General features: G+C 63.6%; 43 protein-coding genes (2 of these 43 cut by a window edge). 23 read left to right on the forward strand and 20 right to left on the reverse strand.

Features of this window, described 5'->3' with window-relative positions; genetic code table 11:
• On the reverse strand, positions 1-306 hold the start of the coding sequence (rph, locus tag J2D77_RS05225) for a ribonuclease PH (RefSeq protein ID WP_207845247.1). 537 nt of this gene lie to the left of the window's left edge; 306 of the gene's 843 nt are visible here — the first part of the coding sequence; its start codon is at positions 304-306; its stop codon lies off the left edge, out of view.
• Positions 307-449: 143 nt separating this feature from the next.
• On the opposite strand from rph, the gene hrcA reads away from it, so the two are divergent.
• The 8 genes from hrcA (at position 450) to J2D77_RS05265 (ending at position 10,124) form a co-directional block, all read left to right on the forward strand.
• Positions 450-1,532: a heat-inducible transcriptional repressor HrcA gene (gene hrcA / locus J2D77_RS05230; RefSeq protein WP_207845248.1), complete on the forward strand. Its 1,083-nt coding sequence runs from the start codon at positions 450-452 to the stop codon at positions 1,530-1,532.
• 109 nt (positions 1,533-1,641) lie between these two features.
• Positions 1,642-4,551: a penicillin-binding protein 1A gene (locus J2D77_RS05235; RefSeq protein WP_407927082.1), complete on the forward strand. Its 2,910-nt coding sequence runs from the start codon at positions 1,642-1,644 to the stop codon at positions 4,549-4,551.
• A 56-nt stretch (positions 4,552-4,607) separates the two neighbouring features.
• A protein-coding gene (gene prfB, locus J2D77_RS05240) for a peptide chain release factor 2 (protein ID WP_207845249.1) occupies positions 4,608-5,739 on the forward strand; the annotation gives its coding sequence in 2 pieces (ribosomal slippage) (positions 4,608-4,676 and positions 4,678-5,739; 1,131 coding nt in all).
• Between the two features lie 374 nt (positions 5,740-6,113).
• The gene (locus J2D77_RS05245) at positions 6,114-6,797 is read left to right on the forward strand and encodes an energy transducer TonB (protein ID WP_207845250.1); all 684 of its coding nucleotides are present in this window, start codon (positions 6,114-6,116) and stop codon (positions 6,795-6,797) included.
• A gap of 96 nt (positions 6,798-6,893) precedes the next feature.
• Entirely contained in the window at positions 6,894-7,940 is a 1,047-nt protein-coding gene (locus J2D77_RS05250; RefSeq protein ID WP_207845251.1) for a MotA/TolQ/ExbB proton channel family protein, read from the forward strand.
• 2 nt (positions 7,941-7,942) lie between these two features.
• On the forward strand, positions 7,943-8,362 hold the full coding sequence (locus J2D77_RS05255) for an ExbD/TolR family protein (RefSeq protein WP_207845252.1): 420 nt from the start codon (positions 7,943-7,945) through the stop codon (positions 8,360-8,362).
• 64 nt (positions 8,363-8,426) lie between these two features.
• Complete coding sequence (locus J2D77_RS05260) at positions 8,427-8,864, forward strand: ExbD/TolR family protein (protein WP_207845253.1); 438 nt, start codon at positions 8,427-8,429, stop codon at positions 8,862-8,864.
• Between the two features lie 33 nt (positions 8,865-8,897).
• Complete coding sequence (locus tag J2D77_RS05265; protein ID WP_207845254.1) at positions 8,898-10,124, forward strand: tetratricopeptide repeat protein; 1,227 nt, start codon at positions 8,898-8,900, stop codon at positions 10,122-10,124.
• A 607-nt stretch (positions 10,125-10,731) separates the two neighbouring features.
• Here the strand turns inward: J2D77_RS05265 and J2D77_RS05270 are convergent.
• From J2D77_RS05270 to J2D77_RS05315, 10 genes are all read right to left on the reverse strand, one after another.
• Positions 10,732-12,204 carry an efflux transporter outer membrane subunit gene (locus J2D77_RS05270; protein ID WP_407927089.1) on the reverse strand — a complete coding sequence of 491 codons (1,473 nt, stop codon included), beginning with the start codon at positions 12,202-12,204 and terminating at the stop codon, positions 10,732-10,734.
• A gap of 61 nt (positions 12,205-12,265) precedes the next feature.
• Positions 12,266-15,421 (reverse strand): efflux RND transporter permease subunit, encoded by a 3,156-nt coding sequence (locus J2D77_RS05275; RefSeq protein WP_207845256.1) that lies wholly within the window; start codon positions 15,419-15,421, stop codon positions 12,266-12,268.
• 5 nt (positions 15,422-15,426) lie between these two features.
• A complete protein-coding gene (locus J2D77_RS05280; RefSeq protein WP_331000068.1) occupies positions 15,427-16,626 on the reverse strand; it encodes an efflux RND transporter periplasmic adaptor subunit in 1,200 nt (399 codons plus the stop codon).
• A gap of 473 nt (positions 16,627-17,099) precedes the next feature.
• Positions 17,100-18,281, reverse strand: coding sequence for a rod shape-determining protein RodA (gene rodA, locus J2D77_RS05285; RefSeq protein ID WP_230975530.1), 1,182 nt, complete (start codon positions 18,279-18,281; stop codon positions 17,100-17,102).
• The gene (mrdA, locus tag J2D77_RS05290) at positions 18,274-20,190 is read right to left on the reverse strand and encodes a penicillin-binding protein 2 (protein ID WP_207845258.1); all 1,917 of its coding nucleotides are present in this window, start codon (positions 20,188-20,190) and stop codon (positions 18,274-18,276) included. The genes rodA and mrdA overlap by 8 nt, the downstream gene beginning before the upstream one ends.
• A gap of 25 nt (positions 20,191-20,215) precedes the next feature.
• The gene (locus tag J2D77_RS05295) at positions 20,216-20,779 is read right to left on the reverse strand and encodes a rod shape-determining protein MreD (protein WP_207845259.1); all 564 of its coding nucleotides are present in this window, start codon (positions 20,777-20,779) and stop codon (positions 20,216-20,218) included.
• 12 nt (positions 20,780-20,791) lie between these two features.
• Positions 20,792-21,706, reverse strand: a complete 915-nt coding sequence (mreC, locus tag J2D77_RS05300) for a rod shape-determining protein MreC (RefSeq protein ID WP_207845260.1) — start codon at positions 21,704-21,706, stop codon at positions 20,792-20,794.
• Positions 21,707-21,814: 108 nt separating this feature from the next.
• A complete protein-coding gene (locus tag J2D77_RS05305) occupies positions 21,815-22,861 on the reverse strand; it encodes a rod shape-determining protein (RefSeq protein ID WP_207845261.1) in 1,047 nt (348 codons plus the stop codon).
• A gap of 236 nt (positions 22,862-23,097) precedes the next feature.
• On the reverse strand, positions 23,098-24,687 hold the full coding sequence (locus J2D77_RS05310) for a 2-isopropylmalate synthase (RefSeq protein WP_207845262.1): 1,590 nt from the start codon (positions 24,685-24,687) through the stop codon (positions 23,098-23,100).
• 304 nt (positions 24,688-24,991) lie between these two features.
• On the reverse strand, positions 24,992-26,038 hold the full coding sequence (locus J2D77_RS05315) for a COX15/CtaA family protein (protein ID WP_207845263.1): 1,047 nt from the start codon (positions 26,036-26,038) through the stop codon (positions 24,992-24,994).
• A gap of 142 nt (positions 26,039-26,180) precedes the next feature.
• Here J2D77_RS05315 and J2D77_RS05320 point away from each other — a divergent pair, with 142 nt between their 5' ends.
• The 4 genes from J2D77_RS05320 to J2D77_RS05335 all read left to right on the forward strand — a co-directional run bounded on the left by J2D77_RS05320 (position 26,181) and on the right by J2D77_RS05335 (position 32,565).
• Complete coding sequence (locus tag J2D77_RS05320) at positions 26,181-26,906, forward strand: TVP38/TMEM64 family protein (protein ID WP_207845264.1); 726 nt, start codon at positions 26,181-26,183, stop codon at positions 26,904-26,906.
• Between the two features lie 181 nt (positions 26,907-27,087).
• Positions 27,088-29,343, forward strand: a complete 2,256-nt coding sequence (locus tag J2D77_RS05325; RefSeq protein ID WP_207845653.1) for an ATP-binding protein — start codon at positions 27,088-27,090, stop codon at positions 29,341-29,343.
• Positions 29,344-29,616: 273 nt separating this feature from the next.
• A complete protein-coding gene (locus J2D77_RS05330; RefSeq protein WP_207845265.1) occupies positions 29,617-30,153 on the forward strand; it encodes an adenine phosphoribosyltransferase in 537 nt (178 codons plus the stop codon).
• Positions 30,154-30,327: 174 nt separating this feature from the next.
• Entirely contained in the window at positions 30,328-32,565 is a 2,238-nt protein-coding gene (locus J2D77_RS05335; RefSeq protein ID WP_207845266.1) for an FUSC family protein, read from the forward strand.
• A 24-nt stretch (positions 32,566-32,589) separates the two neighbouring features.
• Here the strand turns inward: J2D77_RS05335 and J2D77_RS05340 are convergent, their stop codons facing one another.
• From J2D77_RS05340 to J2D77_RS05355, 4 genes are all read right to left on the reverse strand, one after another.
• A complete protein-coding gene (locus tag J2D77_RS05340; RefSeq protein WP_230975603.1) occupies positions 32,590-33,171 on the reverse strand; it encodes a uracil-DNA glycosylase family protein in 582 nt (193 codons plus the stop codon).
• A 352-nt stretch (positions 33,172-33,523) separates the two neighbouring features.
• The gene (locus J2D77_RS05345) at positions 33,524-34,942 is read right to left on the reverse strand and encodes a cytochrome c (RefSeq protein ID WP_207845268.1); all 1,419 of its coding nucleotides are present in this window, start codon (positions 34,940-34,942) and stop codon (positions 33,524-33,526) included.
• 48 nt (positions 34,943-34,990) lie between these two features.
• Positions 34,991-37,222, reverse strand: a complete 2,232-nt coding sequence (locus J2D77_RS05350; RefSeq protein ID WP_207845269.1) for a PQQ-dependent dehydrogenase, methanol/ethanol family — start codon at positions 37,220-37,222, stop codon at positions 34,991-34,993.
• Positions 37,223-37,402: 180 nt separating this feature from the next.
• A complete protein-coding gene (locus J2D77_RS05355; protein WP_207845270.1) occupies positions 37,403-37,984 on the reverse strand; it encodes a hypothetical protein in 582 nt (193 codons plus the stop codon).
• A gap of 172 nt (positions 37,985-38,156) precedes the next feature.
• On the opposite strand from J2D77_RS05355, the gene J2D77_RS05360 reads away from it, so the two are divergent.
• The 5 genes from J2D77_RS05360 (at position 38,157) to cyoD (ending at position 43,394) form a co-directional block, all read left to right on the forward strand.
• Positions 38,157-38,930 carry a Bax inhibitor-1/YccA family protein gene (locus J2D77_RS05360; protein ID WP_207845271.1) on the forward strand — a complete coding sequence of 258 codons (774 nt, stop codon included), beginning with the start codon at positions 38,157-38,159 and terminating at the stop codon, positions 38,928-38,930.
• Between the two features lie 603 nt (positions 38,931-39,533).
• Positions 39,534-40,460, forward strand: coding sequence for a ubiquinol oxidase subunit II (gene cyoA, locus J2D77_RS05365; protein WP_207845272.1), 927 nt, complete (start codon positions 39,534-39,536; stop codon positions 40,458-40,460).
• A 5-nt stretch (positions 40,461-40,465) separates the two neighbouring features.
• Complete coding sequence (cyoB, locus tag J2D77_RS05370; protein WP_207845273.1) at positions 40,466-42,457, forward strand: cytochrome o ubiquinol oxidase subunit I; 1,992 nt, start codon at positions 40,466-40,468, stop codon at positions 42,455-42,457.
• Complete coding sequence (gene cyoC, locus J2D77_RS05375) at positions 42,457-43,062, forward strand: cytochrome o ubiquinol oxidase subunit III (protein WP_207845274.1); 606 nt, start codon at positions 42,457-42,459, stop codon at positions 43,060-43,062. Before cyoB ends, cyoC begins: the two co-directional genes overlap by 1 nt.
• Entirely contained in the window at positions 43,062-43,394 is a 333-nt protein-coding gene (gene cyoD / locus J2D77_RS05380) for a cytochrome o ubiquinol oxidase subunit IV (protein WP_207845275.1), read from the forward strand. The genes cyoC and cyoD overlap by 1 nt, the downstream gene beginning before the upstream one ends.
• 647 nt (positions 43,395-44,041) lie before the next feature.
• On the opposite strand, the gene fdxA is transcribed toward cyoD, so the two are convergent.
• Together fdxA and J2D77_RS05390 are read right to left on the reverse strand one after the other, a co-directional pair.
• Entirely contained in the window at positions 44,042-44,374 is a 333-nt protein-coding gene (gene fdxA / locus J2D77_RS05385; protein WP_207845654.1) for a ferredoxin FdxA, read from the reverse strand.
• Positions 44,375-44,563: 189 nt separating this feature from the next.
• On the reverse strand, positions 44,564-47,143 hold the full coding sequence (locus tag J2D77_RS05390) for a helicase-related protein (RefSeq protein WP_207845276.1): 2,580 nt from the start codon (positions 47,141-47,143) through the stop codon (positions 44,564-44,566).
• Positions 47,144-47,261: 118 nt separating this feature from the next.
• Between J2D77_RS05390 and J2D77_RS05395 the strand changes: the two genes are divergently transcribed.
• The 3 genes from J2D77_RS05395 to J2D77_RS05405 all read left to right on the forward strand — a co-directional run bounded on the left by J2D77_RS05395 (position 47,262) and on the right by J2D77_RS05405 (position 50,027).
• Positions 47,262-48,800, forward strand: a complete 1,539-nt coding sequence (locus tag J2D77_RS05395) for a leucyl aminopeptidase family protein (protein ID WP_207845277.1) — start codon at positions 47,262-47,264, stop codon at positions 48,798-48,800.
• Positions 48,801-48,965: 165 nt separating this feature from the next.
• Positions 48,966-49,379, forward strand: a complete 414-nt coding sequence (locus J2D77_RS05400) for a MarR family winged helix-turn-helix transcriptional regulator (RefSeq protein WP_207845278.1) — start codon at positions 48,966-48,968, stop codon at positions 49,377-49,379.
• Between the two features lie 204 nt (positions 49,380-49,583).
• Entirely contained in the window at positions 49,584-50,027 is a 444-nt protein-coding gene (locus J2D77_RS05405; RefSeq protein WP_207845279.1) for a hypothetical protein, read from the forward strand.
• A 127-nt stretch (positions 50,028-50,154) separates the two neighbouring features.
• On the opposite strand, the gene J2D77_RS05410 is transcribed toward J2D77_RS05405, so the two are convergent.
• Positions 50,155-51,180: an MraY family glycosyltransferase gene (locus tag J2D77_RS05410; RefSeq protein ID WP_207845280.1), complete on the reverse strand. Its 1,026-nt coding sequence runs from the start codon at positions 51,178-51,180 to the stop codon at positions 50,155-50,157.
• 65 nt (positions 51,181-51,245) lie between these two features.
• Here J2D77_RS05410 and J2D77_RS05415 point away from each other — a divergent pair, with 65 nt between their 5' ends.
• Genes J2D77_RS05415 through J2D77_RS05425 form a run of 3 tightly spaced genes read left to right on the forward strand, consistent with a single transcriptional unit; the run spans position 51,246 to position 54,985 of the window.
• Positions 51,246-53,372 (forward strand): polysaccharide biosynthesis protein, encoded by a 2,127-nt coding sequence (locus J2D77_RS05415; protein WP_230975532.1) that lies wholly within the window; start codon positions 51,246-51,248, stop codon positions 53,370-53,372.
• A complete protein-coding gene (locus tag J2D77_RS05420) occupies positions 53,369-54,514 on the forward strand; it encodes a DegT/DnrJ/EryC1/StrS family aminotransferase (protein WP_207845281.1) in 1,146 nt (381 codons plus the stop codon). Before J2D77_RS05415 ends, J2D77_RS05420 begins: the two co-directional genes overlap by 4 nt.
• 6 nt (positions 54,515-54,520) lie before the next feature.
• On the forward strand, positions 54,521-54,985 hold the full coding sequence (locus J2D77_RS05425; RefSeq protein ID WP_207845282.1) for a hypothetical protein: 465 nt from the start codon (positions 54,521-54,523) through the stop codon (positions 54,983-54,985).
• A gap of 273 nt (positions 54,986-55,258) precedes the next feature.
• Here the strand turns inward: J2D77_RS05425 and J2D77_RS05430 are convergent, their stop codons facing one another.
• The gene (locus tag J2D77_RS05430) at positions 55,259-56,542 is read right to left on the reverse strand and encodes an MFS transporter (protein WP_207845283.1); all 1,284 of its coding nucleotides are present in this window, start codon (positions 56,540-56,542) and stop codon (positions 55,259-55,261) included.
• A 334-nt stretch (positions 56,543-56,876) separates the two neighbouring features.
• On the reverse strand, positions 56,877-57,671 hold the 3' portion of the coding sequence (locus J2D77_RS05435) for a dihydroorotase (protein WP_207845655.1). It continues 567 nt past the right edge of the window; only the last 795 of its 1,362 coding nucleotides appear in the window; the start codon falls outside the window, past its right edge — the gene reads right to left on this strand; it ends in the stop codon at positions 56,877-56,879.

Here is a 57,671-nt window from a genome sequence, read left to right on the forward strand (position 1 = left end):
GCCGTATTCCGCCGTAACCCACCCGCTGCCCTTGCCCCGCAGGAAAGGCGGCACACGGTTTTCCACGCTGGCGGTGCACAGTACTTCCGTGCCGCCCAGGCGAATCAGTGCCGAGCCTTCCGCATGGCGTGAAAAACCTGTCTCGATCACGATGGGGCGCATCTGGTCGGGCTTGCGACCCGAAGGGCGAGCGGAGACCTGATCAGAGGAGGAACCAGCGGGGCGATCGGGCGCGCGGGTGGCGCGGGTGGGGCTGCCCGGCACATGGGCAAGCGGCTGGCCTGATGGGGACCCTGGTGGGGACATGGTGTATTCCTTGAGGTGGCGCGGCACGGGCACGCCGGTATAAAATGCCCCGCACACATAAAATGTTTGAGGCCGGAGCAAAACCGCGCATGAAAACGTAATAAGATGACACGGACCGACTGCACGAAGGGAGCCTTGTTGCCATGAAGCGTGGTTTGCTGCCAGCCAAAGCCGCCCTGCCGCCGGGACTGGATGCGCGTTCGGCAACCATCCTGCGTGAGATTGTGGAGGAATACGTGGCCAGCGGCGAACCCGTGGGCTCGCGCACGCTGGCGCGCAAGCTGGGCCAGCCGCTGTCCTCGGCCACCATCCGCACGGTCATGGCCTCGCTGACCGAGGCGGGGCTGCTGTTTTCGCCCCATACCTCGGCCGGTCGCCTGCCCACGGAAAAAGGCCTGCGCCTGTTCGTGGACGGGCTGTTGCAGTTCGGCTCCCTTTCGGAGGATGAGCAGAAGGTCATCGGTCATTCGCTGGAAGCGCGCGGGCGCTCCTTGCAGGATACGCTGGTCGAGGCATCGTCCCTGCTGGCGGGCATGTCGGATGCGGCGGGGCTGGTGGTCGCCCCCAAGGGCGAAGGCGGCATCAAGCATATCGAATTCGTGGCCCTGGGCAGCAACCGCGCGCTGGTTATCCTCATGGGTTCGGACGGCCATGTCGAAAACCGCGTGATCGAAACGCCCGTGGGCATGCCGCCTTCCGCCCTGGTGGAAGCGGCCAATTACCTGAACGCGCGCGCCATGGGGGCATCCCTGCCCGACCTGCGCACCCGCGTCAGCGCGGAAATGAAGGAAGACCGCACCGCGCTGGACGGCTTGGCGGCCGAGGTGGTGGAAAGCGGGCTGGCCATATGGAATGGCGGGCGCGAGGAAAGCGGGGGCACGCTGATCGTGCGCGGGCAGTCCCGCCTGCTGGCCGATGTCGACGGGCAGGAACGCCTGCTGGCCATCCAGACCCTGTTCGACCGGCTGGAAGCGCAGGAAACCATGCTGCGCCTGCTCGAACTGGTTGACAGTTCGCAGGGCGTGCGGATTTTCATCGGCGCGGAAAGCGGGCTGTTCGGGGCCACGGGCATGTCCGTGGTCATGGCCCCCGCCCGGAACGAGGCCAACCGGATCGTGGGGGCCATTGGCGTGATCGGCCCCACCCGCATCAATTACGGGCGCGTGGTGCCGGTGGTGGATTACACCGCACGCATCCTAGGCGAACTGATGGGCTCGACAGGGTGAACCACGCCCGTGCCCCAGTCGGAATGCCGCGTCGGAATTCCGCCACGATTATGGACACAATGCGCAAGATGAGGAAGACGACACGCCACGCCAATGGTAAAGGACCGGTATGACAAGCACTTCGCCTTCCGGTGATCAGGGTTCTTCCTCCAACCAAGACGATACAGCCTCCCCCCCCACCGGGTCTTCCACCTTGGGATCATCCGCCGGGGGCCGTTCGCCTATGGTGCCGCCAGACGAACCCCCACAGGAGCCCCCCCGGGAACCGCCGGAAGAACCGCCAAAGGAACCGCCCCAGGGCCCTGGCGAAGGGTCTTCGGGCGGGCATGCGGGCCCACCTGCGCTGCGGCGGCCGCGCTTTCGCTACTGGCGCAGTCTGCTGGGGGCGACCGCCGCGGTCATGCTGGTGGGGGCCACGGGTGGTGCTGTCGTGCTGTGGTCCCAGTATGAAGGGATTGTCGCCGACCTGCCCACCGTGGAGGGGCTGCGGTCTTACCAGCCCCCGGTGATGAGCCGCCTTTACGCGGGCGATGACCAGCTTGTGGCCGAACTGGCGAACGAACGCCGTATTTTCGTGCCCTACAGCGCCATTCCCGACAAGGTGAAGAACGCCTTTGTCGCGGCGGAGGACCAGAAGTTCTGGACCCACAAGGGCGTGGACCCCGCCGCCATTATCCGCGCGGGCCTGACCGACCTGACGCGCGGCAAGGGGCGCAGGCCGATCGGGGCCTCCACCATCACGCAGCAGGTCGCACGCATCATGCTGCTGGGCACCAATGCGGTGTCCTTCCGCCGCAAGGCCAAGGAAGCGTTCCTGGCCATGCGGATCGAGCAGGTGCTGCCCAAGGAGAAGATTCTAGAAATCTATCTCAACGAAATTTACCTGGGCAATGGCGCGTACGGTATCGGGGCGGCCGCGCAGACCTATTTCAACAAGCCGCTCGACCAGCTTGACGATGCCGAGGCGGCGTTCCTGGGGGCGCTGCCCAAATCGCCCACCAACTACAATCCCGAGCGCTTTCCCGACGCGGCACGCGGGCGGCGTAACTGGGTGCTCGAACGCATGGCCGATATCGGCTCGCTGTCTCAGGAGGCCGCCCGCACGGCGGAGGCCGAACCGCTGAGCACGCGCAGCTTCACCCGCCCCGGCCCCGCCCCGGGTGCCGAATGGTTTGCCGAGGAAGTGCGCCGCGAACTGCTGGAACGCTACGGCCAGGCCGCGACCATGCAGGGCGGGCTGGACGTGCATACCAGTCTCGACCTGCCGCTCCAGCGTTCGGCGCAGGCCATTCTGCGCCAGGGGCTCATGGCCTATGACCGCGCCAATCGGGGTTGGCAGGGGCCGGTCCACCACCTGCCCGGCATGGGGCCCGATACCGATCCCGCGCAATGGCAGCCTGCTTTGCGCAGTGTGCCAGCCCCCCTGGGCATGCTGGAACAATGGCGCCTGGCCGTGGTGCTGGACGCGGCAAAGGGTCGCGTGGGCTGGGTCGAAAGTAGCGTGGTCTGGCGTGGCGGGCAGAATGGTGATGCGGGTGGCCAGACGGGTGGCCAGATGGGCGGGCCGATGGGTGCGGCCCAGACGGGGCTTGTCCAGGCCCGCGACCTGTCCTGGGCGCAGCGCGCGCATGGCCTGCATAATGGCGATGTGGTGATGATCGAACCCCAGGCCGAAGGCAACCGCGTGGGGCTGATGCAGGTGCCGCTGGTGGAAGGGGCAGTGGTGACGCTGAACGCCCGCACCGGTCGCGTGCTGGCCCTGGTGGGCGGGTGGTCTTTCCAGGCATCCCAGTTCGACCGCGCCACGCAGGCCCTGCGCCAGCCCGGTTCATCCTTCAAGCCTTTCGTCTATCTGGACGCCATGGAACAGGGGGTTTCGCCGTCCCAGAAGTTCGAGGATTCGCCGGTGTCGTACGGCACCTGGCACCCCAACAACTATGAAAAGGATTTCTGGGGCCCCACCACCCTGCATGACGCACTGCGCGAATCGCGCAACCTGGTCACCATCCGCCTTGCGGCCCATCTGGGCATGAAGACCGTGGCCGATATGGCGGTCAAGCTGGGGCTGGTCGATTCCATGCCGCTGGTGCTGCCCGCGGCCCTGGGGGCCGTGGAAACCACGGTGCTGAAAGAAGCCGGGGCCTACGCGGCGCTTGCGGCGGGCGGGCGCAGGATCACGCCCACGCTGGTGGACGATATCCAGGACCGGGATGGCCGCGTGGTCTGGCGTTCTTCCGCCCTGTCCCTGGTGGCGGGGGCACCCGATGCCGGGCCGAACGGTGGGGCGGCGCCCTCAGGCGGTGCGCAACCCGCAGCACTTCAGCCCGGAACAGCACCGGCCGTGCCGCCCGGTGGCGGGGCACCTGCTTCCGTGGCTGCGGTCCCTCTCGGGCCTGACGACCTGCCGCAACTACGTGACGACCGGCCGCGCATTGCGTCCGAGGAAAGCACCTTCCAGATCACGACCATGCTGCAGGACGTTATCAAGCGTGGTACCGGTATCAAGGCGGGGGAAGGGATCGACGTTCCCATTGCGGGCAAGACCGGCACCAGCCAGAATTTCAACGATGCCTGGTTCGCGGGCTACACGCCCGATATCGTCACCGTCGTCTGGTTCGGCTTCGATACGCCCCATACGCTGGGCAAGAACGAGACCGGCGGGGCCATTGCGGGGCCGATCTGGAACAAGGTCATGAAAACCGCGCTGGTCGGCCACCCCCGGCTGGACTTTGTCGCCCCCCAGGGCGTTGTGCTGGTGCAGTACGATACGGGCCGGGGCGTGACGACCGACGCCTTCAAGGATGGCCAGATCGCGGGCGTGAGCGTGGCGCTGGCCAATGTCTCGCAGGAGCTGACGGCGGCCGATACGGGGGCTGAAAACATGCCCGATTCCGAAAGCGACATGGCCGCGGGGGCCGGCTCGCAGGATTCGGGGGGCGGGCATGACATCCCGCCCGGGGCCAACAGCGCATCTCCTGCGCCGTCCGGGGGTGACATCGGCATGGGCGGCCTTTATTGAAGGCCCGATGACGCGGCACCCCCGCCATTTTTCAAGATGTGATGGAGAACCGGCCCATGTCCGCCGAGACAGACGCCCTGAACGAACAGATCAAGCAGTCGGTGGCACTGCTGAGGAGGCATCTTTAACTGGGATGTCGCCCAAGACCGCCTGGCGGAACTGAACAACCGCGCCGAAGACCCCGACCTGTGGAACAATCCCGACGCCGCGCAGAAAATGATGCGCGAACGCACGCTGCTGGCCAACCAGCTCGAAGGTGTGCAGACGCTTGAATCCAATGTGCGCGACACGTGCGAGCTGATCGAACTGGCCGAGGCGGAAGGCGATGCCGATCTGGTCAAGGACGGCATGGTCGCCCTGCGTGACCTGGCGGAGGAAGCCAAGCGGCGCGAGACCGAAAGCCTGCTCTCGGGCGAGGCGGACAGCAACGACTGCTATGTGGAAGTCAACGCCGGCGCAGGCGGCACGGAAGCCCAGGACTGGGCCGAAATGCTGCTGCGCATGTACACCCGCTGGGCGGAAGCGCATAACTATAAGGTGACGCTGATCGAAAGTTCCGAAGGGGAACAGGCGGGGCTGAAATCCGCCACCATCCTGGTGTCCGGCCCCAACGCCTATGGCTGGCTCAAGACCGAGGCCGGTGTCCACCGTCTGGTGCGTATTTCGCCCTTCGATGCGGCGGCGCGGCGGCAGACCTCGTTCGCATCTGTCTGGGTCTATCCGGTCATCGACGATTCGATAGAGATCGAAATCAATGATTCGGACCTGAAAGTGGACACGTTCCGCGCATCGGGGGCCGGTGGGCAGCACGTCAACAAGACCGATTCCGCCATCCGCATCACCCATATTCCCACCGGGATCGTGGTGGCCTGCCAGACGGATCGTTCACAACACCGCAACCGTGCCACGGCCATGCAGATGCTGCGCGCACGCATGTATGAAGCGGAACTGCAAAAGCGTGAGGCCCAGGCCGCCGCGACCGAGGCCGCCAAGACCGATATCGGCTGGGGCCATCAGATCCGTTCTTACGTGCTGGCTCCTTATCAAATGGTCAAGGACCTGCGCACGGGGGTCGAAACCTCCAACCCCGATGGCGTGCTGGACGGGGACCTGGACGCCTTCATGGCCGCGGCTCTGGCCGGGCGCGTGGGGGCCACCCGTTCGGAAGCCAGTGCCAACGCGCAGTAAGGCCGCAGGCGGGCCGTACGGGGCCCCGAGATGTTAAGAATTAAAGGCAGTGATTGACTGCGGGGATCGAAAAAAGGCAGGCTTTACGGAGCCTGCTTTTTTTGCCACGGCAGGCTAGGCCAAGCCCGTGCGCGGGGCAAAAAACTATTTCGTGTCAAAAGTGTGCATAATCTCGAATTCGTTATGGAACCCGCACGATTATTCCGATACATTCTTGACATCTGCCGTTTCAGATTGCCCAATCGTACCCTGGAAAGATGAATTGCCGGTGGTTGCATTGCGGGACAGAGAGGGTTTCCTTTTTGTTGCTGTAGTGGAATAATGATTGCGGGTGTCGTCTGTTCAGGTGACCCTAACTAGGAGGGCTGACAAATATGATTGACCGAGAGCAGCAGCAAGGCTCGGCAAATTATTCTGTCCGAGTGAGCGCTGTTGTTAGCATTGGCGCGCTTCTGATTGTGCTTCTGCTGCACGGTCTGGGGATTCTTGGTCTGATTCGTGGAATGGGCGGCACTGGTGAAGCTCCGCCCGAACCCCCGCGACCACCAATCCAGACGCGTGTTCTGCCGCCGCCACCGCCGCCACCGCCACCCCCACCGCCGCCGCCTCCTCCGCCGGCCATGACGGCACCGCCACCGCCGTTCATCCCGCCGCCGCGGATCGAGATGCCGCCGCCGCCGAACCCGCCGATGAGGCATGTGTCGCATGAGCCCCCCAAGGAGCCCACGCCGCCTGCCACGCGCACCAACCCAGCCCCTCCCGGGCCGGAAGTGCCCGATACGTCAGCAGGGTCCGTGCCGATGAACAACGTGCAGCCGGTCTATCCGCCTGAAATGGAGGACGACAACGTTGAAGGGCGTGTGACACTGGTTTGCGACGTGGAAACAACAGGCAAGACCAGCAACTGTTCGGTGCAGTCGGTCTCGGGCGGTCAGGCCTTCGCCCGTTCGGCGCTCGACTATGTGCACCGGGCCCAGTATCAGCCCGCGGTGCGTAACGGTCAGCCCGTCAAAGAGCTGCACAAGGTTTACGTGATCAGGTTCCGGCTGGACAACTGATCTGGCAAACCGTCAGAACTGAACAAATTATCTATGGTGCCTGGTGCCGGGCAGTTTTCCCCGGACCAGGCTGCAGAAACGAGGATTTTGAGTGCGATGACCAGACTGTCCCGTTCTTCCGTTGCAGGCCTTGCCGTTCCCGCGCTTGTGCTTCTGATGAGCACGGCCGCGCCGGTGGCGGCTCTTGCGCAGGACGCTGCTCCGGCTGCCTCCGCCCCGGCCGCTCCCGCCCCTGACGCCGCGGCCCCTGCTCCCGCTCCGGCAGCCGCACCCGACGCGTCTGCTCCTGCGGCTCCTGCGCCTGACGCATCTGCGCCTGCCGCTCCTGCACCCGATGCAGCGGCTCCCGCTCCGGCAGCCCCGGCGGCCGACGCCAGCGCACCCGCACCCTCCGACGCACCCGCGAAGGAAGAAGGCAATCCCTACGGCCTGGGCGCTCTGTGGTCGAATGGTGATATCATTGCACGTGGCGTGCTCGTGATCATGCTCATCATGTCGCTGGGCACCTGGTTCATCATGATCACGAAGTTCATCGAGCAGGCCCGCCTGTTCGCCGCCGGCAAGGAAGCCGTCAAGAACTTCTGGACCAAGCACAGCATCCAGGAAGGCGCGTCCGCCCTGGCCACGACGTCTCCGTTCCGTTACATCGCCGATACGGGTATTGTCGCGGCTGACCACCACGAAGGCACGATGCAGGAATCCATCGACCTGCATAGCTGGACCTCCATGTCCATCCAGCGCGCTGTCAACAACATCCAGAACAGCCTCCAGAAGGGCCTGGCCTTCCTGGGCACCGTGGGTTCGACCTCTCCGTTCATCGGTCTGTTCGGCACGGTCTGGGGTATCTATCACGCGCTGACCGCCATCGGCATCGCAGGCCAGGCATCGATCGACAAGGTTGCCGGTCCGGTCGGTGAATCGCTGATCATGACCGCCATCGGTCTGGCCACCGCCGTTCCCGCCGTTCTGGGCTACAACCTGCTGGTGCGCCGCAACAAGGGTGCGATGGACCAGGTCCGTGACTTCGCGGACGATCTGCAGAACATCCTGATCGGTGGCGTGCGCCATGGCGCGAACAGCGGCATCGTGGTGCGTCCCGACGCTTCCCCCACCACCATCACCACTTCTGAACGGGTAGGCTGAACATGGGTATGCAAGTTGGCGGCGATAGCGGGGAAGACGACGTCGTCTCCGCCATCAACACGACGCCACTTGTTGACGTCATGCTGGTGCTGCTGATCATCTTCCTGATCACCATTCCGGTGGCAACGCATTCAGTGAAGGTGAGCCTGCCGAAAGACAGGAGCCAGGCCACAAAGACACAGGTCAACAATGTGGTGTTGGCGATCACGCCGGACGGGCGGGTATGGTGGGATCAGACCCCCATGGCCGACCGGGCGGATCTGGCAAGCCATCTGGACAAGATTGCCGTCCAGACACCGCAGCCGCAGATCCAGATCCGTGGCGACGCCAAGGTGCGGTATGAAGCTGTAGGCCGTGTGGTGGCCGCCTGCCAGGAAGCGGGCATCTACCACATCGACTTCATTACCGAGAAACCAAAATAGGCAGAGGACCGGTGCCGCGTATCGCGCGGCACCACCTTCCTGGCTGAAAAGAGAGTGACAGACCATGGGTATGAATGTCGGGTCGGACAGCACGACGGAAGACGAAGGCATTGTCGACATCAACACGACGCCGTTGATCGACGTCATGCTGGTGCTGCTGATCATGCTGATCATCACCATCCCGCTGCAGACGCAATCCGTCGCTATTGACCTGCCGCAGGGCAACCCGCCGCCGCCGACGGTCGAAGTGCCTGTCGTGACGCTGGCGGTTGATTTTGACAACAGCCTGACATGGAACGGCCAGCCCATCGCATCCGAGGACGAGCTGCAAAGCCGCCTGCAGGGGATCGCGCAGGGGCCGGAAGACATGCGGCCTGAATTCCATCTTCAGCCGAACAGGCTTGCCGATTATAAAACCGTGATTCATGTCATGTCCGATGCCCAGAGACTTGGCGTGACAAAAATTGGTATTGTTGGGCAGGAACAGTTTGCTTCACCGTAAGCAACAACTAGGCAACAACAAGGTTTGGTAAAAATGGCTTCTCGTTTTTTGCGCTGTGTCCTGTTTGCCGGAGTGGCGCTGACGTGCATGCAGCCACTCGCGCACGCGGCGGATACGTTGAAACCCGACGTCGCCAAGGCGTTGCAGCAGGCTCAGACCGCCCTGGCGGCGCACAAGTTTGCTCAGGCACAGGATGCGGTTCACGCGGCGGAGGCCGTAAAAGGCAAAACCGACTACGACGACTACGTCATCAACCAGATGGGTGCGGCTGTGGCGACCCAGGCGGGCGACATGCCTGGGGCGGTTGCCGCGTATGAAAAGCTGGTGGCGTCCCCCCGCACGCCGGCTGCCATGAAAACCCAGATGCTGATGTCCGAAGCGACAATGGCTTATACCGCCAAGGATTATCCCAAGGCGATTGCCGCGATCGAACGGTACACGAAAGCGGCCGGTCCCAACCCGCAGATGAATGTCCTGCTGGTGCAGTGTTATTACCTGCAAAAGGACTATGCCGGGACCATTAAGGCGCTCAATCCTCTTATTGCGGCGGATATCGCAGCGGGCCGCAAGCCTGCCGAATCCATGTTGCAGATGCTCGCTGCCAGCGCGACGGCGTTGAAAGATCCTTCAACCTCCTCACACGCTTATGTGCTGCTGGCCAAATATTACCCCAAGAAAGAATACTGGGCCCTGCTCCTGCATGATCTGGTGACCAACACCAAGATCCCGCCTGCCTTGCAGCTTGATGTCTACCGTATCCGCCTGGCGGTCGGGGACACGTTGCAGACCCGCGATTTCATGGAAATGACCGAAATCGCCATGCAGATGCGCATGCCCCAGCTTGCCCTTGACCTGATGAACCAGGGCTATGCGGCAGGCGTGCTGGGCCAGGGTGCCGAAGCACCGCGCCAGGCCAAGCTGAAAGCCATGGTCGCCCAGGCCGCCACCGACCGGAAAGCGGCGCTCGCAGCCGATACCAAGTCGGCCCAGGCGGAAAGCAAGGGCGATGAACTGCTGTTGGTCGGCTACAATGCCGTGACGTTTGGCGACACGGCCAACGGCCTTGACCTCATGCACCAGGCCATCGCCAAAGGTGTGGCCGATCCGGGCGTTGCCACGCTGCATCTCGGCCTGGCTGAAATGCAGGGCGGCAAGACGCAGGATGCGATCAAGACGCTGCAAGCCGTGCCTTCAAGCAGCAGCGCTTACGATATTGCCCAGCTTTGGGTTCTGAAACTGACACAGCCCCCGGCCAAATAAGGCCGATCTGGTTCAGCAAGGTTAAAAAAGGTCGCTTTCGGGCGGCCTTTTTTATTGCCCCATGGTGGCAGGGCCATACAGATATCTCGGCTTATCGGCTTATCGGCTTATCGGCTTATCCCACCACTGCCGGGTGAGGGGCAGCGCGCATTGCCAGATATTTGCAGGGTAGCGAATACATCCGGGCAACCATGGGCCGGAGGGAGGTGCCGTTGCCGGGCAATGGGATGCGTTTGATCGTCGGAGATGGAGGGGGCTTGTTATCGGACCCTCACCGGGCGTGGATTGTATGGACCGCTCGCGCGCTGCATCCTTGGGCACGCTTTCCGGCGGTGCAAGACTGTTTCAAGACAAACGATCTGATAGATAGGAATAAAAGTTTTTGGGTGTCGCCTTTTTTCAAAAAGGTGACGTTCTCTGAAGCTTTTTTTGAAAAAAGCTTCACCAAAAACTTCTCTCTATTTAAGGGATATTTTTGACGCGGCGTCTGGGGGATACTCGCCCCCGGGCATGGGCTGCGGAGGCGGGTGGGCCCGTGGGGCATTTCCGCCTTCGCAGCCTTATGCTGTGTACTGCCTCTTGCGAGGCCGTGTGTTCAGTCTGCCGTTTATGCCGGTTTGCTTGTTGCTGGGGTAGCAGTGGTGACGGCCGGGGCCGTGTGTTCGTTCCAGCCGCCGCCCAATGCGCGGTAGATGGTGATCAGGTTCTGGTATTTCGCCACGGCGATTGTAATCTGGTTCTGCTGCGCTTGCAGGAAGTAGCGTTGTGAATCCAGCGTCGTCAGGTAGGAATCCGTGCCTGCGTCAAAGCGCAGCCGTGCCAGGCGATACGCATCCCCCGCCGAGGTGACCAGGGCGTCGGCCTGCTGTTTTTCGTCCAGATAGGCCTTGCGGCTGGCCAGCGCGTCCGCCACTTCGCGGAAAGCGCCTTGGACGGTTTTCTCATACGCGGCGATCTTGCCGTCGCGCCGGGCCTTCGAGGCATGCAGGTTGCCGCTGTTTTCGCCCCAGTTCCAGATCGGAATCTGAAAGGACGGGTTCAGCCCCCAGGTCGTGGCGGCGGAGGTGAACAGCTTGTGGAATTGCAGGCTCGAAACCCCGTCTGTCGCGGTCAGCGTGATGCGCGGGAAAAAGGCCGCCCGCGCAGCCCCGATATCGGCCTGGGCCGCCAGCAGGTTGTGTTCCGCGGCAATGATATCGGGCCTGTGTTCCAGCACGTCGGACGGCACGCCCGCGGGCAGGTCGGCCAGGATCGTCTGTTCCCCCAGCGAGCGCGGCGGCGGCAGGTCGGCGGGGATGGGCGCGCCGATCAGCAGGGTGATCAGGTTTTCATCCTGCGCGATTTTCTGCTGGGCATTGGTGCGCAGTGTCGCACTCTGTTCAACCTGCGTTTCCGCCTGGCGCACGCTCAGCAGGTTGCCTTCGCCGTGGCGATAGGTTTCCTCGATCAGGCGCAAATTGTCCTGCTGGTTGGCCAGGGTGGTTTCGGCCAGGGCCAGCGTTTCGCGATCACCCAGCCAGGTGACATAGGCCGTGGCCACCTGCGAAACCACGCTGATCATCGTGCTGCGCAGGGTCGCGATCTGTGCAAATGCGCTTTCGGCGGATTCCCGCGTCAGGGAACGGATCCGGCCGAACAGGTCGATCTCGTAGGATGAAAAGCCGATACCGCCCTGATAATAACGGAACGGATCGCGCGCCATGCCGGTACCGGTGCTGCTGGTGTCCAGCCCCGGCGCAAAGCTCAGCCCTGCCGCGTCGGACGGCGCCTGATACATGGGGCCGCCTGTCGCGCCGATCTTGGGGAAAAGTCCCGAATGCTGGATATCGTAGGCACCCTGGGCCTCGGCCACACTGGCAATGGCCGAACGCAGGTCGCGGTTTTCGCGCAGCGCAATGGTAATCAGCGCCTGCAGGCGCGGGTCGGTAAAGAAGTCCCGCCAGCCCAGGTCGTACGCCTTGGTGCTGGCAGTGGCCGACCCGGTCGTCTGGTAAGCGGGCCAGGTCGTCGCCAGCGGCGGGTGCGGGCGGTGATATGTCGGGATCATGGTGCAGGCCGCCAGTACCTGGGTTGCGGCCATGCCCAGAAGCACGCGCCTGAAGCCACGCGCCCGGAGGGGGGAAAACGAAAAAACCATGATCTCAGTCATTTCCGGTTGAAGGCTGTGACGACGTGGAAAGGCCGGTCCGCTCGCTCAGGCGCTTGACACGGAACAGGCGCAGCACCGCAACGAAGAATACCGGCACGAAATAGACCGCAAGGAACGTAGCCGACGCCATGCCGCCCACGACCGCCGTGCCAATGGCCTGGCGCGAAGCCGAGCCCGCCCCACTGGCCACGGCCAGCGGGAACACGCCCACCACAAAGGCGATGGAGGTCATGAGAATGGGCCGCAGGCGTTCGCGTGCCGCCGTCAGCACTGCCTCTTCCAGCGAATTGCCCCGCTCGAACCCCATCTTGGCGAATTCCACGATCAGGATAGCGTTTTTCACCGCAAGCCCGACGGTGGTCAGCAGCCCGACCTGGAAGTAGACGTCGTTGTTCATGCTGCGGCCCAGCGTGGCGGCAATCGCGCCAAGAACGCCCAGCGGTATGACCAGCATGACCGCAAGCGGTATGGCCCAGCTTTCATACAGGGCGGCCAGGCACAGCAGGATGACAATGCCCGCAAGACCGTAGAGCGGACCGGTGGAGGAGCCGGACGAAATTTCTTCGAACGACAGGCCGGTCCATTCATAGCCAATGCCCGTGGGCAGCTTGGCCAGGATGGCCTTGATGGCGGCCAGCGCATCGCCCGAACTGTAGCCAACCGCAGGCTGGCCCAGGATTTCGTAGGAATTCAGGCCGTTATAATCCTCGACCTTCTGCGGGCCGCTGATCCAGTTGCCGCTGATGAAGGCGTTGAGCGGGGTCAGCGTATTGGCCGCGTTGCGGATATACCATTTGCCCAGGTCCTGCGGCAGCATGCGCGAGTCCGCATTGCCCTGCACATAGACCTGTTTCACACGGTCTTCGCGCGTGAACTGGTTGACATAGATCGAGCCCAGTGCCCCTTCGATGGTGGTGTTGATATCGTTGATCGTAATGCCCAGCGCATTGGCCTTTTCACGGTCGATATCGAGGTGGTACTGGCTTGCATCCTCCATGCCGTTGGGGCGCACGGCCAGCAGGCGCGGGTCCTTGCTGGCCATGCCCAGCACCATGTTGCGGGCTTCAAGCAGTTTCTGGTGGCCCAGATGCCCGCGATCCTCCAGTTCCAGGTCGAAGCCGGTCGCGTTGCCCAGTTCCAGCACGGCGGGCGGGTTGATGGCGAAAATCTGCGCGCGCGGGTCGAACCAGAAATGCATCATGATCCGCATGGCAATGGCCGAGGATGTCTGCGACGGCTTGGGCCGCAGCTTCCAGTCCTTGAGCCGCACGAAGAACGCGCCCGAATTCTGGCCCTGCCCCGCGAAGTTAAAGCCGTTGACCGCCAGCACGGATTCGATCATCCCCGGTTCGCTTTTGAGAATGTAATCCGTGATCTCGCGGTTCAGGGCCGATGTCTGCTCGCGCGGGGTGTTGGGGGGCAGGGTGATCTGCCCGAAAATAAGGCCCTGGTCCTCATCGGGCAGAAAGCCGCTGGGCAGGCGCGTGAACAGGAACACCGCCAGGGCCGAGATGACCGCAAACCCAAGGAGGGAGATAATCTCGCGGTGGATCAGGAACCGCACGCCGCGCAGGTAGCCCCCGGTCAGCCGCGCGAAGTTGCGGTTGAACCAGCCGGCCGGGCCTGTGGTCTTTTCATGCGTTCCGGGCTTGAGCATGGTGGCGCACAAAGCAGGGGTCAGCACCATGGCCACCAGCACCGACAGCCACATGGCCGAGACGATGGTGACAGAGAACTGCCGGTAGATCACGCCCACCGAACCCGAAAACGCCGCCATGGGCAGGAACACGGCCGAAAGCACGAGCACGATGCCCACAAGGGCGCCCGAAATTTCATCCATCGAGACACGGGCCGCGTCGGCGGGGGAGAGTTTTTTCTCCGTCATGACGCGTTCGACGTTTTCCACAACCACGATGGCGTCATCCACCAGCAGGCCCACGGCCAGCACCATGGCCAGCATGGTCAGCGTGTTGATGGAATAGCCGAACAGTTCCAGCAGCCCGAACGTGCCCAGCAGCACCACCGGCACGGCAATGGTCGGGATCAGCGTTGCGCGGAAATTCTGCAAGAACACCAGCATGACCAGGAACACCAGCCCGATGGCTTCGAGCAGGGTCTGCACCACGTCCTCGATCGACAGGGTGATGAAGGGTTCCGTATCCAGCGGATAGACGGTCTTCAGCCCCGGCGGGTAGAACTGTTCCAGTTCATGAATGCGCTGGCGCACGGCGGCTTCGGTCGCAAGCTGGTTTGCACCAGGTGCAAGCTTGAGCGCCATGGCCGATGCAGGCTGGTTGTTATAGAAGGACTCCGTGTTGTAGGTCTGCGGTCCCAGTTCCACCTTGGCGATATCGCTGATCCGCACCTGCGAGCCATCGGGCTGGACCTTGAGGAGGATTTTTTCGAACTCCTCGGGCCTGGTCAGCCGGGTCGGGCCGATAATGGTCGCATCCAGCTTGATCCCCTTGTTGGCGGGCAGGCCCCCAAGTTCACCCGACGACACCTGGATGTTCTGGGTCTGGATGGCGGCCACCACGTCGTTCATGGTCAGGCTGTAGCTGAACAGCTTGTCGGGGTTGATCCAGATCCGCATCGCGTATTCCGAACCGAACAGCGTATGGTCGCCAACGCCGGTCACGCGGCTGAGCGGATCGGAAATGTTGGAGGCCACGTAATCCGCGATGTCGTTGCCCGACATGCTGCCGTCGGTCGAGATAAAGGCCGCCACCAGCATGAAGTTTTTCACGGCCTTGGTAATGCTCAGGCCCTGGGCGGTGACTTCCTGCGGCAGTTTGGGCTGGGCAAGCTGGAGCTTGTTCTGCACCTGCACCTGCGCGATATCGGGGTTGGTCCCCTGCGCGAAGGTCAGGTCGATTTCCATCTGTCCCGACGCGTAGGACTGCGACGAAATATATTCCAGATGGTCCAGGCCGAACATCTGCTGCAAAATCGGGCGCACGACCGTGTCATTGACCGTATCGGCCGAAGCCCCGGGATAGGTCACGGTAATGGCGATCTGCGGCGGGGCGATGGAGGGGTACTGCGCAATGGGCAGCCGGAACACGGACAGCCCGCCCACCAGCATGATGATAAGGCTGACAACCCACGCAAAAATGGGCCGGTCGATAAAAAAGCGGGAAAGAGACATGGCGTTTACTGCCCGTTCTTGGTCGGCTGGGCCGCGCCATCTGCCGGGGGCGCTGGCTGGTCGTCCTTCGGCTTTTCTTCGATAGCCGTCACTTTCGCGCCGGGCGTGATCTTCTGCACGCCGCTGACCACCACGCGTTCATCCGCCTTCAGCCCGCCCAGAACCACCCAGTCGGTGCCGATCGCCTGGCCGATCTGGATCTGGCGCAGGGCCACCGTGCTGTCGGGCTGGACAACCCATACCTGCGGGTCACCATGCGTGTTGCGGCTTACGGCGTCCTGGGGCACCAGCAGGGCCTGCGGGTCCGTGCCTTCATCGAGCTGGGCATGCACATACATGCCCGGCAGCAGCAGTTTTTGCGGATTGGGCATGATCGCGCGCACGATCACCGATGACGTGCTGGTATCCACATTGACTTCGGCCAGCGCCATGCGGCCCTGATGTTCGTATGTGGTGCCGTCTTCCAGTGTCACGGTTACGGGCACGTTGCCGTCTGGCTGGCGCTGGATACGCCCTTCGGCCAGTTCCCGCTTGAGCCGCAGCAGCGTGATGGCGGGCAGGTTGACGTCCACGTAAATGGGGTCCAGCCGGGTGATGATGGCCGTATTGCCGGTCTGGTTGGCGGTGACCAGCGCACCCACGGTCATAAGCGTGCGCCCGATCCGGCCGGAAATGGGGGCGTACATCTTGGTGTAGCCCAGATCGACCTGGGCGTTTTCCACCTGGCCCCTGGCACTCAGGATCGCACCTTGCGCTTCCTTCTGGGCGGCTACGGCGTCGTCATAATCCTGCTGGCTTACGGCATGTTCGCGCACCAGCATCCTGTAGCGGCTGACCTTGGCGGTGGCGGTGGCCGCACGGGCTTCGGCCTGCTGCAACTGGCCGCGTGCCGCGTCGTACGCCGCCTGATAGCGCGAGGGATCGATCTGGTAGAGCTGCTGGCCCGCGACCACATCCGCCCCTTCGGTGAACAGCCGCTTTTCGATCACGCCCGTCACCTGCGGGCGCACCTGCGCGATTTCGAACGCGTCGGTCCGGCCGGGCAGGCTGGTATGGACTGCAACGGCATGGGGGTGAAGTGTGACCACGCCCACGGACTGGGGCGGGAGCTGCATGGCCGCGTCCTTGCGTTTGCAGCCATCAAGCGCGAGCAGGGCAACGGCTGAAAGCAGGACCGGGCGGAAGGGGAAAGAGCGTGGCGTCACCTGTTATGGTCCCGTTGCTTGACAAGATTATCCGAGCGGGCGCCCGATGGCCCACAAGGCAGGAAAGGAAAGAACAGCCCCGGACTCATCCTTGCCGGTGCCATGCGCAATAGGGCAGGCGGCGGCGCGAAGGACGAAAACGGGCAGAGGGAGGCTTATGGAGAGTGAAACGGAAATAGTACTAATTGTTACTTTTAGGCGGAAAATTAGAAGCCAGACCGAAACCTGTCAAGTCTGTAGCAGGCCGGGTTAAGAAATCCAGAAAGAACGCAAGCCGGTCGGCGTTCCCAGTGGCGATCCCGACAGGCATTCCCGCCGGACTTGCGGGACACACTCCCGATGGGCACTCGGGCTCGCGTGGAATGGCTTTTGCCCGAGGGCTGAAGGGGCTCGCCACGCCGCGGGCCCAGGCCCGAACCTTCTCGCGGGCTTCTCGTGGGGCGAGCGGCCGGCAGGTGGCGTGCTACGCGGGCCTAGCTTTGTGCGTCGGTCAGGCTTTCTCCATAGCGGCTGTCCCGATGTACCCAGGTCGAAAGCAGCAGCCCGAAGCCGAGCATGACATTAAGCATGGCCGACCCCCCGTAAGAGATCAGCGGCAGCGGCACGCCCCCCACCGGGATCGCGCCCATGACCATGGACAGGTTGACCAGGCAGTAGAAAAAGAAGTTCATGCTGATGCCCAAAGCCAGCAGCCTGCCAAAGCGGTTGCGGCAGCGTATGGCCATGGCCATGCCGCCCATGATCACCAGCAGCAGCAGGCCCAATATGGTCACCGCACCTGCGAACCCCCATTCCTCCGCGATCATGGTGAAAATGAAGTCGGTCTGTTTTTCGGGCAGGAAATTCAGTTGCCCTTGTGATCCGTGCAGGTAGCCCTGTCCCCACATGCCGCCCGACCCCAGCGCGATCTTGGACTGGATGATATTGTAGCCAGCGCCCAGCGGGTCGTCTTCGGGGTGGAGGAAGGTGGTAATGCGCGCGCGCTGGTAATCATGCAGGTGGGCATAGGCGAATTTTATCAGTGACGGCACGGGCAGCAGCAGCAGGACTATCTGCCACAGCCGCATGCCCGCCGCGAAAAACAGCGCCGCCCCGATCCCGCCGATAATCACGGCCGTGCCCAGATTGGGCTCCTTCAGCACCAGCGCCACGGGAACCAGCACCATGGCGGCGGGTGGGATCAGCCACAGAGGGTTGCCCATGCGGGCATAGCCCACGCGTGAAAACCAGGCCGCCAGTGCCAGCACCAGCGCGATTTTCGCGAATTCCGAAGGCTGGATCTGCATGCCCCCGATAATCAGCCAGCGCTCGGCCCCCTTGCCCACATGCCCCGCATGCAGCACCGCAAGCAGCAATATGAGCGAAAGCCCGTAAAGCGGGCCCGCCGCCAGCACAAGAATGCGCGGGGGCAGCATGGCCACGGTGATCATTATCACCAGCCCCACCGCGAAACGAATGGCCTGGGGGGCGGCGAACGGATAGGGCGTGCCCCCGCCCGCGGAATAGAGCGTGACATAGCCCACCCCGGCCAAAGCGCAGATCAGCAGCACGTACAGCCAGCTTATCCGCCACAGCTTGGCCAGCAGGCGAAAGCTCGGTTCCGCGCGCAGCAGGCGCTTGTGGAACCGGACCCGGCCGTGCAGCGTGCTACTCAAGGGTGTCGCTCGCATCGGCCACGTTTTCAGGTGGCGGCGTGGTGTGGTTGACCGGATCGCGCAGCAATGTGTCGCGCATGATGTCGCGCGCCAGGGGGGCCGCGGCATCGGCCCCCGTATTGCCATGCTCGATCACGACGGACACCGCATAGCGCGGCGCATCATACGGGGCAAAGCATATGAACAGGGCGTGGGGCCTGTATTCCCACGGCAGGTCGGCGGAATTGAAATGCCCGGTCTCACGCAGCGCGCGGGAGACATGGCGTACCTGGGCCGATCCCGTCTTGCCCGCCATGGTCATGCCCGGCAGGTCGAGCTGTGCCTTGGGGGCCGTGCCATGCGGTTCGTTCACCACCGCGAACATGCCGTCGCGCAGGGCTTGCAGGTAGTTCTGCGGCATGCCCAGTTCGGGCCAGTGCTCGGCCTGTGCGCGGGGGTCCAGTTCGCCGTTGATGGCGCGGACCAGATGCGGCTCCACCGCCCGCCCCGTGGCGATACGGGCCGAATAGGTGGCAAGCTGGAGCGGGGTGACCTGAATGAACCCCTGCCCGATGCCGCTGACGATCGTATCACCCCCGTTCCAGTGGTGGTGGTGCGCCTGCCGCCACGCGGGGGTGGGAATCAGCCCGTCGCGCGTGTGGGGCAGTTCGATATCCAGCTTCACGCCCAGGCCCATCTGGTGCGCGGCCTGGGCAATGCGGTCCATGCCGATCCGGCGCGCCACTTCGTAGAAATAGACGTCGCACGAATATTTCAGCGCCCCGTGCAGGTCCACCGAACCATGCCCCCAGCGCGACCAGCAGTGAAAGCGCGTGCCGCCAACATCAAGGTGGCCGGGGCAGAACACCCTGTTGGTCGGGCTGACAAGGCCGGACTGCAACGCCGCCATGGCCACGGCGGGCTTGAAGGTGGACCCCGGCGGGTAAACCCCCGCCACCGCCTTGTTGATAAGCGGCGTATGGACATTGTCGGTCCATTCGATCCACTGCGCGTGGCTGACACCGCTGTCGAACAGGGCCGGGTCGAAGGAGGGGGTGCTGACCATGGCCAGCACCTCGCCATTATGGCAGTCCAGCACCACAGCGGAAGCGGTCTGGTCGCCTATGTGGTTGAGCACCTTCTGTTGCAGGCCACGGTCGATGGTCAGGCTGATTTCCTCGCCCGGCATGCCTTCCACGCGGTTGATCTCGGACATCATGCGCCCCACGGCGTTGACCTCCATCTCGACCGAACCGGCATTGCCGCGCAGGCGTTCGTCCTGGCTCTGCTCTATGCCCGCGCGGCCCACGCGCATGCCCGGCAGGGCCAGCAGGGCCGATCCCGCCACGTCGCCTTCGTTGGGGGGGGCCACGTAGCCGATGATATGGGCCAGCATTTCGCCTTCGGGATAGACACGCCGCGTGCCCACATCGATCAGCACCCCCGGCAGGGAGGGGGCGTTGAGTTCGATACGCGCCATTTCATCCCAGGACAGGAAATCGCGCAGCATGACCGGCACAAAGCGGCGCTGATGGCGCATTTCCCGCCCGATGCGGCTGCGATCGCGTTCATCCAGCGGGATAATGGCCGAAAACCGCTCGATCGTGGCGCTGACATCCGTGGTTTCCTCGGGCATCAGCAAAGCGCGCCAGTTTTCCTTGTTGCTGGCCAGCGCAATCCCGTAGCGGTCGACAATGCGCCCGCGCGGCGGGGCCAGCAGGCGCTTGCTGACACGGTTATTGGCCGCCATGCGCGCGTAGTGGTCGCCATCATTGATCTGGAGCTTGTACAGCCGCCGGGCCAGTTCCCCCATCGCCCCGGCCTGCACGGCCATGAAAAGCAGCGCGCGGCGGGTGAACACGCCACGGGCGGGGTCCTTCTGGTCACGAATGGGCATCAGGCGCCGGTTTTCGCGCTTGCGCCACTTCATGGACACGCCCCCCGCCACCCTGCGGTCATGGTGTGTCCTTCTCGTCCAGAAAACGCAGGAACCACGAAGAGGTTGCGGACAGAAGCGGGTAAATTCCTATGCACAGCAAAGCTTCAAAAAATGCGGGCGCGGGATCGAGGGAATGCAGCCGAAATACGCAGGCAAGGGTCCATTGCAAGGCGGCGGCTCCTGCTCCTACCAGTCCGAATACGCACCATACCACCAAAAAATTCGACCGCATCAGACCGAAGCGGGCATAGCTTGCGGTGCCATGGGCCAATAGAAGAATAAAGGCACTGACCCCAAGCGGTGTAAAGCCCACCAGGTCCATGAAAAGCCCAAGAACAAAGACGTTCAGCGGCGGCATGCCCGATGGCCGCCAGACGGACCAGAAAAAGACCGTGCTCAGCACGATGGCGGGCAGAAGTTCGGCCGCGCCGGGCAGCCCCACAGGGGCCGAAAAAATGATGATGGCAAGGATGGCGAAAACGGTGGGCAGCAGGTGGCGCGCCGCACGGTCGAGTCGCTGCCGCAGGGTCAGTTGCGGTTCGGTATCGGGGTCCCAGGATGTATGGCGTGGAGAGGGCATGGCCTTGCGTCTCTACCCTTCCTGGCCGGGGGGCAGAAGGGTCTTGAACGGCAGGGCCAGCGGGCGGCGCGGATGGGCCAGCGGCACATGGCCCGGCGCTTCGGGCGGTTCGATTTCGGATGGCTTGAAGTCGAACACGCGCAGCATGGTCAGGTGGTCGAGTGCTGCGAAAGGCTGCACTGCCGGCTGGCCCGCATGCAGGTAATGCACCCGCCCGATGGGAATGCCCGCAGGCAGCGCGCCGGCCTGCCCACCCGTCACCACGCGTTCGCCCTCGATGGGGCGGGCGTCCTGCGGGTAGTAGAGCAGGTGCGGCGTGGGGCTGTTATCCCCCGCCATGATGGCCGAGGCATGGCTCGATTCAAGCAGCACCGGCAGGCGGCTGGCAATGTCGGTTATCAGCAGGATGCGCGCGGCATGGGCCCCGACCTCCGTCACCCGTCCGGCCAGCCCGTCCGCCGCCAGGGCGATATTGCCCGTCTGCACCCCGCTTTGCGTGCCCGCCACCAGCAGCACTGCGCGGGCGTAGATCCCCCCGCTATCGGCCACCACCCGCCCCGTTACGAAAGCGGGCGTGGGTTCGGGCACCCAGTGCAGTTCGGTCTTGAGGGCGTCGTTCTCGCGCGCAAGGGAAATCGCGACTTCGTACCAGCGGCGCAGATTGGCGTTTTCGGCTTGCAGGCGGCTGTTTTCCTGCGCCAGGTGCCGTGCTTCGCGCAGGCCGTCCACGATTTCGAACGCGCCGTTCTGCCCGTGGGCCAGCAGGCTCCATAGCGGGGCCAGCCCGTCGGCCACATACATGCGCGCCCTGTCGGCCACGGGTTTTTCAACCTGCCCGCCAATCATGATCCCGACAGACAGCAGCAGCAAGGCTGGCAGAACCAGCTTGGCCAGGGCCTGTCGTACCTGAATGGAAACCGGGAGCATGGAAACCGGGGCCCCTTTCGGGCGCTTGCGGACGATTGCGGCCCGCGTTGTCTAGTCTGGCACCATGGTCGGATCACCAGGGTCAGGTCATGGTGCCGGGTGGGGCTGTCAATACATGGTGGTCAGGACGTTGCGCAGGCGCTTTATTTCTTCCAGCGCGCGGCCGGTGCCCAGGGCCACGCAGGACAGCGCATCCTCCGCCACCGTCACGGGCAGGCCGGTGGCGTAGCGCAGCACGTCGGCCAGGCGGAACAGCAAGGCCCCGCCGCCGGTCAGCACAATGCCTTTGTCCACGATGTCGGCTGCCAGTTCGGGGGGCGTGTTTTCAAGGGCCGTGGTAACCGCGTCTATGATCTGGCTGACCGGCTCCATCAGGCTTTCGGCAATCTGCGCCTGGGATACGGGCACTTCGCGCGGCACGCCATTGATCAGGTCGCGGCCCTTGACCTGTGTCCACGGGCCCTGGTCCTCGCCCTCGCCCGGCTGCATGGCCGAGCCGATGCTGATCTTGATCCGTTCGGCGGAGCTTTCACCGATCAGCAGGTTATGGGCGCGGCGGATGTAGGAGATGATGGCTTCATCCATCTTGTCCCCGCCCACGCGTACGGACCGGGCATAGACAATACCGCCGAGCGAGATCACGGCCACTTCGGTCGTGCCGCCGCCGATATCGACGATCATGCTGCCCGAAGGCTCGGTCACGGGCAGGCCGGCCCCGATGGCCGCGGCCATGGGTTCCTCGATCAGCAGCACGCGCCGTGCGCCCGCACTTTCGGCACTTTCCTGGATGGCGCGGCGTTCCACGGCGGTGGAGCCCGAAGGCACGCACACGATTATCTGGGGGCTGGCGAAGGCGCGGCGGTTATGGACCTTGCGAATGAAATGCTTGATCATTTCCTCCGCCACGTCGAAATCCGCGATCACGCCGTCGCGCATGGGGCGGATGGCGGTAATGTTGCCGGGCGTGCGCCCGACCATCTGCTTGGCTTCCTCGCCCACGGCCAGAAGCTGCTTTTTCCCGCGCATGTCCGCAATGGCCACGACCGAGGGCTCATTCAGGACAATGCCGCGGCCCTTGACGTAGACAAGGGTATTGGCGGTACCCAGGTCGATAGCCATGTCGGCGGACATGAGACCGAGCAGACGAGAAAACATCCAGGACTCCTGGTTCAGGCGGCACGATACAACAACTCGCTGGCGCGGATGGCCACTGCACGCGCCGTGACGGGCGTGCAAGAAGCCAGACGCTGGCCATGTTGTCGTTCACTTGGAAATCTGTGCCCGGATTACCGGGGTGCGGGCAAGCAGACAAGACCCTGTGTCAAGAAACTGACGCATTAAAATGCCGCGTCAGCCTGTCTGCTCCCCCGCATGCCGCCTAAATGGCTGTTTTACGCCGTCAGGGCCTCGGGTTCGGTGCGGGCGCGCTTGACCAGCAGTTTGTTCAGCGCATGCACATAAGCCCGCACGGCCGAGACGACCGTGTCCGCATCCGCGCCCTGGCCATCCACCAGCTTGCCGGATTCTTCGAGCCGGACAGTGGTGCGGGCCTGGGCATCGGTACCTTCGGTCACGGCACCGACCGAGAACAGGGCCAGCCGCGCCTCATGCGGGAACGCCTTGCGCAGGGCGTTGAAGGCGGCATCGACCGGGCCGTTGCCGGTGGCTTCCGCCTTGATGTCGCGCCCGTCCACTTGCAGGTTCAGTTCCACATGCGAAGGCTTGCCCGAGACCGATTGCAGGCTCAGCGACCCGAAGCGGATATGGTCGTGGTCGCGCGCTTCCTCGTCCACCAGGGCTACGATATCGTCGTCGTACACGACCTTTTTACGGTCGGCCAGGTCCTTGAACCGCGCGAAGGCGTCGTTCAGGCGGGCGTCGTCCATGTCGTCATAGCCCAGGGCCTTGAGCTTGTCGCGGAATGCCGCGCGGCCCGAATGCTTGCCCATGACCAGGGACGAACGCGACCAGCCCACGCTTTCGGGGGTCATGATCTCGTATGTGGCGGCGTTTTTCAGCACGCCATCCTGGTGAATGCCGCTTTCATGCGCGAAGGCGTTGCGCCCCACGATGGCCTTGTTGGGCTGCACGTCGAAGCTGGTGATGGTGGCCAGCATGCGCGAGACCTTCAGCAGGTTGGGCGTATGGATATTGGTGGTGAAGGGGTACTGGTCGTGGCGGGTGCGCAGCGCCATGACAATTTCTTCCAGCGCCGCATTGCCCGCGCGTTCGCCAATGCCGTTGACCGTGCATTCCACCTGCCGCGCCCCACCCCGGATGGAGGCCAGCGTATTGGCAACCGCCAGGCCCAGGTCGTTATGGTTATGGGCCGAAAAAATCACCTGGTCCGCGCCGGGCACGCGTTCGCGCAGCATGGAGAAAATGCGTTCCATGTCCTCGGGCGTGGCATAGCCGACCGTATCGGGCACGTTGATGGTGGTCGCCCCCGCCTTGATGGCGGCTTCCACGCAGCGGCACAGGAAATCGGGCTCAGTGCGCGAACCGTCCTCGGCCGACCATTCCACGTCATCGGTCAGGTTGCGTGCCGCGGCGTTGCCCGAGGTGATCAGGTCCAGCACCGTCTGGGGTTCCATCCGCAGCTTGTATTTCATGTGCAGCGGGGAGGTGGAGATAAAGGTGTGGATCCGCTTGCGCTCCGCCGGGGCCAGGGCCTCACCGGCGGCGGCGATATCCTTCGCCCCGCCGCTGCGGGCCAGCGCGCAGATGACAGCACCCTTCGCGTGGCGTGCGATTTCGTTGACGGATTCGAAATCCCCTTTCGAGGCGACGGGAAAGCCCGCCTCGATCACATCCACGCCCAGGTTGACCAGGGCTTCGGCCATGCGCAGCTTTTCCGCCAGGTTCATGGAAAAACCGGGGGACTGCTCGCCGTCGCGCAGGGTGGTGTCGAAAATAATGACACGCTCGGCCGTCATGCGGCCAAAGGAAGGGTGGATGAAGCTGGTGTGATCAGCAGACATGGACGTATTCCTGGATGATTCTGGTCTGGCACAGGAATGGGCTGGCTGTGCCGCATTCTGCCCGCACGCATGCGGGCGCTCTCTCATGGTCCTCCCCTGGGCGCAACGGCACAAAGCCGCCCGGCTCGCTCAGGGGCAGGTAAGTCGAAGGAGAAGGTCCAGACGCCGCGCCACGCCGCCCGCCGCCACGCTTGCGCGGCACGATGCAGAATCGGAAAAGGGGCGGTGGCGAGTCATGGCCGCAACCATACAGCGCCTGTGTACAAACGCAACCACAAAACGCCCCCCGTACACGCAAGCGGGTTCAGCGGGTGGGGGTGCTTCGCAGGCTGTGCAGCACGTACAGCATCGTGCCCAGCAGCACGGCGGCAAAGGTCTGGTGCACCGCACCGGCCCAGACCGGCACCACCAGCAGCAGGGTCGTGACACCCAGGGCGTACTGAATTCCCACCGCCCAGCCCAGCAGAACAAGTGCGTTGCGCGCACGTGCCCCCAGGCCCTGCGCGCGCAGGCCCACCAGCAATGTGGCAGCCACGCTCAGCGCGGTCAGTGTCGCCAGCAGGCGGTGGTCGAACTGCACGGCGGCCTTGTTGGCAAACCAGTTCAGCCAGAAGGGGGACAGGCTGGCATAATCCGTGGGTATCAGATGCCCATCCATGAGCGGGAAGGTATTGAACAGGAACCCCGCATGGGTGCCCGCCGTGAACCCGCCCGCGACAATGGTGGTGCACAGCAGTGCCGTCGCCACCCCCGCCGCCAGCCGCACCGGCCGTGCGGCCGCGGCGTCGGGTACTGCGCCGGTGCGTGGCCAGCGGACGGAAAAGGCCGTCCACAATATGGCGGCGTACAGCAGAAGGGCGGCACTCAGATGCAGCACCAGCCGCACGGGCTCGACCGCCGTGCTGTCGGGCCGAAAGCCCGAGGCGACCATGAACCAGCCAATCGCGCCCTGCAGCGCGCCCAATATGAAAAAGGCGAACAGGCGCAGGGCCAGGGCCCGTGTCATCATGCCCTTGATGGTGAACCACACCAGCGGCACCAGCAGCACCAGCCCCATCAGGCGGCCCCAGAAGCGGTGGATCCATTCCGCCCAGAAGATTTTCTGGAACCCCGCCAGCCCGAAGCCTTCATGCTGGAGATGGTATTGCGGAATGGTCTGGTACAGCGCGAACAGCCGTTCCCATTCCGCATGCGACAGGGGGGGAATGAACCCGCTGACCGGCTGCCAGTCCATGATGGACAGGCCCGAACCCGTCAGCCGCGTGACCCCGCCAATGGCGATCATGCCCAGCAGCATGAAGCACAGAAGGAACAGCCAGCCCGAAATCAGGCGGCGGTGGGCGGGTGTCATCTCCGGCTGGGGGCTGGGGCTCGGTTTGGGGCTTGCGGGCATGGTGGCCTTTGGGGCTGGGGTTGCACGGTAGTCGGGCCGGGCGGTGTTCGGCTGTGTCGCTGTTGGGGTTTACAGCCAGCTTGCAGGGCGCTGCAAGAAGATGGTACCAGCAGCGCTGATGGAACCTGCCCCGCCTCCACCCCCGCCAACCCCGCCTGACCGATCTTCCTCCCCCACCCGGCCGGTGCTTTCCGTGGTCCGCCCGCTTGTCATGCTGCTTGTGCTGGTGGCGGGTGCTTTGTGGCTGCGGCATGTTCCCCTTCTGCACCATATGCTCGACAGCACGGCCATGGCCCGGCGCGGCGTGTCCGGCCATGTGGTTTTTCTGCTGGGCGCCACGCTGTGGTGCGCCTTCGGCCTGCCGCGGCAGGTGGCGGGGTTTGCTGCGGGCCTGGCCTACGGGCCGTGGATCGGCCTGGCCGCGATCACCCTGGCGTCCACCCTGGGCTGCCTTGGCGGGTTTTTCTGGGCGCGCTGGGGCGGCCGGGCCTGGGCGCTGGCGCGCCTGGGCAGCCGGTTCGCGCGGATCGATACGGTGCTGACCCAGCGCCCGTTCCTGAGCATCCTTACGTTGCGGCTGCTGCCCGTGGGTTCGGCCTTGCTGCTGAACCTGCTGGGCGGGCTGTCGGGTATCGGGGTCTGGCCCTTCGTGGCGGCGACCGTGCTGGGGGCGCTGCCCCAGAACCTTATTGCCGTGCTGCTGGGCTCGGGCGTGCGGGTGGGGGCCGGCTGGCAGTTTGGCGCCGGGGCGGCCTTGTTCGCGCTTTCGGCCGGGGTAGGACTGTGGCTGTGGCGATACAGCCGCGTGGCATCAGCGAACAGGTAGCCTCGCCTTTGGCCGGTGCCAATGGTATGGAGGGGATACGGGCAGGGCCTGCGGGCCGTGGCCCCGGGGGCCCTGGCGTGGAAGGCCCGCGACAGTAAGGAGGCGCGTATGCGCTGTACGAACTTGACGGAAAAGCCCGATGCGGCCCTGATGACGCCGGACAGGAAGGAGCATGTCTGACATGCAACGGCATCCCGCAAGATGGGCGCATGTTCTGGCTCTTATCGGGGCTGGCCTGCTGATCGTGACCTTCGGGGCGATGGGCATCGAACTTGGCAATGAAATGGCGCGCCACGGCGACCTGGACCGGCAGAGTACGGCCGCGGGCAGCTATCTGCGCGGCCTGCACCACGCCACAAGTGACGCGCGTATCTGCCATTATGCCTGGCTGGCCGAACACCGGCCCGAAGACGCCGCCTGCTATGAACAGGCCGTTCATCAGTTGTCCGACGGGAAGAACCAGTTCGAATCGTTCCGGGCTGTGGAATCGCGTGAACAGGGTGGCCGGGCCGAACCGCTCAATACGGTTGAGAAACAACTTGGCGTTATTGCCGCCTGGCCCGCCCGTGTGGATGCCATGCCCGCCGGCGGGGAGCAGGTGCTGGCAAGCCTTGACCAGAACCTGTCCGTGCTCAGCCGTGTCAGCACCATGGACCAGGCGGACCGCGTGGCCAACATGCTGCGCAACACAAGCTGGCAGCGCAGGCTGGCCCTGCTGGGTATCCTGACCGGTGTGTTCAGCCTGATTGCAGCCGGCTGGGTGCTGGACCGTTCCTCCGTCGTGGCCGCCCGGGCCGAGGCCTCATCGCGCGATCTCGCACTCAGGCTGCGGGCAACACTCGACAGCCTGAGCATGGGTGTTGCCGTGTTCGGGGCCGATGGCCGGCTGTGGCACTGGAACGAACAGCTTGCCGTGGTACTGGGGCTGGACAAGGGTTTCCTGCGCACCGGCCTGCCCTATGACACGCTCAGCTCCGTGCTGATGGTGGACGGCGTGCCGCTGATGGAGCCGCTTGAACATATCGAGGCAAGCCTGGCCAAGCCGCAGCCCGACGCACCCGTGGTGGTGGAATGCAAGGGCACCAACGGGGCTGACCTGGAACTGTGCCGCACGGTGTTTTTCGCCCCCGATGGCCCCATGGACCGCCGTGGCTTCGTGCTGACCGCGGCCGATATCACCATGCGCCTGCGCAGCGAACGCGCGCTGGGCGAGGCGCAGAAACTGCGCGCCCTGGGGCAGTTGACGGCGGGCATCGCCCATGACTTCAAGAACCTGCTGACCGTCATTCTGGGCAATCTGGAACTGGCGGCCGAACACGACCAGGACGACCAGGTGGAACAGCGGCAGGAATATCTTTCCGCCGCCGCCCATGCCGGTCGCCGGTCCGAAGCGCTGACCGGCCAGCTTCTGTCCTTCATGCGCCGCCAGTCCGGCGCGCCCGACTGCCTTTATTTGTCCGACCTGTTTTCCTTCCTGGGCGGGCTGCTGGGCCGCGTGATCGGGCCGCGCATCGTGGTCGAATGCGATCATGTGGGCGATGTCTGGCCCGTGCGGGTGGACCCCGCGCAACTGGAAAGTGCGGTGCTCAACCTCGCCATCAACGCGCGTGACGCCATGCCTTCGGGCGGGAGCCTGCGCATCGTGGCGCGGAACGTGACGTTCTCGGTCAATTCCGATCTCATGAGCCTGCCGGTCGAAGGTGGGCGCAACATGCGCGTGGTATCCGACACCACGCCCCTGCCCGCCGGGGACTGGGTGCGGCTGGACGTGATCGACAGCGGTTTCGGCATGACACGCGACGTGCTGGACCGCCTGTTCGAACCATTCTTCACCACCAAGCGCGAAGGGGCGGGCACGGGGCTTGGCATGGCCATGGTCCTGGCGTTTTCCCAGCAGGTGAATGGCCGCGTGGTGGTGGCGACAGGGCGCGGCAGCGGCACGGAGGTATCCCTGTGGCTGCCCCGCGCCATCGCCACGCCGGAGGTAGAGGCCCCCGTCACCCCATCCGTGGCCGAAGCGCGGCCCGCGGTTCCCGCACCCAAGAAGCCCGAACGCAGCCTGCAGGTGCTGGTGGTGGAGGATGACGCGGTTATTCGCGATATCGTCGTGACCATTCTGGGCATGGCCGGCCACCGCGCGTTGGAGGCAGGCGATGGCGAGCAGGCCTTCGATGTCGCGGCCGGGGTGGAAGGCCCGCTGGACCTGCTGGTGACCGATATCCAGCTTCCCGGCCCGCTGGACGGGGTCACCCTCTCGCGCGTGCTGGTGGAACGCTATCCGGGCCTGGCGGTGGTGTACATGTCTGGCGAACTGACTGCGGATTCCCCGCCGCCGCGCGCGGGTGTGAACGGGGCAAGCCTGCTGGCCAAGCCATTCCGGCGCGACGGGCTGATGGAGGCGGTGACAAACGCCCTGAGTGCCCGGGCCGGTAGCTAGAAGCTGAAAAGGGGCGAGGTCGCGCCGGCAGTCCGCGCCAGGGGCCGGTGCCGGGTTTTCTGCTCCGGGCTGGCGGGTCTTCCGGTGGTGATCGGGGGCGTGGGGGCAGGCGCGCGCACCGCGGGGTCGCATGGCCCGGTGCATGCCGCAGCCCTTGCCGAACGCCGCGTCGCGGGATAGAGCGGGAACACAGGATAAAACACGCCCGCTCCCATGTGGGGGTGGCCATCGGCAACCCGGCAGGGGCACGGGCAGGAAGGATTGTACAGCACCATGACGGCACAACGGGACATAGATCTTAAAGCCTATATCCGCCATATTCCGGATTTTCCCAAGCCGGGCATACTGTTTTACGATATTTCCACCCTGATGCGGAACCCCGATGCCTGGCAGATGGCCATGGGCCGCCTGGCGCGCCAGGTCGCGCCGTTCAAGCCCGATATCCTGGCGGCGGTGGAATCGCGCGGGTTCCTGACAGCCGCCCCCCTGGCCGACCGGCTGGGCTGCGGCATGCTGATGCTGCGCAAGAAGGGCAAGCTGCCCGGCCGGACCGTGTCCCACACCTATGAACTGGAATATGGCAGCGATACGCTCGAAATCCAGGAAGACGCCGTAAGCCCCGGCCAGCGCGTGGTGATCATGGATGACCTGCTGGCGACCGGCGGCACGCTGTCGGCTTCCGCCGCCCTGTTGCGCAAGGCAGGGGCCGAGGTCGTGGGCGCTTCGGTCCTGGTGGAACTGACCGGGCTGGGTGGGCGCGCGAAAATGGACGGCATTCCCATAACCACGTTATTGTCCTACGAAGACTGAGGCGGGTCGGGCGGCGGGGCCTGCCTGCTGGCCCCGCTCTTGTTCCGTTCTGCTCCCGCTCGGGGCGGTGGGCGCAGAACAGGGCATACAAGCCGTGAATACGCTTTTGCACGCCCTTGAGGTAAAGAAGCGTATGGCAGTATCCCAGACCAGACCGGTTACGCAGGCGAGGGCATGAAAGAGGCGGTTCTTCGCACCGGCGCGTTGTGCCGCTCGATCGGGATTATCGCCAGGCAGGCTTTGCTGGGTGGGGGACCGCCCCGGCAACTGGACCATCTGCGCTGGCTGTACGCGCCAGACCTGCTTTCCTTCGGCTATGCGCTGCGCACCACCATTGCCTCGCTCATCGCATTGGGCATTGCCCTGTGGTGGCAGTTGGGCAGCCCGCAATGGGCGGCCCTTACGGTGTGGATGGTGGCCCAGGGCACGCGCGGCAAGTCCATTGCCAAGGCGCGCTGGCACATGTTCGGCATGGTGATCGGCATTATCTGCGCCTTCGTGCTGGTAGGCACCATGCCGCAGTCCCCCCTGCTCTATATCTTCTGGGTGGCGGTAGGCATCGGCTCGTTCTGCTTCATCGGCACCCTGCTGCCCGGCCCAGCCACCATGACCAACTACCGTATCCACGGCATGCGGGCTTCCGGGTTCACCTACGCCATTATCGCGCTGGATGGGGCCGCCGCCCCCGATCAGATCTTTCACATCGCCATGGCGCGCGCCACCTACATCACGCTGGGTATTGTCGTGGAAACCACGGTGTCTTCCCTGTTCCAGTACCAGCTTGGTATGCGGGCCCGTAACAGGCTGGCCGGCAATTTCATCCAGGCGCTTAAAAGTGCGGTGCCAACGCTCAAGCGCCTTGTCGCGGGGGAAAGGCGGGCGATCCTGTCCTCGCCCGAGGTGTTTTCGACCATCGCGACATTGAGCGACCAGGTCGAGTTCGCCGAAATCGAAATGGGCAAGCACCAGCATGAAGGCGATCACGCCCGTGCGGCCCTTGCGGCCATTACGGTGCTGATGTCGCGCGGGCTGGACCTGGGCGCGCTGGTCGATGTGCCGCTGAGCCTGGGCCCCGACTACCTGCGGGTGGCGGCAAGGGTGCAGGATTTCCTGCAAGCCCTGCCCGGCAGGCTGGGGCAGGAGGACCGTTCCCTGGCCTCTGTCCTGGACGAACTGACGGAACTGCGCGCGACCTGCCGCCAACTGGCCGCAACCTGCCTTGAGGAGGAAATGGTCGCCGCCACCCACCCGCCGGTCGACCTGGCGGATGAAATGCGCCTTTCAAGGCAGGGCGAACTGCTGCACAAGCTCGGCGCTTTGCTGGACGAACTGCAACTGGCGATCGAGCAGTTCCAGATGAGCCGCGACCCCCAGCCGCACGACACCTTCCGCTATCCCATGCGCACCTATCGGGACTGGCGCATGGCCTTTATCAACAGCCTGCGCGCGTCCGTCACCATTTTCGTGTCCGGTCTCGTCTGGATCACCACCGGCTGGCCCGATGGGCTGACCTTCATGATGTTCGCGGCCATTATCTGCGCGCTGTTTTCCACCCTGGAGCAGCCCGCCCTGGCCACCCAGGCATTCCTGCGCGGGACCATTTTCGTCATCGGCATGTGCTGCCTGCTGGACCTGTGGGTAATCGCCCAGCCCACGGTCTACGAGATGATGGCCATGACCCTGGCCGTGCCCATGCTGGTGGGGGGGCTGGCTTTCGCCTGGCCACCTTTGGCGCTGGCGGCGGTGGCCTACAACCTGTTCCTGCCCATTCTGCTTGGTCCGGATAACCAGGCCCGCATGAACGAGGTCATGTATTTCAACACTGCCCTGCCGCTTTTTCTCGCCATTGCGTTCTGCATGTGGATGTACCGCGTGTTCCTGCCCGTGGACCCCGACGGCCTGCGGTGGGACATGCGGGTGGATATCCTGCGCAGGCTGCGCCGCCTGGCCCGGCCCCGCGTTTCCCTGCCCATGACGGAGGTGATCGGCCGCAATGTGGAAGGGTTCGTCCGCCTCTCCACCACGGCTGCGGCCGATGGCAAGCCGTATGTGCTGGAACGCTACCTGGGCGGGGTCCTGTCCGCCATGACGATCGAGATCAACCTGCTGCGGCTTAAAGGCATTCTGGCCCGCCATGTGCTGCCGGATGACGCCATGCGGGCCATCGAGGTCATGATGACGCGCATGCAGCGCTTTTCGGGCCGTTACGGCGGACAATACGGCCGCACTGCCCGCGCCGCCGGCCTGGCCGTGCGCTACCTGATCCGCCGCGAACAGGCCGAGACCAATCTTTCGGTCCGTGAGGAAATGCTGAGTGCGCTGGCCAGCCTGCGGGTGATAGAAACCGAACTGCGCGAAAACCAGCTCTTTTTCGATGCGTCCTCCCCCTATCTGGACAAGGCCTTTACCTGACGGGGTAGGGCGGCCCCGTAGTCCTTACCCTTCCAGCGCCCGGCGAATTTCGCGCCTGAGTGCTGGCAGGACGACCTGCCCGAAAGCTGGGGTTGCGCGTTCCCACTGGCCGGTTCGCCAGGACGGGTGCGGGAGCGGAAAATACTCGGGTAAATACCGCTGGAACTGCAAGCTCCGCTCAAACACCGGACCTTTTCCAAGCACATGGTTCTGGGCGTAGGACCCCACGAGTAGGGTAAGCCGTATAGCGGGAAGCTGGGCCAAAAGGCGTTCGCGCCACAGGGCGGCACATTCAGGCGGGGGTGGGCGATCGCCCCCCTTGGGCAGTACCCCGGGGTAGCAGAAGGCCATGGGCACCAGGGCGACCCGCGTGGTGTCGTAAAATTCGTCCCGGCTCATGCCCAGCCATGTGCGCAGCCGATCGCCCGAGGCATCGTTGAAGGAAATGCCGGTTTCATGCACCCGTGTGCCCGGGGCCTGGCTTGCAATCAGCAGGCGCGCGTGCCGCGAGACATGCAAGACCGGTCGGGGCCCCAGTGGCAGCTTGTGCGCGCAGGCCGAACAGGCACGAATGGCGTCGACCAGTGGCTGCAAGCCGTCCTGCAGGGGGCAAGCCGGTTGCTTCGGGCCGGCCCGGGTGGCGGATACCGCAGCAGGCGGTATGGGGGATGATGGCATGACATATTCCGATATGACCCTGCCCACCCCGTCCCGCAATGGCCGGGCCGCGAATTAAGGCCCGCTTGGTAATCTTCCTTCAACAGATAAAAGTTGGTGAAGCTTTTTTCAAAAAGCTGCAGGAACCCTCATCTTTTGAAAATGGGCGAAATCCCCTGAAAGGCCGGTACAAAAAGAAACACCGTGACGTTGCCGCCACGGTGTTTCCCTAACTCGGTTTACCAGACCCGCCAGGCGGGCCGGTAGGGCCAGGGGGCTTCAGGTGCCCCACAGGCTTTGCTTACTGCGCAGCATCCACACCCACATGGGTCTGGGGTGCGAAGGTCCAGCCAGAGCCATAAGGCTGCGGCATGAACAGGCCCCAGGTTGCGGTCTGGGACGTGGCGTCAGCCCAGCCAGCGGTCGGGAGCGGAGCGTTATCCAGCCGAAGCTTCTGGATATCGGCCGCCGTCACGTTGGCAGGTGCCTTGTTGCCCCAGGCAGAGCGGATGAAGTTCACCACATCAGCAATCTGCTGGTCGGACAGGAAGCGCTTGTAAGCCGGCATCGCCACCGCGGAAGGCGCCCAGTTGGTGGGGGGCAGCACACCGCCTGCGACAATGATATGCGCAACCGATGTCGGGTTGTCGGTCACGACAACCGGGTTCCCGGCCAGCGGCGGGAACATGCGGGCCACGCCGCCACCGTCGTTACGGTGACAGGCCGAGCACTGTTCCACATAGACCTTTGCACCGGGGTTACCCGCCACGCTGCCGGAATCCAGCGTCTGCGCGGTGGAGGCGTCATAGGTGTAGTCGCCCCGAACGGGTGGCACGGGCGGCAGCGCCTTGAGGTATTTCGCCATGGCGTGCAGGTCGGCATCGGTGAAGTACTGGGTGCTCCAGCCCACCACGTCGGCCATGCCGCCGAACACGGCGGTATGATCCGTGCGGCCCGATTTCAGGAACTGGTACAGATCATCTTCAGACCAGCGGCCAATCCCCACGACAGGGTCGTTACGCAGGCTGGGGGCGATCCAGTTGTCGATCACGTCGCCACCGGCCAGGAAGTCGGCCCCGCCCGATGCGTCGAGGGCCTTTTCCTGCATGCCCAGGCCGCGCGGCGTATGGCACGCCCCGCAATGGCCGGCACCCGTTACCAGGTATTCACCACGGGCGATGTCAGCATCCGTGCCCGGTGCGGGGGTGAAGTCCTTGGGGGTCGGGGCGAACACCGAACGCCAGATCGCCAGCGGCCAGCGCATGGACAGCGGCCAGGTAATATCCGCGTCGTGGTTTTTCTGGGCGACCGGGGCCACGCCATGCATGAAATATGCATACAGGGCCTTGATATCGGCCTGCGTCATGCGGGCGAAGGAGGGGTAGGGCATCGCCGGGTAAAGCGTGCTGCCGTCCTTCTTCACGCCATGACGCACGGCGGCATCAAAGTCCTGAAGCGTGTAGGTGCCGATCCCGTAGGTGGGATCGGGGGTGATGTTGGTGGAATAGATCGTGCCGATGGGTGTCTTGATAGACAGCCCACCCGCAAATTTCTGACCGTTCAGGGCGGTATGGCAGGCCACGCAGTCGCCCAGCCGTGCCACGTATTCACCCTGTTTGATCAGGTCTTCGTCCGTCCCTTGCGCATGAGCCAGGGACGTGCCTGCCAGAAGCCCGACAGTGACCGCTCCCAGAGCGGCCTTGAGTCTGTTCATCATCATTTTTACCACTGTATCGCTTGTGAGCCGAATGACGCCATGACTGCCGGATTACTGGGGCGTAATGCCGAGTGTCGGATTTTCAGGGACACCCTTGTCATTCTTGCGGGCATCCACTTCGCGCTGATAGGTTTCGTTCGCCCGCTTGATGAGGAACTGGCGAATGGCCTCGATCTCGTCAGGCTTCATGCTGGAATCAAAGCGATCCATGCCATAGGCCGTCAGGGCCCCGCGACCGACCACGTTGTAGAACGCGTCCTGGTGGCGGATGGAACCGGACCAGCGCAGGTCAGGCAGAACGCCCGCACCTTCCGCATTGTCGCCGTGGCAGGTCTGGCAATAGGTCTGGTACTGGAAGTACCCGTTATCGACCACCTTGCTGTCATACTGCGCCGGCGGCTTGACGGGCAGGAAGCCCAGTTCGTTCATCGAGGGGAGCTGGCTCTTTCCGTCGAGCGAGAACACCGCGATGTAGGAGTGGTTCACCGTCCAGCCCGAGGTGCGGCCCATGCCACCCATCGAGATCGGATAGATACCGCCCCAGCCCACTTCCACCGCGACATACTGCTTGCCGTTCACGCTGTAGGTGATCGGCGGTGCGATAATGCCGCTCTGGGCGTTGAACTTGTAAAGATCGGTGCCGTTGGTCGCGTCATAGGCGTGGAATTCGCCATTGGCGAGACCCTGGAACAGAAGGTCGCCACCGGTGGCCAGAACGCCGCCGTTCCACGGGCCCTTGTGGTCGATCTTCCACACGGTTTCCATCTTCACGGGATCCCATGCCAGCAGTTCGCCGTGCAGGTCCTTCATGTAGGCGGTGCGCGCTTCAGGCGTGTCGGGCAGACCGTTCTTGGTCATGTCCAGACCCAGGTTCCAGGAATCGGGATGCGGCTTGAAGCCACCGACCTGGTTCTTGTAGCCGAACGGGATCTGGTGCGCGGGCAGGTAGATCAGGTGCGTCTTGGGGCTGTAGGCCATCGCCATGAAGTTGTGCGCGCCCAGCGGGCCCGGAATGCCGTACCAGAAATTGCCGTTCAGGGTCCACAGACCTTCGGGCTTGAAAATGGGGCGGCCCGTCAGCGGATCGAGACCGCTGGCCCAGTTTTCATAGGTGTAGTTCTTGCCGGAAATGAATTCGCCGGTCTTGGCGTCCAGAACGTACAGGAAGCCGTTTTTGGGCGCGTGGACGATCACATGGCGCATTTCGCCGTTGACGGGCATGTCAAGCGTCATGATCTGCTGGACCGAGGTATAATCCCACTGGTCCATCGGCGTTTCCTGGAAGTGCCAGACATATTCGCCGGTTTCGGGCTTGAGGGCCACAATGCTGCCCAGGAACAGGTTGTTGCCGATCCCGTCGGAACGGTATTTGTAGTTCCAGGGCGAACCGTTGCCCACGCCCAGATAGACCAGGTCGGCCACCGGATCGTACACGATGGAATCCCATACCGTGCCGCCGCCACCCTGGCGAACCCACGCACCGGTGGGGCTCCAGGTCCTGTAGGCCTTGGTCATCAGGATATTGTCGGACGCGGCGTGATCGGGTTCGTTCTTGTTGTTCGGAACGGTGTAGAAGCGCCATTTCAGCTTGCCGGTCTCGGCATCGAAGGCGGAGACAAAGCCGCGCGCGCCGAATTCGGCGCCGCCATTGCCAATCAGCACCAAGCCCTTGACCACGCGCACGCCACCGTCAACGGTGTAGGAGCGCTGCTTGCCCAGGGAGGCTTCGGGCGGGATGGTGTTGACTTCCCACACCTTCTTGCCGGTCTTGGCGTCCAGGGCGACCATGCGACCGTCAAACGTGCCGAAGAAGACCTTGCCGTTCCAGTAGCCCGCACCGCGGTTGACGGTGTCGCAGCAGCCCTTGTCGGCAATGTTGCCCGGCACCTTGGGATCGTATTCCCAGATCAGCTTGCCGGTGGCGGCGTCCAGGGCTTTCATCTTGGACCAGTTGGTCGTGGCATACATGATGCCGTCGACAACCAGGGGGGTACCTTCCTGGCCACGGTTCGAGTCCAGGTTGAAGTACCAGGCCAGTTTCAGGTGGCCGACATTGGAGCGATTGATTTCGTCCAGCGGGCTGTACCGCTGCTCCATGTAGTTCCGGCCGTAAGTCAGCCAGTTTTCGGGGTGCTCATCCGCATGGATGATAGCTTCTCCCGTATCACCCTGCCCTGCGGCATGGGCGGAAACTGCGGTATACGGCAAGGCAGCAGCGCAAATGGTTCCAGCCGCGAGAAATCCTAGCAGCGAACGTCTCTTGGTGGAGGCGGGGCGGGTCATGCGTTCATGTCCTCGACTAGTATTGAGGAAAAAAGCCGGTGGTCCGGTTTCCTACACATGAGCCAACGCAGGTGTCCGATGTCAATCACGTGTCGTGAATAGCTGCCCCATTTCTGATGGATAACTTTCTGTTATTACAGAGTGATAGACCCCATTTCGGTGCTCACGAAAAGGGTGCGCTCACCACGGTGCGAACCCCTCGGACTCCGTGTGCGGCGGCATGGCATGCGGTGTGAACGGGTAGTGGTTTTCTGCCTCCACGCCGGGGCCGTATTCGGTTTTTTGGGTGCTGAATACGGTAAAATTATAGATTTCCTCCCTTTGCGGGCAGAGTTGGCGATGGATGCCAAGCCAGAGACTGACCTCCTCCGCGCTGACTGTTGTAACATCTGCCAAAGGCACCCCGAAGGGGGTGGAAAGCCGCCCGGCCGCCAATCCCGCCCGTCGTCCTGCCTGGCGGATTTTCACGGAAAGGTGATCAATTTCAGTGGGGGCGAGTAACGCCTCAAGCATGATTCGGTTCCCCCGCCTGACGACCGTGTACCCCGTATGCTGTAATTTCACCGGCGTGCGCATGCGCACCGACAGCAGAGAAAAATCAAGTTCTTCAAGAACAAAAGGGGTATCGGCTCTGCCCAGGGTCACCAGCGGCAGATAAAGATATGGCACACGGTGCCACGCCTTGCTCGGAAACAGACCCTGCATCGTCTGGAAAAAGAAACTCATATCGGGCGGCAGGGTTATACCGGCGATCAGGAACATGGCTTGGGCATCCGGTAGCGGGTTGTCGCCCCCACGGGGGCAGGGGGCAGGGGCTGCCGCATCGTGGGGAAAGCGGTGGGGATGTGCGTCATGCGTGCCACCCTTGACGAAAAGGCAGGGCAACCCCAATTATAAAGCAAAGCCGGCTAGCCCGGACAAGGAGTGTAAGATCATGTCGTTCAGTGGCGACTACCGTTCCCCCGTCAATGCCACGAGCTGGAATGCCCAGGCCAGCATTGATGCAGGGCTGCGCGCCTACATGCTACGCGTCTATAACTGGATGGCCTCTGGCCTGTTGCTGACGGGTATCGTTGCCTACGCCATTGCCAATACGGCGCTGGGCAGCCTGTTCTTCCAGGTCGTTCCGACCGCCGCGGGCCCGCTGCCCCGCCCCACCCTGCTGGGTGACGCGGCCATGCTGTCCCCGCTGGTGTTCGTGCTGGTCATGTCCTTCGGTATCAACCGCCTTTCTCTCCAGGGGGCGCAGGCGCTGTTCTGGGCGTTCTGCACGGCCATGGGGGCCAGTCTGGCCAGCATTTTCGTCGTCTATACCGATACGTCCATCGTCCGCGTCTTCCTGGTGACGGCCTGCATGTTCGCGGCGACCTCGCTGTGGGGCTACGTGACCAAGGCCGACCTGCTGCGCTTTGGTTCGTTCCTGATGATGGGGCTGTTCGGGCTGGTTATCGCGGGGCTGGTGAACCTGTTTCTCAAGAGCCCGACGGTGTACTATATATACAGCATCGTCGGCGTAGTCATTTTCACCGCCTTCAGCGCGTTCGACGCCCAGCGGATCCGGGTGACCTACACGCAGCTTGCCGCCTATGAAGGCCCGGACGTGACAGCCAAGCGCAGTGTCTACGATGCCCTGAGCCTCTACCTGAACTTCATCAACCTCTTTCAGTTTCTCATGCAGTTCATGGGCGTGCGCAATTCGAACGACTGACGCAGCCAAGTCATGCAGGGCTGGGCGCATCCCCGTCCTGGCAAAACCCGGTCCGAGAGGACCGGGTTTTTTTGTGCCCTAAAGGCATGTCCAGATCGAATGCCGGTATGTTCAATCAGAATAGGGAGCAAAACGGTCCTGATACGATTTTTTTGTGCTGTAACAGGAATGTGAGTGCTGAACTCCCGGCTAACAATATGAAAATTAAGGCCAAATTTTGCCATTATTCGAAATTTTGAAATATTTGGTAATAGTGAGTGATATCGATCCGAGGCGGTCGGATGACCCCAAAAAGGGGCCTAAAACCGAGTCAGGGCCGCTAACCGATTGTGATGAAAGGCAGATGAAACTTTTATGCCGTTTGAGAATCCCGCCCGTTGAGCATAAAGTGGTCTCCATGGCGTTTCCGCCTAGCGTTGTAGACCGCATGCTGCGTAGACAGTTCCTGGTTTTCCCCCGGATGGGTGGCCCGGTCCTGTGTGCGGAACAGACCGGCCGCGACAAAAGCCGGAGCGCGGTTTTTCTTGCTGTTGCTAGGCTTCTATGGCAGCAGGGCAAGAGTCTTTACGAGGCTAAGTTGATGTCAGAACCAAGAGGCGTGCGATGAAAAACAAGTTACTGGCGAGAATGGCGCGATTGGGCGGCCTATCGTCAGCGTTGCTGCTTGCCGGGTGCGAACTGGACGTTCTGGACCCGAAAGGCCCGGTGGGGGAGGGGGTTAAATCTCTGATTGCCACCTCCACAATCGCAATGCTGATCGTTGTGGTTCCGACCATAATTTTGACGCTGGTTTTTGCCTGGCAGTATCGCCAGTCCAATACCAGCGCCGAATATCTGCCGAAATGGAGCCATTCCAACACGATTGAAATGGTGATCTGGGGCGTTCCGTCGCTGATCATCCTGTTTCTGGCAGTGATCACCTACCAGACCTGTCATTCTCTGGACCCCTACAAGCCGCTCGAGGCTGAAGCCAACACCAAGCCGCTGCATGTGCAGGTGGTGGCGATGGACTGGAAATGGCTGTTCATCTACCCCGAACAGGGCATTGCCACGGTCAACCAGCTGGCCGTTCCGGTCAACACACCGGTTGATTTCGATATCACCTCTGATTCCGTGATGAACTCGTTCTTCATCCCACGTCTTGGTTCCATGATTTACGCTATGGCGGGCATGCAGACCCAGCTTCATCTGCTGGCCAGCGAGCCGGGTGATTATCTGGGCGAATCTGCCAACTACAGCGGTCGCGGCTTCTCTGACATGAAGTTCCACACGCTGGCGATGAGCGGTGATGAATTCAATGCCTGGGTCGAGAAGGTGCGCTCTTCCTCCGAAGAGCTGGATGGGCAGACCTATCCGAAGCTGGCCGCACCGAGCGAAGCGAACCCTGTCGAATATTTCGCACATGTTGAACCCAGCATGTTCAACACGATCGTTGCCAAATACAACAACGGCATGGTCATGGACAAAAGCACCGGCAAGATGATCCAGGTGCAGCAGTCCGCGATGTCCGACATGAATATGAAGGAATAGGATCTATGCTAGGGAGACTATCTTTATCGGCCATCCCGTTGGATGTGCCGATCCTGGTGGGAACATTCATCGGCGTCGCCATTGTCGGTATCGCGGTGCTGGGGCTCATCACCTATTACGGCAAGTGGGGCTATCTCTGGAAAGAGTGGTTTACCTCTGTCGATCACAAGCGTCTGGCTGTCATGTACATCGTGCTGGCGCTGGTTGCTCTGTTCCGCGGCTTCGCGGACGCTATCATGATGCGTACCCAGCTTGCGCTGGCCTATGCGGGTAACCCCGGTTATCTGCCCCCGCATCACTACGACCAGATCTTCTCGGCCCACGGGACGATCATGATCTTCTTCCTGGCCATGGCGTTCATGACCGGTCTGTTCAACTTCGTCGTGCCGCTGCAGATCGGCGCACGTGACGTTGCATTCCCGTTCCTGAACAACCTGAGCTTCTGGATGACGGCTGTCGCGTTCATCCTGGTGAACGTGTCCCTGTTCATCGGTGAATTCTCGCAGTGCGGCTGGCTGGCTTATCCGCCCCTGTCCGAGACGCAGTTTAGCCCCGGTGTCGGCGTTGACTACTATATCTGGGCCATCCAGATCTCTGGTGTCGGCACGCTGCTGACCGGTGTGAACTTCTTTGTCACCATCGTGAAGATGCGCGCTCCGGGCATGAGCTGGATGAAAATGCCGGTCTTCACCTGGACGGCGTTCTGCTCCTCCATCCTCATCATGGTGTCCTTCCCCGTCCTGACGGTGGCTGTCGCTCTGCTGGGTCTGGACCGTTATTTTGGTATGCACTTCTTTACCAATGACGGCGGCGGCAACCAGATGATGTACCTGAACCTGATCTGGGCCTGGGGTCATCCGGAAGTTTACATTCTTGTCATTCCCGCATTCGGCGTGTTCTCCGAAGTCGTGCCTGCCTTCTCCGGCAAGCCGCTGTTCGGTTACGCGACGATGGTTTACGCGACATGCTCCATCATGGTGCTGTCCTTTGTCGTGTGGGTGCATCACTTCTTCACCATGGGTGCTGGTCCGGACGTCAATGCCTTCTTCGGCATCGCGACCATGATCATCTCCATCCCGACGGGCGTTAAGCTCTTCAACTGGATGTTCACCATGTATAAGGGCCGCATCCAGTATCATGCTTGCATGTATTGGGCTGTCGGCTTCATGGTCACCTTCACCATCGGTGGTATGACCGGTGTCATGATGGCCATCCCGGGCGCTGACTTCGTTCTGCATAACAGTCTGTTCCTGATTGCCCACTTCCATAACGTGATTATCGGCGGTGTGTATTTCGGTTACATCTGCGGCATGAACTTCTGGGCTCCCAAGGTCCTGGGTTTCAAGCTGAACGAAAGCTGGGGCATCCGTGCCTTCTGGTTCTGGCTGGTTGGCTTCTTCTTCGCGTTCGTTCCGCTGTATGTGCTGGGCTTCCAGGGCATGACACGCCGTCTGAACCATTACGACAATCCGGCCTGGCATCCCTGGCTGCTGATTGCCGAAGTGGGTGCGGTGCTGATCCTGCTGGGTATCGCCTGCCAGCTTATGCAGCTCTATGTTTCCATCCGCGACTGCAACCTTCCCGCCAACCGCGACGTGACAGGCGACCCCTGGAACGGCCGTACGCTGGAATGGTCCACGTCTTCCCCGCCGCCGATCTACAACTTTGCCATCGTTCCCAACGTGACTGCGCTTGATGCGTTCATGCACGACAAGGAAGGCGGCATCGATACCCGTCAGGCTGGTGGGCATTACGAAGCGATCCATATGCCGAAGAACACGGCTGCGGGTCTTGTCGTTGGCATCTCCTCCCTGGTCTTCGGTTTCGCGGCTGTGTGGTATATCTGGTGGCTGGCGGCCCTTGGCCTGATCGGTGTCATCGGTGCTGTGATCGCACGTAGCGCGAACAAGGATATCGACTACTATATCCCCGCCGAAGAGGTTGCCCGGATCGAAAACGAGCACACCCGTAAACTGTTGGCACAGGCAGCTGAATAATGGCACAGAATACAACTGTTCAGACCGACGGCCACGACGAACATCACCACGAATCTCCGGTGGTGTTCGGGTTCTGGGTCTATCTGATGACGGACTGCATCATTTTCGGCACGCTTTTTGCCGCATTTGCAGTCCTGCGCAATCAGTTCAACGGCGGTCCGACCGGCCACGAACTGTTTGAATTCGGCGGACTTGGGCTGGAAACAGCCCTTCTGCTGGTTTCTTCCATCACCTATGGGTTTGGCATGATCGCCGCCCATAAGGCCGAAGTCAGCAAGGTTATCATGTGGCTTGGCGTCACATTCCTGCTGGGTCTTGGGTTCGTGGGGCTGGAAGTGCGTGAATTCGCACACATGATCGCTGATGGCGCCGGTCCGGATCGCAGCGCGTTCCTGTCTGCGTTCTTCACGCTCGTATCCACGCATGGTCTGCACGTGACCTGCGGCCTGATCTGGATTGTCACCCTGATCGTCCAGCTGATGGGCACGACGGAAATCCCGGAACGCATGATGAACAAGCTCACCTGCCTGAGCCTGTTCTGGCACTTCCTGGATATCGTCTGGATCTGCGTTTTCACCTATGTCTATCTGGCGAGCATGATCTGATGAGCACTTCTCATACATCCTCCTCGGGAGAGAGCCACGGTAGCGTAGCGTCCTACGTTATCGGGTTTGTTCTTGCCGTTATCCTGACGGTCCTGTCGTTTGCCGTGGTTTCGACCCACAGCCTTTCCCCGACTGGCACGCTGGGCGCTCTGTCGGTGCTGGCTCTGGTTCAGGTTCTGGTGCATCTGCACTACTTCCTGCACATGGGCGGGTCTTCCGAACAGCGTTGGAACAACATTGCGTTTGTGTTCACCGTGAGCTTCGTTGCCATCCTGATCGTTGGCACCGTGTTCATCATGACCAACACCGCAGCCCACATGATGTCCCGTTAATCAGCGTCATGCTGGGGCCAGCCCGAACGGGTTGGCCTGCGGGTACAGGACAAGACCCCGGAGCGACATGCTCCGGGGTTTTTCTGTTTGGGGTCTTGAACGCGGCATGAAAAGTCGCGCCGGGTGTTTGCCGTTCGGCTGCTTGATGCGCCCGCTTGATCTGCCCCCGGTTGGTCCGCGCGGTTGGTCGATCCGGTTGTTCGGTCTGGTGTTTCAGTCCGGTGGCTTAGTCGGCTGTTCGGCCTGGCGGCTCGGCAGAGATTTGGTCTCTCGGGCGGCGGACGGCGATGAGCGCTGCGGGCATCCGACCTGGGGGGCTGGCCTAAAGGTTCGGCTTGGTGCGGCGAGACCTGGTGGGTTCTGGCCCGGTGGTGTTTAAGGGTTGCACGGGTTTGGACTGAGCGCCCTTTGTGGTTTCCAATCCGCTTGCAAGGGGCCAGAACTCCTCCCGTCCCTTGCCGCAAACAGTGAGGCGGCCGTCAGGAACCCCGACTGAACTGCAACCGGTATCCGAAAGTCGCCTTGGGGTTCGCCGGGGGCAGGCGATCCGGTTCTTAGGCGCCCTAGAAATGGCCGAAATCTCGATAAAAAAATGGCACCAGCTTGCGCGGTGCCATTTGCCGTTTTGCAACGGGTGCGTGAGAAGATCAGTCCTTCTGCGGGTTGGGGGAGAGCAGGCCGGTCTTGTCGGGCTTGTCTTTCCATTCTTCCGCATCGGCGGGCGGCGTGCCCTTGCGTGTGATATTGGGCCACTGCGTCGAATATTTTGCGTTGATTTCCGCCCAGGCGGCCGCACGATCGTCGCTGTCGGGGAAAATCGCCTCCGCAGGGCATTCCGGCTCACACACGCCGCAGTCAATGCATTCGTCCGGGTTGATTACCAGAAAGTTCTCACCGGCGTAGAAGCAGTCAACGGGGCAGACTTCCACACAGTCCATGAATTTGCAGCGGATGCAGTTTTCAGTGACCACGTAGGTCATTGCCATCTCCGAATTTATCTGGCGGCTGAGGAACGCACGCCGGGTGGGATCAGATAGCTGACCTGTTGCAGGTCCAGCCACGAGGGTTGGCGCAGATATGAGGGGCTTTTCGCCCAATGGCAACCCGTTAGCGCGACAGGATACCCCGCACGGGGTGCAGTGCCGTACCGCAACCGGCACGGCTGGATGTTACTGGCGTTCTTTCAGCCGCGCCAGCACGGCAAAGGGGCTGTCGCTTTTCATGGTGCGCGGCCTGGCTGGCGCATGCGCGAAAGCGCGGAGCTTCTTCTGGTTTTTTTGCACCCGCGCGGGCAAAATCATGAAAGGTGCCGGCGGTCCCGGCTGGTTTGCAGGCAGGGCCACGGGGGGCTGGACGCGCCCCCCCAATGCCGTGAGCAGGACTGGCAGTTTTTTTTTCACCACCCCCAGGCGTGACGCCAGCGCATAAGGCAGGGGCTTTTGCCCCAAAGCGCTCAGCGCGTCCATTTCCCGCCTGACGGCCACGGCCCTGTCGAGTCGGACCGCGAATGCCCCGGCGCAGACCCAGCCCAGGCTGAGGAACGCGGCTTTCTCTGCCGGCAAGGGCGGGTGCTCCAGGGCGAACGATACCGCACCCGGGGGCGGCAGGTCCGGCATGGTGTGGCCCAGGCTGATCCCCAGCAGCAGGCGGCGCAGCGCCATGGGGTGTGGCTTGAGCAACCGCGTGCAGAACAGCGTGTCCAGCCCGAAGGCGATATGCAGGCGCGCCAGCAGCAAGGCATCAGCCCGGGTAAGGGACGGGCGTTCGGGGCAGGGCGTGACCCCGCCATGTTCCATCAGCCGATGGATCAGCCCGCGCAGGGCCGGATGGGGGGCTGTTGCGTCCTCCGCATGGAAAAGGGGGGCCAGGTCGTGGCGGATCCGCGCGGTGACGAATTCTGCAAGTTTGTGGCGGATTTTCTCTTTCTGGATGGCGTCCAGAAATTCCGCATCCCTAACCGCAATGGCGGGCCGCAGCACGGACGGGCCGGGCCGCAACTGGCCGATCGGTTCATCCCCCCACAGAAGGGCCCCGCTTTGCAGGTCGAGGGCAAGCTCCCCCTCCGCCTGAAGGAAACGGGCCACCATGCGGGGAATTTCGCTCCGCGCGGCACGGCGGGCGGCGCGCAGGACAAGCGCCTGGTCGGCCCGCGCGGCTTCGGGGTCGGGGATGAAGGTAAAGCCGCGCATATGGCCTACCGCGTGCCCTTCCACACTGACTTCGCCCAGGCGGTTCATGGCTGAAAGCAGGGGCTTGCCATCGGCTTCTTCAAGGCGGCGGGCCAGGCTTGCGGCCCGCCGGTCCACGAAGCGGGCGGTCAGGCGGTCATGCAGCGCATCGGACAGCGTATCTTCCAACTGGCGCGTGTGGCGCTGCCAGTGTTCGGCATCTTCCACCCAGCCGGTGCGGGCCGCCACATAGGACCAGACCCGAATGCCCATCAGGCGCTGCATCAGCGCTTCTATATCGCCCTCGGTATGCTCAAGCCCGTGCAGGCGGGCGCGCAGCCAGTCGGACGGCAGGCGGCCCTGGCGCACCAGCAGGGCGAAAATCTGCGCGCATTGGCGGATATGGCTGTCTTCCCCCAGCTTGCGGAAGTCGGGGATCTGGCACACTTCCCACATCAGGCGGGTGTGTTCGGGCGTGCGGGCCAGCCCGCTTATGGCTTTATCCTGCATGAAGGCGCGCAATACCAGCATGTCCGTGGCGGGTTCGGCCGGGCGCAGGCAGGCTGTGGGCGGTTTTACGCACAGGCTGGCATGCAGAGCCGCAGGCGTGGCAAAATCCAGCACGGAATTGCGCCACCACAGGAAGGACAGGGGCTCGAACCGGTGCTCCTCCACCGCTTCGACCAACGGTTCGGGAAAAGGCGGGCATTCCCCAGTGGTGCCGAAGGTGCCATCCCGCGTGCCGCGCCCGGCCCGGCCCGCGATCTGGGCCACCTCGGCCGCGTTCAGCAGCCGGTGGCGTTGCCCGTCGAACTTGGCCATGCCGGCAAAGGCCACATGGTGGATATCCATGTTCAGCCCCATGCCTATGGCATCGGTCGCGACCAGGTAGTCCACCTCGCGATTCTGGTACAGGGCGACCTGCGCGTTGCGCGTGCGCGGCGAAAGCTGGCCCATGACCACCGCACACCCGCCCCGCTTGCGGCGGATCAGCTCCGCAATGGCGTAGACCTCGGCCATGGAGAAGGCGACAATGGCCGAACGCGGCGGCAGGCGCGACAGCCGGTTATGCCCCGAACAGGTCAGGTTCGACAGGCGGGGCCGGGTTTCGATTTCGATCCCGCGCACCAGGGTCCGCAGCAGGGGGGCGATGGTGTCCGACCCCAGGAACAGCGTTTCGGACAGGCCCCGGGCGTTCAGCAGCCGGTCGGTGAAAATATGGCCGCGCTCGGGGTCTGCGCAAAGCTGGATTTCATCCACCGCCACGAAATCGACCGGGCGGTCCATGGGCATGGCTTCCACCGTGCATGAAAACCACCGCGCATGGGGGGGAATGATTTTTTCCTCCCCCGTGATCAGGGCCACGGCCCGCACCCCCTTGAGCCGCACCATCCGTTCGTAATTTTCCCGCGCCAGCAGGCGCAGCGGAAAGCCGATCACGCCCGAGGCATGGGCCAGCATGCGTTCAAGGGCCAGATGGGTCTTGCCGGTATTGGTGGGGCCCACAATGGCCCGTACGGGTGCCACCCATGCGCCGTCTCGCGCAGGCGGGGGGGAGATCGGGCGCAGGGGAACCGTCATGCCGCCATGCTCTGTCGCGCCGGGCGGAAAAGCAAGCCGTTGCGCTAAATTTCCACCCCCGTTGCATTGGCCGGGCACGCGGCGCACTGTGCGCGACAGGAAAAAAGGGAGGTTACCCATGCGTGAGCCAGACTGCCTGAGCGTGCCGCCGCGCCGCAAGAAATCCGCCGGACCCGGTACTGCCACCAGCATGCCCAATGCCGTTTATGCCGTGCGCCCGTCCGAATGCGACCTGCTGGCGACCTGGATCAGCGAACAGGCGGCGGCCTTCGCCCAGGGCTGCGGGTTTACGGCCAGCCCAGGCCAGCTCATGCTGGTGCCGGGGGAAGCCGGGGGCCTGCAAGCCGTGCTGGGCATTGCCGAAAAGGACCAGCCGCGCGATCCGTTCGTATTCGGCGTGCTGGCACGCGACCTGCCGGGGGGTGACTGGCGGGTGGAAACGCCGGACGATATCGCGCGGGACGACGTCATTCTGGGGTTCTGCCTCGGGGCTTATCGCTATGGGCTCAAATCCGGCGATGGGGCGGGCAGCGCCAAGGCGGGGCGGTCCAGGAACAAGGCGGCCCAACAAGGCAGCGCATCGCAAGGCAATCCATCGCAGGGTGGCGCGGGGCAGGGCAAGCCGCGCCTGGTGGTCAGCCGGGCCGAGAGCGAAGGCCTGGCGGTCGAGCAGGCGCGCTCCATCTGGCTGGCGCGCGACCTTATCAATATGCCCGCCAACCTGCTGGGTCCGTCCGAACTGGCACAGGCCGCGCGCGACGTGCTGGAGCCCCTGGGCGCACAGGTCGAGATCGTGAAGGGGGCAGCACTGGCCAAGGCCTATCCGCTGGTGGCCCATGTCGGCATGGGGTCGGAGCGCGGGCCGCGCGTGGTGGTGGCACGGTGGCAGGGCTCGGGCGCCGGTGCTGCGGCCCCGCTGCTTTCGCTGGTGGGCAAGGGCGTGTGCTTCGACAGCGGTGGGTATGACCTCAAGCCCTCAAGCGGCATGCTGCGGATGAAAAAGGATATGGGCGGGGCCGCGACGGTCCTGGCGCTGGCACGCCTTGTGATGGCGCGCGACCTGCCCGTGCGGCTGGAACTGCGGCTGGGCTGTGTGGAGAACAGCGTTTCGGGCCGGGCCATGCGGCCGCTGGACGTGGTGACAAGCCGTGCTGGGCTGAGTGTGGAAATCGGCAATACGGATGCCGAAGGACGGCTGGTCCTGTGCGACCTGCTGCATGAAGCCTGCGAGCACGACCCCGCCCTGCTGCTTGACGTGGCGACACTGACGGGGGCCGCCCGCGTGGCGCTGGGGCCCGACCTGCCCGCCCTGTTCTGCAATGACGACGCGACGGCCCAGACCTTTCTGGAAGTATCCGTGCGCGAATCCGATCCGTTATGGCGCCTGCCGCTCTGGCCCGGCTATGCCAAATGGCTGAGCAGCCCAGTAGCGGACCTGAACAATATTGCCTCCAGACCTATGGCCGGCGCCATTACAGCCGGATTGTTTCTTGCGCGTTTTGTAAAGCCTGCTCAGCGTTGGGTGCATATCGACAGTTATGCGTGGAACGATTCAAGCCGGCCCGGCCGCCCGGAAGGCGGGGATTCTCCCGGAATTCGGGCGTTTTTCACGGCTGTGTGTACGGTGCTAGGCGTTGGGGTGGACCCTGTGTCTTAAAGTCGTCACATGAATGAACGAAACTATTTCTGTATTGAAGGGTTAATTGTGTTGTTTCGGTTCCTATATAAACCGGGTAGATGATCTGGCTTTAATCCGGGCCGGAAAAGAGAAGTGGGCTGTCCCCGACTTTCGAGGGACCGGTCCGGAAAGGAAAGTGGAGTTATGGTTCAGACAGCAGAAAAAACAGAGGATCTGGTAAGGACCCTTCGTGACACGATCGTTTCTCTCGTCAGGGGTGCGGGGCCGGACCTGTCCGCCCGCCAGCTGGCGGTGTTCCTGACATGCTACCTGGATGAAAGCGGGCACACGGTGCGTGGCTTGGCCGCCAGCCTGAACGTGTCCAAGCCCGCGATTACCCGCGCGCTGGACCGGCTGGGCGAGCTTGACCTGACCCGCCGCAAGGTGGACCCGCTGGACCGCCGGTCCGTGCTGGTGCAGCGCACGCCCAAGGGTGCGGCGTACCTCAAGGAAATCCGCTCCGTCATGGGCGATGCCGCGCACGAGACCAGCAAGAAGCCGCGCCAGGAAGACAAGACAGCCACCGTTCGCAAGCTGCGCCGGGTTGCCGCTGCCTGATCGGCACTGGCTGCAAAAGGGCAGGTTTGCGGCCCGGTTTCGCTTTTCATGCGTGATCGGGCCGGCTGATCTGGCCAATGTGCATTTGGGGCAACTTCGTACTCGGTAGGGCGTTCTTCTTTCAACTCTCCCGGTCATGACCGCATCTCGCCGCAAGGTGGGGCTGGGGCGCCAGGGAGGGAGATAGAAAGAAGGATGGCAGCCATGCGATTTTCTTCCCTGATAGGGGCAAGCGTGCTCGCGGCATCGCTGAGCGCGACCCCCATGGCCCATGCGGCCGATGCGCTGGGTGCCGCCACAGGCACCATGACCATGGAAATCAAATCGGCCGATGTCGGTGTCGGCTATACCTGGGGCCAGGGGCGGGTGCGGTTCAACCATCGCAACTACCCCTTTTCCATCGAGGGTGGGACGATCGCGGCTGTCGGTTTCTCCAAGATCACGGGAAGCGGGACGGTCTATAACCTGCACCGCATAAAGGATTTCGAAGGCACTTATGGCGCCGTGCATGGCGAAGCCACGCTGGGCCAGGGACTGGGCGGCCTTGTGCTGGAAAACAAGAACGGCGTGCGGATCAAGATCGAGACCATCACCAAGGGTGCACGCCTTGCGGGCTCGGCCCAGGGCCTGACCTTCAAGCTGAAATAACGCCTGCTCTCCCACCCCCGCCAGTTCCATCGCCCTTCGCCGCAGATTTGTGCCTGTTCGCGCCAGCCCTGTGGCCCAGCCCGTTCGCAGATCGGCCGGGGCTACAGGGGGCAGGGCGTTCAGGCTGCTACCACGGCCCGACCGGGTGGCGGCGCGTGCGCGCAATGGCGTAGGCCGTCCAGGCCAGTTGGGGTGGCAGGACCAGGGCGGTGGCTGCGAGCAGGCCCGTTTGCCAGGGCAGATGGGCCACGGTGCAGGCCACAATGCCGCCCCATGCCGTAAAACCCCATTCCATGGCCGAGATCGCAGATGCGCTGACACCGCTGCGATGCAGGACCTGGTACAGATGGCCCCGATGCGCCTGCACCACGGAATGCCCGCCAAGCTTGCGCCGGGCCAGCGTGAACAGCACGTCATAGGCCAGCGGGGCCAGCACGGTCGGGCCGAACAGCCAGCCCGATGGCAAGGGCGTATGGCGTGCCACATACAGGGCGGCCGTACCTGCCAGAAGGCCGCAGCCCTGGCTGCCCACATCGCCCAGGAAAATACGCGCATGCGGGAAATTAAAGGGCAGGAAACCCGCCAGGCAGCAGGCCAGCAGCAGGGCCGTGCCCCTGGCCCCGGGCACGCCCAGCGTGGTTGCGCCCCCAGCCAGGGCAAGGGCCGCCACCAGCAGGCAGCCTGCAACCAGGCCGTTCAGCCCGTCCATGAAATTGACCGCGTTGCAGATGAAGACCAGCCACAGTACGGAAAAAACGGTGCCGCCCAGCGGGGTGGGCCAGTCCAGTGCCAGCCCGCCGCCCACCACAAGACCGGCCGCGGCACATTGGGCCGCGAATTTTATGGAAGGCGGCCACTGGTACACATCATCCAGCCAGGAAACGCCGCAGAGCAGCAGCAGGGCAGCCCCCGTCATGACGGTGCTCAGCGAAAAGACCGCCTGCCCGCTTGTGGCCTGCAATACCGGCCAGACAAGCAGGAATGCGACCATGACACCGACCCCACCCCCCTTGGGTGTGGGCCGCACATGCGCGCTGCGGTGGCCGGGATGGTCGAGCACGGCCAGGCGGATCATGGCGCGCACGAGTGCAGCCGACAGCAGTGCTGCGCAGAACAGGCAGAAAAACGCCACAGCGGGCAAAGAAAAGGGCATGAAGTACTGCTATCTGGTTTGTGCTGCTTCTAGGATGTCAGGTGCTAGGCTATAGGTGCAAGATAATGGCATCGCAACGCTCCAAGGCACTGCATCGTAACCCCCGGCTTCGGCCGCTGAACAGAATAGCCGTGAACGTCCTGCTCGATGGTGTTCTGGCTGCGCTGGCAGCCCCCGTCGCGCGCTGGCTGGCCGCCCCGCAGGACGGGCTTTTGCACCCGCTCTGGTTCGTGGCCGGCGGGGCGATCACGCTTGTCGTCAGCGGCCTGCCGTTTCGGATGCCGCAGCAATACTGGCGTTTTTCGGGCATGTCCGATCTTATGGGCATTGCCGGTGCGTCCATCGCCAGCGCCGCGCTGTTTTCCATCGGCCTGGTGCTGACGGGCTTTTCCCTGCCCAGCCCGACCTTTCCCGTCATTTACGCGCTGGTGCTGCTGGTGGCCCTGGGTGGGCTGCGCGTGGCCTACCGCCTGGCCCACAGGCGGCGCCTGCGCAGCGCCGAACAGCACCGCGTGATCCTGATCGGGGCGGATACTGCGGCCGATATCTACATGCGCGCCCTCGACCGTGCGGGGCAGGGCGGGATCAAGATCGTGGGTCTGGTGGCCCTTGGCACGCATCAGGCGGGGCGGCGTATCCATAACGTGCCCATTCTGGGCCATGTGGACACGCTCCCCACCATTCTGGACCGGCTGGACAAGGCGGGTGGCCTGCCCGAGTCCCTTGTCATTACAGACCCCACATTCCGGGGCCGGATGCTCACAGCCGTGCTGGACGCGGCCGTGGCGCACGGTATTGCCGTGCTGCGCGCCCCCGTGCTGACCGACCTGGCCCCGGCCGAGCGGGTGCAGTTGCGGCCCGTCCCGCTCGAAGACCTGCTCAACCGCCCGCAGGTGGCACTGGACCTGGACGGCATGGAACGCCTGATCGGCGGGCAGACCGTGCTGGTCAGCGGGGCTGGCGGCACCATTGGCTCCGAACTGGTGCGCCAGATCGCGCGGCTGGGGGCCAAAAGGCTGATTCTGCTCGACCATGGGGAATTCGCGTTGTGGCAGATCGATGTCGAACTGGCCGAAACCGCGCCGCATATCCCGCGTGAGGCAGTGGTGGCCGATGTGCGTGACGCCGGGCGGATGGATGCGCTCATGGGCCATTTCCGCCCCGATCTGGTGTTCCATGCCGCAGCCCTGAAGCATGTACCCATTGTCGAGGCCAACCCGGCGGAAGGAATTCTGACCAACGTGCATGGCACGCGGGTGGTGGCCGATACCGCCGCCCGCCACGGCGTGCGCGCCATGGTGGTGATTTCGACCGACAAGGCGGTCAATCCCTCCAGCCTGATGGGCGCGTCCAAGCGGGCGGCGGAAATGTACTGCCAGGCGCTGGATATCAAGGCGCGGACCAGCCCCACCCCCGGCGGCATGCGCTGTATCACGGTGCGGTTCGGCAATGTGCTGGGTTCGACCGGCTCGGTCGTGCCGCTGTTTCGCCGCCAGCTTGAACGCGGCGGGCCGCTGACGGTCACCCATCCCGACATGCGCCGCTATTTCATGACCGTGCCCGAGGCCGTGGGGCTTGTTCTGCAGGCCAGCGTGCGCGGCATGGCGGGCAAGGATGGTTCGGGCACCGATACGCTGCTGCGGCATGGCGGCATTTTCGTGCTGGATATGGGCGAGCCGGTCAGGATCGTCGATCTGGCCCGCCAGATGATCCGCATGGCAGGTCTGCGCCCTGAAGAGGACGTGGCGATCCGCTTCACCGGTTTGCGGGCCGGAGAAAAACTGTATGAAGAACTGTTCCACGGGCGCGAGGCCCCGGTTCCCACGGATGCGCCGGGCCTGCTCATGGCCACGCCGCGCGTGGTGGACTTGGCCGAAGTCAGCCACGTGGTGGAGCGGATGACACACAGCGCGCGGATGGGGGATATCAAGGCGGCTTTGCGGGATTTGGCGGCCCTGGTGCCGGAATTCGATCACAACCCCCATGGAGAGGTGCGCAAAGCCCCTGCCCATGTCGGGGCAGCCGATCATGCCCAGCCCAACGGCCGCGCCGGCGGGGACAAGGCCGGCGACCCGGGGACCAGCCCATCAGGCACCCCACCGGGCATCCCATCGGGCACCCAGCCTGCCGCCTTGCCGGGCGGGCCGGTGGCCCCTTTCAGTACCGATGGCACGGAACAGGTAGCGTCATGAACAGTGCAGACAACAGGCCCATTGCTTTTCTCGATCTCGCAGCCCAGCAGGCGCGGCTGGGGCCCGCCTTGCGCGCAAGGATCGATGCCGTGCTGGCGCATTGCCGGTTCGTGATGGGGCCCGAAGTCACGGAACTGGAAGACCGCCTGGCCCAATGGTGCGGCGCTGCGGAATGCGTTGCCGTATCCTCGGGCACGGATGCATTGCAGATCGTCATGATGGCCGAAGGCATCGGCCGGGGGGATGCGGTGTTCCTGCCCGCCTTCACCTACACCGCAACGGCCGAAGTGCCGCTGGTGCTGGGGGCGGTGCCGGTTTTTGTCGATGTCGATCCCGATACGTTTCAGATCGACCCCGAGCATCTGCGTGCGCGCATCCGCGCCGTGCGTGAAGCGGGCGTGCTGCGCCCCCGCGCCATCGTGGGGGTGGATCTGTTCGGCCAGCCCGCCCCGTGGGATGCCCTGCGCGCCATCGCGCAGGAGGAAGCGCTTTTCCTGCTGGCCGATTGCGCCCAGTCCTTCGGGGCGGAACTGCACGGCAAACCCCTGGGGCGGGAGGCCACGGCCACCACGCTGTCGTTTTTCCCGTCCAAGCCGCTGGGTGGTTATGGCGATGGCGGCGCGATCCTGACCGACGATCCCGAACGCGCGGCCCTGTACCGGTCCCTGCGCACGCATGGGGAGGGCACGACCCGCTACGAAGTGCTGCGCACCGGCATGAACGGCAGGCTGGATACCTTGCAGGCGGCTGTCTTGCTGGCCAAGCTCGATGACTTTGCCCGCGAACTGACCCGGCGTGATGAAATAGCCACGCAGTACGACAAGGGCCTGGCCCACGTGGCGCAGGTACCCGTACGCGTGCCCGACAGCCGCAGTGCCTGGGCCATTTACGCCATTCTGCTCAAGGACAGTGCGGCGCGTGACGCCCTGCAGGCCCGGCTGAAGGAAAAAGGCGTGCCCTCGGCCATTTATTACCCATTGCCGTTGCATTGGCAGCCTGCCTACCGCCCGCATCATGACGGCACGCCCATGCCGGTGTCAGAAGCGCTGGCCGGACGGATTCTGGCCCTGCCCATTCACCCCGAACTGACGGATGAAGACGTGGCCCGGGTTATTGCTGCTGTGTGTGCTCAGGAAGGATAGTTGGGAATGCGCAAGGAAACGGCGTTCATTATCGGGTTTGTGGTCTTTACGGTCAGCACGGCGACACTGATCTGGACGTTCGCATTGCCCAATTTCAAGCCCGTCACCTTTCCGCAGGTGGTCAGCGGTTCGGTGGATGTGGGGCCCATGCACCGCACCCGGGCGCTGAGTGCGGATGAAATCAAGACAGTCAACGACTGGACCACGCACCACAAGTCCGGCTGGGGGCCGCTCAGCCGCACGCCGCCTTCCTCGGGGGATGCGCATCTGCTGCTCAAGGATGCGCAGGGCAAGGACGTGATGGTGCTGACCCTGTGGACCGGGATCAGTGCTGCCGACTGGAATTCCACCGTGTTCGTGGAATCGCCCGATGGCACGCAGGTGCATATGGAAAGCTTTTCCAACAAGGAATTCGCTCCCCTGCGGATGATTGTCGACCGCTTTCCCTACCACCATTCCGGCTACCCGTAACGCGCCAGGCCTGGGTGACGGCCCTGCGGCCAGACCCATGTTGGGGTCGTATGATCGGATGATGTTGCGCGGGCTGGCCCGATGGCTGGCCCCGATGCGCAACTGCTGAAGAACAGGCCGGGATGGGACTGGCCGGACAACCGGACCGGATGGATGGTCTGACCATGCAGCAAGCCCAGCCCACTTGCCCATACCCTTGGCAGACGCCCCCGCGTGAGTGGTGCCGGGGAGTGCTGTCTTCCTTCAGCTTTTTGCGCGACCGGGGGGGCGGGGTCAGCCTTCCCGGGGCGAGAACCACAGGGCGATGCCGCCGACGACCGCGGTGAGCGCCACATAAATGGCCGGGGCCACAGGTGTGTGCAGTGTCAGCGAGGAAATGGCCGCAGGCGTCAACCCGCCCGAAATCGCGTAAGACAGGTTGTAGGATAGCGACAGCCCCGAAAAACGCACCTTGGCGGGAAAAGCGCGCAGCATGCCCACCGGCACCAGCCCGATGAAGGCGCAGCTCAGCCCGCTCAGCCCCGCCCAGAACACCAGCGTGCCCGGAAACAGCGGGGACATGCCATAAAGGCCGAACGCGCCGAGAATCAACGCCAGAGCGAAGGTAACGGCCAGCGTTCTCATGCCGATGAAATCGGTCAGGGCCCCCGCCGTGACAACCCCGATCGTCAGGCAGACCGTCGCACTCAGGCTGGCCACCATGGTCTGGGCGGGGGGAATGTCGTGCAGGCTCTGCATCAGCGGGGGCATCATCAGCACGACGACGATACCGCCTGCCGTCAGGGTCCAGGTCGTGAGCATGGAGCACAGAATGGCCCGGCGGTGTTCGCGCAGCAGAATTTTCACGGGCAGTGTTTCGGCCGTTTCCGCACGGGCATGCATTTCGCGGAAAACGGGTGTTTCCTCCAGCCAGCGGCGCAGTACCATCGCCCCGAGGCCGAATATTCCGCCGATCAGGAAGGGAATGCGCCAGCCCCAGTTGGCCACGTCATCGGCGGACAGCACCACGTTCAGCACAAGGATCACGACCGAACCCAGCAGGATGCCCCCTGTAAGCCCGCCGGTCAGCAGACCCGCGGCAAGCCCGGCCCGGTGTGGGGGCGCATGTTCACTGACGAACACCCAGCCCCCCGGCGCTTCCCCGCCGATGGCAGCACCTTGCAGGACGCGCATCAGCAGCAGGCCGAGCGGGGCGGCGGCCCCAATGGTTTCGTAGCTGGGCAGCAGGCCGATCAGCAGCGTGGGCACGGCCATCAGCAATACGCTGAAGGTAAAGACCTTCTTGCGGCCCGCGACATCGCCGAAATGCGCCATGATCACCCCGCCCAGCGGCCGGACAAGGTAGCCCGCGCCGAACAGCCCGAACGCTTCGGTCTGGCGCAGCCATTCGCTCTGGCTTGCGGGGAAGAAATGGGTCGCGATCAGCTTGGCCAGGAAGGCGAAAATGACAAAATCGTAGAATTCCAGCGCCCCGCCGAGCGAAGCCAGGGCAAAGGTCCTGAGCTGGGAGCGTGAAAGGGCAGCCGATGGCACCGCCGTTGCTGATAAAGACGACATGATTGCAAGTCCGTAACGAAGGGGCCAGAAAGATTCGGTTCGCGCCGAGAGCACGGTCCGGGTGGCGGTGTTTACAAGTGGATGCTTATAAAAGGGGAGGAAACGCCCCGTCCATGCTGTTTTTGGCCCGATCCTGCGTTCAGGCCGCTGGAATGCGCGTGCGACACCCAATGCCGCTCGGCCCTAACGCTAATGCCAGTCCCCTCCGGCACTGCCGATATCGGTCGGGCTGGAAATCAAAGAAAAGTTTTTGGTGAAGCTTTTTCCAAAAGCTTCAAAGACCGCTCCCTTTCTGAAAACAGGGGACACCCAAAAACTTTTCTTCTTTTACCGATCAGGCAGGCCGGTCGGTCGCATCGAACAGGAAGGGCTGGCCCACGGCCGTGTCCGCCAGGGTGCCCTCCCACATGACCTGATGGCCGCGAATGATCGTGCCCACGGGCCTGCCGGTAATGCTTTGCCCGGTAAAGGGCGACCAGCCGCAGCGCGAGGCCAGCCAGTCTTCCTCGATCGTCCAGCGGGATTTGAGGTCGACCACTGTGAAATCGGCATCGTACCCCACGGCAATACGGCCCTTGCGCACCAGCCCGAACAGGCGCTGCGCCCCGGTGCAGGTCAGGTCCACCAGGCGGCGCAGGGTCATGCGGTGGTGGGCGACGTGGTCGAGCAGCAGCGGCAGCAGGGTCTGCACGCTCGGCATGCCCGAGGGGGATGCGGGGTAGGGGCGGTTCTTGGCTTCCAGCCCGTGGGGCGCGTGGTCGGAACCGATCACATCGGGCAGGCCCTGGCTGACCCAGTGCCACAGCCCTTCGCGGTGGGCGCGGGAGCGAATGGGCGGGTTCATCTGCGCCAGCGTGCCCAGGCGGGGATAGGCGTCTTCCGCGCACAGGGTCAGGTGCTGGGGGGTCAGTTCGCAGCTTGCGATATCGCGGTGCTGGGCGATCAGTTCCAGTTCCGCCGGGGTGGTCACATGCAGGATATGCACGCGCCGCCCCGTCTTGCGCGCCAGGGCCAGCACGCGGCGCGTGGCGCGCAGGGCGGTTTCATCGTCCCGCCATACGGGGTGGGAGGATGCATCCCCTTCCACCCGCTCGCCCAGCCGGGCCTTCAGCCGGGCTTCGTCCTCGGC

It is taken from the genome of Acetobacter garciniae (assembly GCF_017377735.1).
GTDB lineage: Bacteria > Pseudomonadota > Alphaproteobacteria > Acetobacterales > Acetobacteraceae > Acetobacter > Acetobacter garciniae.

Coding starts and splice junctions, on each gene's coding strand:
- J2D77_RS05405 (WP_207845279.1), top strand. CDS start 49,584: ATGCGATTTTCTTCCCTGATAGGGGCAAGCGTGCTCGCGGCATCGCTG.
- cyoD (WP_207845275.1), top strand. CDS start 43,062: ATGAGCACTTCTCATACATCCTCCTCGGGAGAGAGCCACGGTAGCGTA.
- J2D77_RS05235 (WP_407927082.1), top strand. CDS start 1,642: ATGACAAGCACTTCGCCTTCCGGTGATCAGGGTTCTTCCTCCAACCAA.
- J2D77_RS05400 (WP_207845278.1), top strand. CDS start 48,966: ATGGTTCAGACAGCAGAAAAAACAGAGGATCTGGTAAGGACCCTTCGT.
- J2D77_RS05245 (WP_207845250.1), top strand. CDS start 6,114: ATGATTGACCGAGAGCAGCAGCAAGGCTCGGCAAATTATTCTGTCCGA.
- J2D77_RS05425 (WP_207845282.1), top strand. CDS start 54,521: ATGCGCAAGGAAACGGCGTTCATTATCGGGTTTGTGGTCTTTACGGTC.
- cyoB (WP_207845273.1), top strand. CDS start 40,466: ATGCTAGGGAGACTATCTTTATCGGCCATCCCGTTGGATGTGCCGATC.
- J2D77_RS05410 (WP_207845280.1), bottom strand. CDS start 51,180: ATGCCCTTTTCTTTGCCCGCTGTGGCGTTTTTCTGCCTGTTCTGCGCA.
- J2D77_RS05270 (WP_407927089.1), bottom strand. CDS start 12,204: ATGGCCGCAACCCAGGTACTGGCGGCCTGCACCATGATCCCGACATAT.
- J2D77_RS05420 (WP_207845281.1), top strand. CDS start 53,369: ATGAACAGTGCAGACAACAGGCCCATTGCTTTTCTCGATCTCGCAGCC.
- cyoC (WP_207845274.1), top strand. CDS start 42,457: ATGGCACAGAATACAACTGTTCAGACCGACGGCCACGACGAACATCAC.
- J2D77_RS05415 (WP_230975532.1), top strand. CDS start 51,246: ATGGCATCGCAACGCTCCAAGGCACTGCATCGTAACCCCCGGCTTCGG.
- hrcA (WP_207845248.1), top strand. CDS start 450: ATGAAGCGTGGTTTGCTGCCAGCCAAAGCCGCCCTGCCGCCGGGACTG.
- J2D77_RS05250 (WP_207845251.1), top strand. CDS start 6,894: ATGACCAGACTGTCCCGTTCTTCCGTTGCAGGCCTTGCCGTTCCCGCG.
- J2D77_RS05330 (WP_207845265.1), top strand. CDS start 29,617: ATGACGGCACAACGGGACATAGATCTTAAAGCCTATATCCGCCATATT.
- J2D77_RS05295 (WP_207845259.1), bottom strand. CDS start 20,779: ATGCCCTCTCCACGCCATACATCCTGGGACCCCGATACCGAACCGCAA.
- J2D77_RS05335 (WP_207845266.1), top strand. CDS start 30,328: ATGAAAGAGGCGGTTCTTCGCACCGGCGCGTTGTGCCGCTCGATCGGG.
- J2D77_RS05355 (WP_207845270.1), bottom strand. CDS start 37,984: ATGTTCCTGATCGCCGGTATAACCCTGCCGCCCGATATGAGTTTCTTT.
- J2D77_RS05350 (WP_207845269.1), bottom strand. CDS start 37,222: ATGACCCGCCCCGCCTCCACCAAGAGACGTTCGCTGCTAGGATTTCTC.
- fdxA (WP_207845654.1), bottom strand. CDS start 44,374: ATGACCTACGTGGTCACTGAAAACTGCATCCGCTGCAAATTCATGGAC.
- J2D77_RS05275 (WP_207845256.1), bottom strand. CDS start 15,421: ATGTCTCTTTCCCGCTTTTTTATCGACCGGCCCATTTTTGCGTGGGTT.
- J2D77_RS05325 (WP_207845653.1), top strand. CDS start 27,088: ATGCAACGGCATCCCGCAAGATGGGCGCATGTTCTGGCTCTTATCGGG.
- J2D77_RS05360 (WP_207845271.1), top strand. CDS start 38,157: ATGTCGTTCAGTGGCGACTACCGTTCCCCCGTCAATGCCACGAGCTGG.
- J2D77_RS05430 (WP_207845283.1), bottom strand. CDS start 56,542: ATGTCGTCTTTATCAGCAACGGCGGTGCCATCGGCTGCCCTTTCACGC.
- J2D77_RS05390 (WP_207845276.1), bottom strand. CDS start 47,143: ATGACGGTTCCCCTGCGCCCGATCTCCCCCCCGCCTGCGCGAGACGGC.
- J2D77_RS05255 (WP_207845252.1), top strand. CDS start 7,943: ATGGGTATGCAAGTTGGCGGCGATAGCGGGGAAGACGACGTCGTCTCC.
- J2D77_RS05305 (WP_207845261.1), bottom strand. CDS start 22,861: ATGTTTTCTCGTCTGCTCGGTCTCATGTCCGCCGACATGGCTATCGAC.
- mrdA (WP_207845258.1), bottom strand. CDS start 20,190: ATGAAGTGGCGCAAGCGCGAAAACCGGCGCCTGATGCCCATTCGTGAC.
- J2D77_RS05345 (WP_207845268.1), bottom strand. CDS start 34,942: ATGATGATGAACAGACTCAAGGCCGCTCTGGGAGCGGTCACTGTCGGG.
- J2D77_RS05315 (WP_207845263.1), bottom strand. CDS start 26,038: ATGACACCCGCCCACCGCCGCCTGATTTCGGGCTGGCTGTTCCTTCTG.
- J2D77_RS05320 (WP_207845264.1), top strand. CDS start 26,181: ATGGTACCAGCAGCGCTGATGGAACCTGCCCCGCCTCCACCCCCGCCA.
- cyoA (WP_207845272.1), top strand. CDS start 39,534: ATGAAAAACAAGTTACTGGCGAGAATGGCGCGATTGGGCGGCCTATCG.
- J2D77_RS05260 (WP_207845253.1), top strand. CDS start 8,427: ATGGGTATGAATGTCGGGTCGGACAGCACGACGGAAGACGAAGGCATT.
- J2D77_RS05265 (WP_207845254.1), top strand. CDS start 8,898: ATGGCTTCTCGTTTTTTGCGCTGTGTCCTGTTTGCCGGAGTGGCGCTG.
- J2D77_RS05395 (WP_207845277.1), top strand. CDS start 47,262: ATGCGTGAGCCAGACTGCCTGAGCGTGCCGCCGCGCCGCAAGAAATCC.
- J2D77_RS05310 (WP_207845262.1), bottom strand. CDS start 24,687: ATGTCTGCTGATCACACCAGCTTCATCCACCCTTCCTTTGGCCGCATG.
- mreC (WP_207845260.1), bottom strand. CDS start 21,706: ATGCTCCCGGTTTCCATTCAGGTACGACAGGCCCTGGCCAAGCTGGTT.